The sequence below is a fragment of the Aeromonas sp. 2MA4 genome, assembly GCF_029237305.1.
GTDB lineage: Bacteria > Pseudomonadota > Gammaproteobacteria > Enterobacterales > Aeromonadaceae > Aeromonas > Aeromonas salmonicida.
On sequence record NZ_JAACFY010000015.1, the window covers coordinates 1 to 57671 of the forward strand.

At 58.7% G+C, this 57671-nt stretch carries 48 protein-coding genes and 1 pseudogene (1 of these 49 running past the window's edge); 14 read left to right on the forward strand and 35 right to left on the reverse strand.

All coding sequences use genetic code 11. From position 1 onward, the window contains the following. Positions 1-283: 283 nt before the first annotated feature. From GWQ31_RS15100 to GWQ31_RS15125, 6 genes are read right to left on the reverse strand one after another with little or no spacing between them, the layout of a single operon-like run. Positions 284-1462, reverse strand: coding sequence for a hypothetical protein (locus GWQ31_RS15100; RefSeq protein ID WP_275909703.1), 1179 nt, complete (start codon positions 1460-1462; stop codon positions 284-286). A gap of 2 nt (positions 1463-1464) precedes the next feature. Beyond that, positions 1465-2127: an energy transducer TonB gene (locus tag GWQ31_RS15105; protein ID WP_169047105.1), complete on the reverse strand. Its 663-nt coding sequence runs from the start codon at positions 2125-2127 to the stop codon at positions 1465-1467. Then, a complete protein-coding gene (locus tag GWQ31_RS15110; protein ID WP_005321875.1) occupies positions 2124-2525 on the reverse strand; it encodes a biopolymer transporter ExbD in 402 nt (133 codons plus the stop codon). The genes GWQ31_RS15105 and GWQ31_RS15110 overlap by 4 nt, the downstream gene beginning before the upstream one ends. Beyond that, positions 2522-3052 carry a MotA/TolQ/ExbB proton channel family protein gene (locus tag GWQ31_RS15115; protein WP_169047106.1) on the reverse strand — a complete coding sequence of 177 codons (531 nt, stop codon included), beginning with the start codon at positions 3050-3052 and terminating at the stop codon, positions 2522-2524. The genes GWQ31_RS15110 and GWQ31_RS15115 overlap by 4 nt, the downstream gene beginning before the upstream one ends. Further along, positions 3049-4344: a MotA/TolQ/ExbB proton channel family protein gene (locus GWQ31_RS15120; RefSeq protein ID WP_058395566.1), complete on the reverse strand. Its 1296-nt coding sequence runs from the start codon at positions 4342-4344 to the stop codon at positions 3049-3051. Before GWQ31_RS15120 ends, GWQ31_RS15115 begins: the two co-directional genes overlap by 4 nt. Continuing rightward, entirely contained in the window at positions 4341-5102 is a 762-nt protein-coding gene (locus GWQ31_RS15125; protein WP_058395565.1) for a DUF3450 domain-containing protein, read from the reverse strand. Before GWQ31_RS15125 ends, GWQ31_RS15120 begins: the two co-directional genes overlap by 4 nt. 209 nt (positions 5103-5311) lie before the next feature. Here GWQ31_RS15125 and GWQ31_RS15130 point away from each other — a divergent pair, with 209 nt between their 5' ends. Beyond that, positions 5312-6088 carry a LuxR family transcriptional regulator gene (locus GWQ31_RS15130; protein WP_005321862.1) on the forward strand — a complete coding sequence of 259 codons (777 nt, stop codon included), beginning with the start codon at positions 5312-5314 and terminating at the stop codon, positions 6086-6088. A gap of 65 nt (positions 6089-6153) precedes the next feature. Here GWQ31_RS15130 and glmS read toward each other — a convergent pair whose 3' ends face one another. Both glmS and GWQ31_RS15140 read right to left on the reverse strand, forming a co-directional pair. Beyond that, positions 6154-7986, reverse strand: a complete 1833-nt coding sequence (glmS, locus tag GWQ31_RS15135; RefSeq protein WP_011899256.1) for a glutamine--fructose-6-phosphate transaminase (isomerizing) — start codon at positions 7984-7986, stop codon at positions 6154-6156. 58 nt (positions 7987-8044) lie between these two features. Further along, on the reverse strand, positions 8045-8818 hold the full coding sequence (locus GWQ31_RS15140; RefSeq protein WP_275909704.1) for a DeoR family transcriptional regulator: 774 nt from the start codon (positions 8816-8818) through the stop codon (positions 8045-8047). A gap of 123 nt (positions 8819-8941) precedes the next feature. On the opposite strand from GWQ31_RS15140, the gene blrA reads away from it, so the two are divergent. The 4 genes from blrA to creD all read left to right on the forward strand — a co-directional run bounded on the left by blrA (position 8942) and on the right by creD (position 13438). After that, positions 8942-9616 (forward strand): beta-lactam response regulator transcription factor BlrA, encoded by a 675-nt coding sequence (blrA, locus tag GWQ31_RS15145; RefSeq protein ID WP_021139934.1) that lies wholly within the window; start codon positions 8942-8944, stop codon positions 9614-9616. 58 nt (positions 9617-9674) lie between these two features. Continuing rightward, on the forward strand, positions 9675-11117 hold the full coding sequence (gene blrB / locus GWQ31_RS15150) for a beta-lactam sensor histidine kinase BlrB (RefSeq protein ID WP_275909705.1): 1443 nt from the start codon (positions 9675-9677) through the stop codon (positions 11115-11117). A gap of 55 nt (positions 11118-11172) precedes the next feature. Beyond that, on the forward strand, positions 11173-11967 hold the full coding sequence (blaOXA, locus tag GWQ31_RS15155; protein WP_275909706.1) for a class D beta-lactamase: 795 nt from the start codon (positions 11173-11175) through the stop codon (positions 11965-11967). A gap of 118 nt (positions 11968-12085) precedes the next feature. Then, positions 12086-13438: a cell envelope integrity protein CreD gene (gene creD, locus GWQ31_RS15160; protein WP_271773934.1), complete on the forward strand. Its 1353-nt coding sequence runs from the start codon at positions 12086-12088 to the stop codon at positions 13436-13438. Positions 13439-13493: 55 nt separating this feature from the next. Here the strand turns inward: creD and glmU are convergent, their stop codons facing one another. The 15 genes from glmU to mioC form a co-directional block, all read right to left on the reverse strand. Continuing rightward, positions 13494-14855 carry a bifunctional UDP-N-acetylglucosamine diphosphorylase/glucosamine-1-phosphate N-acetyltransferase GlmU gene (gene glmU, locus GWQ31_RS15165; protein ID WP_099994657.1) on the reverse strand — a complete coding sequence of 454 codons (1362 nt, stop codon included), beginning with the start codon at positions 14853-14855 and terminating at the stop codon, positions 13494-13496. A gap of 94 nt (positions 14856-14949) precedes the next feature. Beyond that, positions 14950-15378 carry a F0F1 ATP synthase subunit epsilon gene (locus GWQ31_RS15170; RefSeq protein ID WP_005319630.1) on the reverse strand — a complete coding sequence of 143 codons (429 nt, stop codon included), beginning with the start codon at positions 15376-15378 and terminating at the stop codon, positions 14950-14952. Positions 15379-15396: 18 nt separating this feature from the next. Continuing rightward, positions 15397-16785, reverse strand: a complete 1389-nt coding sequence (gene atpD / locus GWQ31_RS15175) for a F0F1 ATP synthase subunit beta (protein ID WP_005319628.1) — start codon at positions 16783-16785, stop codon at positions 15397-15399. A 33-nt stretch (positions 16786-16818) separates the two neighbouring features. Continuing rightward, a complete protein-coding gene (gene atpG / locus GWQ31_RS15180) occupies positions 16819-17685 on the reverse strand; it encodes a F0F1 ATP synthase subunit gamma (protein WP_005319626.1) in 867 nt (288 codons plus the stop codon). A gap of 43 nt (positions 17686-17728) precedes the next feature. Continuing rightward, complete coding sequence (gene atpA, locus GWQ31_RS15185) at positions 17729-19270, reverse strand: F0F1 ATP synthase subunit alpha (protein WP_005319624.1); 1542 nt, start codon at positions 19268-19270, stop codon at positions 17729-17731. Positions 19271-19285: 15 nt separating this feature from the next. Further along, complete coding sequence (gene atpH, locus GWQ31_RS15190) at positions 19286-19819, reverse strand: F0F1 ATP synthase subunit delta (RefSeq protein ID WP_005319621.1); 534 nt, start codon at positions 19817-19819, stop codon at positions 19286-19288. 13 nt (positions 19820-19832) lie between these two features. Then, positions 19833-20303 (reverse strand): F0F1 ATP synthase subunit B, encoded by a 471-nt coding sequence (atpF, locus tag GWQ31_RS15195; protein ID WP_005319619.1) that lies wholly within the window; start codon positions 20301-20303, stop codon positions 19833-19835. Positions 20304-20360: 57 nt separating this feature from the next. Continuing rightward, positions 20361-20603, reverse strand: a complete 243-nt coding sequence (gene atpE, locus GWQ31_RS15200) for a F0F1 ATP synthase subunit C (RefSeq protein WP_005319616.1) — start codon at positions 20601-20603, stop codon at positions 20361-20363. Positions 20604-20627: 24 nt separating this feature from the next. After that, positions 20628-21407: a F0F1 ATP synthase subunit A gene (gene atpB, locus GWQ31_RS15205; protein WP_005319615.1), complete on the reverse strand. Its 780-nt coding sequence runs from the start codon at positions 21405-21407 to the stop codon at positions 20628-20630. Positions 21408-21415: 8 nt separating this feature from the next. Further along, positions 21416-21823, reverse strand: a complete 408-nt coding sequence (locus GWQ31_RS15210) for an ATP synthase subunit I (protein WP_005319613.1) — start codon at positions 21821-21823, stop codon at positions 21416-21418. 190 nt (positions 21824-22013) lie between these two features. Further along, on the reverse strand, positions 22014-22922 hold the full coding sequence (locus GWQ31_RS15215) for a ParB/RepB/Spo0J family partition protein (RefSeq protein WP_021139940.1): 909 nt from the start codon (positions 22920-22922) through the stop codon (positions 22014-22016). Continuing rightward, positions 22919-23722 (reverse strand): ParA family protein, encoded by an 804-nt coding sequence (locus GWQ31_RS15220; RefSeq protein ID WP_021139941.1) that lies wholly within the window; start codon positions 23720-23722, stop codon positions 22919-22921. The genes GWQ31_RS15215 and GWQ31_RS15220 overlap by 4 nt, the downstream gene beginning before the upstream one ends. Positions 23723-23748: 26 nt before the next feature. After that, entirely contained in the window at positions 23749-24375 is a 627-nt protein-coding gene (rsmG, locus tag GWQ31_RS15225) for a 16S rRNA (guanine(527)-N(7))-methyltransferase RsmG (RefSeq protein ID WP_021139942.1), read from the reverse strand. 8 nt (positions 24376-24383) lie between these two features. Beyond that, a complete protein-coding gene (gene mnmG / locus GWQ31_RS15230; RefSeq protein WP_275909707.1) occupies positions 24384-26273 on the reverse strand; it encodes a tRNA uridine-5-carboxymethylaminomethyl(34) synthesis enzyme MnmG in 1890 nt (629 codons plus the stop codon). Between the two features lie 509 nt (positions 26274-26782). After that, a complete protein-coding gene (mioC, locus tag GWQ31_RS15235; RefSeq protein ID WP_265462928.1) occupies positions 26783-27232 on the reverse strand; it encodes an FMN-binding protein MioC in 450 nt (149 codons plus the stop codon). Between the two features lie 418 nt (positions 27233-27650). Between mioC and GWQ31_RS15240 the strand changes: the two genes are divergently transcribed. The 6 genes and pseudogenes from GWQ31_RS15240 (at position 27651) to fhuB (ending at position 35296) form a co-directional block, all read left to right on the forward strand. Continuing rightward, a complete protein-coding gene (locus GWQ31_RS15240; protein ID WP_275909708.1) occupies positions 27651-29723 on the forward strand; it encodes a TonB-dependent siderophore receptor in 2073 nt (690 codons plus the stop codon). Between the two features lie 57 nt (positions 29724-29780). Continuing rightward, on the forward strand, positions 29781-31427 hold the full coding sequence (locus GWQ31_RS15245) for a multidrug ABC transporter permease/ATP-binding protein (RefSeq protein WP_275909709.1): 1647 nt from the start codon (positions 29781-29783) through the stop codon (positions 31425-31427). A 46-nt stretch (positions 31428-31473) separates the two neighbouring features. Further along, positions 31474-32238, forward strand: a complete 765-nt coding sequence (locus GWQ31_RS15250) for an ATP-binding cassette domain-containing protein (RefSeq protein WP_256686374.1) — start codon at positions 31474-31476, stop codon at positions 32236-32238. A gap of 42 nt (positions 32239-32280) precedes the next feature. Continuing rightward, positions 32281-32376: pseudogene (locus GWQ31_RS21745) on the forward strand (Fe3+-hydroxamate ABC transporter ATP-binding protein FhuC); the annotation flags it as partial. Between the two features lie 17 nt (positions 32377-32393). Next, entirely contained in the window at positions 32394-33317 is a 924-nt protein-coding gene (locus tag GWQ31_RS15255) for an ABC transporter substrate-binding protein (RefSeq protein WP_275909737.1), read from the forward strand. Beyond that, positions 33314-35296, forward strand: a complete 1983-nt coding sequence (gene fhuB, locus GWQ31_RS15260) for a Fe(3+)-hydroxamate ABC transporter permease FhuB (RefSeq protein WP_275909710.1) — start codon at positions 33314-33316, stop codon at positions 35294-35296. Before GWQ31_RS15255 ends, fhuB begins: the two co-directional genes overlap by 4 nt. Positions 35297-35395: 99 nt before the next feature. Here fhuB and GWQ31_RS15265 read toward each other — a convergent pair whose 3' ends face one another. From GWQ31_RS15265 to GWQ31_RS15300, 8 genes are all read right to left on the reverse strand, one after another. Further along, positions 35396-37870 carry a TonB-dependent receptor gene (locus GWQ31_RS15265; RefSeq protein ID WP_275909711.1) on the reverse strand — a complete coding sequence of 825 codons (2475 nt, stop codon included), beginning with the start codon at positions 37868-37870 and terminating at the stop codon, positions 35396-35398. A gap of 165 nt (positions 37871-38035) precedes the next feature. Continuing rightward, entirely contained in the window at positions 38036-39010 is a 975-nt protein-coding gene (locus GWQ31_RS15270; RefSeq protein WP_275909712.1) for a siderophore ABC transporter substrate-binding protein, read from the reverse strand. After that, positions 39007-39789 (reverse strand): ATP-binding cassette domain-containing protein, encoded by a 783-nt coding sequence (locus GWQ31_RS15275; protein ID WP_265452146.1) that lies wholly within the window; start codon positions 39787-39789, stop codon positions 39007-39009. The genes GWQ31_RS15270 and GWQ31_RS15275 overlap by 4 nt, the downstream gene beginning before the upstream one ends. Further along, entirely contained in the window at positions 39786-40721 is a 936-nt protein-coding gene (locus tag GWQ31_RS15280; RefSeq protein WP_345893589.1) for an iron chelate uptake ABC transporter family permease subunit, read from the reverse strand. Before GWQ31_RS15280 ends, GWQ31_RS15275 begins: the two co-directional genes overlap by 4 nt. Positions 40722-40732: 11 nt before the next feature. Then, positions 40733-41677: an iron chelate uptake ABC transporter family permease subunit gene (locus tag GWQ31_RS15285; protein ID WP_059112332.1), complete on the reverse strand. Its 945-nt coding sequence runs from the start codon at positions 41675-41677 to the stop codon at positions 40733-40735. Next, positions 41674-43443 carry an ABC transporter ATP-binding protein gene (locus GWQ31_RS15290; RefSeq protein WP_275909714.1) on the reverse strand — a complete coding sequence of 590 codons (1770 nt, stop codon included), beginning with the start codon at positions 43441-43443 and terminating at the stop codon, positions 41674-41676. Before GWQ31_RS15290 ends, GWQ31_RS15285 begins: the two co-directional genes overlap by 4 nt. Then, entirely contained in the window at positions 43437-45260 is a 1824-nt protein-coding gene (locus tag GWQ31_RS15295) for an ABC transporter ATP-binding protein (protein ID WP_275909715.1), read from the reverse strand. The genes GWQ31_RS15290 and GWQ31_RS15295 overlap by 7 nt, the downstream gene beginning before the upstream one ends. A gap of 133 nt (positions 45261-45393) precedes the next feature. Next, the gene (locus GWQ31_RS15300; protein ID WP_034524603.1) at positions 45394-45912 is read right to left on the reverse strand and encodes a sigma-70 family RNA polymerase sigma factor; all 519 of its coding nucleotides are present in this window, start codon (positions 45910-45912) and stop codon (positions 45394-45396) included. Positions 45913-46152: 240 nt separating this feature from the next. On the opposite strand from GWQ31_RS15300, the gene GWQ31_RS15305 reads away from it, so the two are divergent. Beyond that, complete coding sequence (locus tag GWQ31_RS15305) at positions 46153-48282, forward strand: condensation domain-containing protein (RefSeq protein ID WP_275909716.1); 2130 nt, start codon at positions 46153-46155, stop codon at positions 48280-48282. Between the two features lie 45 nt (positions 48283-48327). Here GWQ31_RS15305 and basC read toward each other — a convergent pair whose 3' ends face one another. After that, the gene (gene basC / locus GWQ31_RS15310; protein WP_275909717.1) at positions 48328-49650 is read right to left on the reverse strand and encodes a putative histamine N-monooxygenase; all 1323 of its coding nucleotides are present in this window, start codon (positions 49648-49650) and stop codon (positions 48328-48330) included. A gap of 62 nt (positions 49651-49712) precedes the next feature. Next, positions 49713-54074, reverse strand: coding sequence for an amino acid adenylation domain-containing protein (locus GWQ31_RS15315; protein WP_275909718.1), 4362 nt, complete (start codon positions 54072-54074; stop codon positions 49713-49715). 335 nt (positions 54075-54409) lie between these two features. Between GWQ31_RS15315 and GWQ31_RS15320 the strand changes: the two genes are divergently transcribed. Both GWQ31_RS15320 and GWQ31_RS15325 read left to right on the forward strand, forming a co-directional pair. Further along, on the forward strand, positions 54410-54661 hold the full coding sequence (locus GWQ31_RS15320; RefSeq protein ID WP_271773952.1) for a phosphopantetheine-binding protein: 252 nt from the start codon (positions 54410-54412) through the stop codon (positions 54659-54661). 169 nt (positions 54662-54830) lie between these two features. Beyond that, the gene (locus tag GWQ31_RS15325; protein ID WP_270688574.1) at positions 54831-56000 is read left to right on the forward strand and encodes a histidine decarboxylase; all 1170 of its coding nucleotides are present in this window, start codon (positions 54831-54833) and stop codon (positions 55998-56000) included. 101 nt (positions 56001-56101) lie between these two features. Here GWQ31_RS15325 and mnmE read toward each other — a convergent pair whose 3' ends face one another. Both mnmE and yidC read right to left on the reverse strand, forming a co-directional pair. Then, positions 56102-57463 carry a tRNA uridine-5-carboxymethylaminomethyl(34) synthesis GTPase MnmE gene (gene mnmE / locus GWQ31_RS15330; protein ID WP_059112340.1) on the reverse strand — a complete coding sequence of 454 codons (1362 nt, stop codon included), beginning with the start codon at positions 57461-57463 and terminating at the stop codon, positions 56102-56104. Between the two features lie 87 nt (positions 57464-57550). Continuing rightward, positions 57551-57671: the 3' portion of a membrane protein insertase YidC gene (yidC, locus tag GWQ31_RS15335; protein WP_017411499.1), read on the reverse strand. The gene runs 1526 nt beyond the window's last position; only the last 121 of its 1647 coding nucleotides appear in the window; the start codon falls outside the window, past its right edge; the stop codon is at positions 57551-57553.

The window sequence follows — 57671 nt, forward strand, 5'->3', positions numbered from 1 at the left end:
GCCCACACAGATTGCTTGATTCAAATTGTTAAAGAGCGTCACGCTTGTCGCGTTGAGGAGGCGCATATTACGCTCCTCACTTCGAAAGTCAAGCGGTTGTTTTCGCTTTTCTTTCGGCGCCGGCTTCACAAGGAAACTGGCTCATCAGGTTGGCGTGTTCCGCCGTGCTGGTAGGGGCGCATTATAGGGAGCCGCGCCGGGATGACAAGGGCTTTTTGCAAAAATGCGTTCGTTTGCTGAAAAAGCAGGCTGAAGTCCCTAAAACCAAGATATAAGCCTCTATTTACGCTGATTTTTTGCTCAATTCTTCGCTTTGGGCCTGAATATAGTTGACCCAGCTGGTTGCCCGCTGTTGCCAGTTATCCTGCTGTTGCAGTTCACGGGCCAGTTTCAGCGCCTGGGTATATTGCTCCTTATTAAGGTATGCCTGCACCAGCAACGCCTTGGCTCTATTACCCTGTTCGCCTTTCACTGACTTGATAGCAGCCAGCTGGGTCATAGCGGCTTCCGTCTTGCCTTGTTGAAGCAGCAGTTCGGCTACACGCATGGCCGCTTTGGGCTGAGCATGCTGTTTGGCGAGCAACTGCCAGCTATCAACCGCTTTTGGCCATTCACGAGCCCCCTCCCACAACTGGGCCAGCAACTGCTGGTTTTCGGCACTTTGCTTCATCTGTCCCTTGGACATGGCCGCTTCCAGCAGACGAGCACCACGATAAGGCAGCCCCTGCCAGGCATAAAGGCGGATCAACTGATTGCGGGCGGCGGCATCGTCCATCAATTTTCTATCGATGGCTGTCTGCAACAGAGCCAGCGCCTGATCACCACGCTTGGCAGATAGGTTGAGCGACACTGCCTGTTGCCACCATTTGCTCTCTTTCGGCTCGTGGCGGATCAGCTCGGCGGCCTGATCGGCTGCCACCCCGTAGCGCTGCAAGGCAGTAAGGGCAGAGAGGCGAATGATGGCTGCCTGCTTCTGCCAGCCCTTTTTCAACAGTTGTTCGCTCTGACTGGCGGCCTCGCCATACTGTTTGTTGTGGTAATAGAGGCCGGCCAGACGCAGGCGCAGTGCATCGTCTTGCTTGAGCACCTGCGCCGCCTTGTAGCTGGCGATGGCGCCAGACCAGTTGGATTGCTGGGCCTGGATATCGCCACGCAGGCGCAGCAGCTGGAGTTGTTGTTGCTCGGGCCACTCTTTATAGGTGAGCGCCTGCTCCACATAGCGGCTTGCCTGGGCGGTTTGCTGCAAATTGGCGGCCAGTGAAGCCTGCAACTGGGCCAGCCAGGCGCGCTCGGCATCGGTGTTTGGCTTGAGGCCGGATGCCTTGCTCTGGGCTTGTTGCCACTGACCGGACTGATAGAGCTTCATCACGGGTTCAAGCTGGCGGGAGAAGTGAGGGCTGACCTCCATGGCCAGACAGGCTTGGCTGACCAAGGCCAGCAGGCAGATCCAGATCCGCAACATAGTTATGACTCCAGTTTGAATTTGAGCGTGATGACTTGCACCAGCTTGTCGGCAGCACCCGGTCTTGGTTGATAACGCCACTTGTTGATCGCCTGAATGGCCGCCCGCTCGAACTGACGCTTGGGCTTGGCCTCGATCACTTCCACATCCTGTACTCGCCCTTCAGCATCGACGCTGAAGCGCAGGGTCACGGCGCCTTCGATCCCCGCCTGCTGGGCGCGATAGGGGTAAACAGGTTCGATCCGTTGCAGCGGCATCAACATATCGCCGGCGCCGACACCGGCGCCTTGCTGCTGACCATGAAAGTTACCGCTCAGTACGGGAGCCGTGCTGGTCGCCACACCGGGGGCATAGACCTGCACAGCACTGAGGCTGGATACCAGATCCAGGCTAGGTTGCACCGAAGGCAGCGGCGCTGCAGCCGGCAACGGCATGGGAGTCGACGCCAGTGCTGCGGGAGGTTCCGGCAGGGGTTCCGGCTCTTGCGGCACCGGGCGCTCGCGCACCTGCACCTCTGTCACTTCATTCTGCATGTTGATGACGATGGATTTTTGCTCACTCGCCACCTTCTCCCCCTTGGGAGGCTCAACCAGAGTAGTCATGAACAGCAGGATCCCCAGACTGAGGGCAATCCCCAGTCCCAGACTCATCAACTTGTATTTCATTTCGGTGCCACCGCCACGGCAATATTGGCAATGCCCGCCGCCTTGGCCTCATCCATCACCCGTACTACCTTGCCGTGCGGTACCCGCTCGTCGGCCTGGATCACCAGGCTGGCATCGGGCTGTTCCGCCAACAGGCGGGCAATACTGGCCTGTACCCGCTCCACGTCTATCTGCTTGCGGTCGAGGAAGATCTGACCCTGGGCACCTATCGCCAGCATGATGCTGGAGGATTTCTGCGCCTTGGCCTGACTGGCCTGGGGTCTGTGCACCTCGAGCCCGGCTTCACGCACAAAGGAGGTGGTGACAATAAAGAAGATCAGCATGATGAACACGATATCCAGCATGGGGGTCATGTCGATCTGCACTTCGTCACGCTGACGTTTGGATTGCCGTCTCATTGCATTACCTTCTCTTCTCGCAGGCCGTCCCGGGTCTTGGCCAGCGCACGCTTGGCCTGGCTCTCGAGTCGGCTGAGTAACAAGACGCCGGAGAGGGCCACCACCATGCCTGCCATGGTGGGGATGGTGGCGCGAGAAATACCGCCCGCCATGCTCTCCGGGTTAAAGCGGTTGGCCGCGGCCAACGCATCGAATACGCCTATCATGCCGGTCACTGTGCCCAGCAACCCCAGCATGGGGCAGAGCACCACCAGGGTGCGGATGAAGATCAGATGACGGTTGAGCTCAAGCTCGGCCTGAGCCAGCCAGCGACCACGAATGGCCCTGGCATGCCAGCTGTGGCGCTCGCTGCGCGCCTGCCATCGGCCAAGCAGCTGTTGCTGCAAGGGACCAAAGCCCAGATTGAGGTAGAGCAGCCGCTCGATCATCAGAATCCACATCAGCACCAGCAGGGCCAGAATGGCCCAGAGCACGGGGCCGCCACGCCCCATGAAGCTCTGCAACTGTTGCCAGATGTCGAGCATCATGCTGCCCGCTCCATCCCGTTGTTATTGCTCTCGGCGCGCTCGGCCAGGATGCCGGCGACTTGCTGCTCCAGCACATTGGAAAGCTCGGTGAAGCGGGACTGCAGCAGGCTGTGAGCCAGGATCAGCGGAATGGCAGCCACCAGCCCCTGGACCGTGGTGATCAGCGCCATTGAGATGCCGCCCGCCATGATCTTGGGATCGCCGGTACCGAACTGGGTAATGGCCTGGAAGGTGCCGATCATGCCGGTCACAGTACCGAGCAGACCCAGCATGGGGGCGATGGCCGCGATCACCTTGACCATGCCGATGCCGCGCTCCATGCGGGGCGTCTCCTGCAGGATGGCCTCATCCAGCCTCAGCTCGAGGGTTTCCATGCTCAGCTCGGGATGCTGCTCCGCGACCGTCAGTACCCGACCGAGGGCATTGTCGGCGTGATATTCGCCGCTCTTGAGCTGGCGACGCACCAGAGTCAGCTCGCGGGAGAGGCTCCACAACCGCACTGCTGCGATCCCCAGACCGATGGCGGCCAGCAGCACTATGATGGCGCCCACCTGGCCACCCTGTTGAACTTGCTGCCAGAAAGTAGGCGCCTGTGCCAGCATCTCCAGCAGGGTGCCGTGGGAAGGATCCAGCGGCAGAGTTTCTCCCTCCTGACCCTGATAGGCCGCGACCTCGGAGAGCACGCCACCTGGCAGACCCAGCACAGGGCTCAACCCCTCGGCAGTGGGCTGCAGGAAACCGTCACCACCAAACAGGGCAAAGCTGCCGACCCGGGTCAGCGACTGCTCGCTGGCAGCGCCCTGGGCATCGAGCACCTTGCCGTCGAATTGGGCAATCCGGCCAGACTCGCGGATCTCTTGCAGCAGAGTCGCAGGCAACAGGGCGAGGGCGGCGCGATCCGGTACCTGCTTCTCCTGCGCCATGGCTTTCAACGGGGCGAGGCGATCGGGATATTGACCCTCGACCGCAGATTCGGCCAGCAGCTTGACCGCATCGCTGGCGCCCTGACGGGTCACGGCAAAAATGTCATTCATGTCGCCGGAGGCTTGCTCCCACTGACCGTTGAGCTCGACCAGCTGCTTTTCATTGCTGGCGAACTGGCTGGCCAGCTCCTTGCTCAGACGCTGCGCCTCGGCCAGTTTGGCGCGGGCACTGTTGAGCTCTTTGGAGACGGTCGCCAGATCCTGCTGAGCCTGCTGTTCGCGAGCCTGCTCCTGCTGCTGCCAGGCCTCATCGGCGACAGCCACATTGGCACCCAGGGAGAGGGCGATAACGAGGGGGAACCATTTCATGACTGAGCCTCCTGGCTACGGCTGACCGACAGGGGCACATGAAGCAATTGCGGGACTTTCTTGTCGGTGGCCATCTCCAGTGCATCGGCGATGGGGGAGAGCCACTGACTGTCGAGGGCTTGCCACTGCTTTGCTTCCGTAGACCACCGCCATGCCTGACTGCGATCGGCTGTCATGGCCAGCAGGGAGACACGGCCCAGCGCCAGCACGTCGACCCGGCGCTGCGCACCATCCAGCGCCAGCTCGGCGGAATAACTGTCCATCCGGCTGCCGTATTCGGCTTCGATCTGATAGGCCTGCAGCAGCTGACGGAATTTCTCCGCTTCGCTCACATCGGCTCTGGCCAACGTCGCTTTCAGCTGTTCAACCCGTGCCAGGCGATCTTCTTTGCGCAGCGGCAGATCATCTTGCACCAGCTGTTCCAGATCGGCTTGCATCTGCAGCATCAGCGGGATCAGGCCCTGCCGGGTCTCTTGCACCGCCTCCAGCTGCTGGCTCAACTTGCCCAGCTCATTCTGCTGATCGGCCACCAAAGACTGCATGTAGCGGTTGTAGGCTTCCAGATCACGCAGTTGCAGCTGCGCATTTTGCAGCTCCAGTCTGGCGGCAACGGCCGCATCGGCGGCTTTTTCCACACGCTGCTGGGAGACTTTCCCAGCGGCTATGCTGTTCTTCAGTGCAGGCGCGACCAGATCATCGGCGCTGGCAGCGAAGTGGACTGACAATGGCAACAAGGCCAAACCCCAAAACTTGTTCATGATATAAATCTTAACAATGATAACTATTCTCATTGTCTCAAAGAGTGGGGTCAGTGGCAATCAGATGATTTTCTTGGCCTTCGGTGGAAAAAACAGGATAATTTTTAAGCAAGCACGGGAGTCACTGGCGTTGGTAGTCACAACACCAAATCAATAAATAAAAAATATCTTTTCGATCAATGTGATAGGGATCGAAAAAGGAGATGTACATGTTTAACGATGCGATCTGGGAACACATCGATCGATTCACCAAGGCCAAGAAGACCAGCGAGATCCAGCAGCAACTGGAGCGCTTCAGTCATCAAATGGGCTTTGATTACTTCCGTCTGCTGATTATTTTCCCCATCAGCATGCAGAAATCCCATGTGGCACTGTTCAACAACTGCCCCACCAGCTGGTTCGAAGCCTACAGCGAACGGCACTACCTGACCCAGGATCCAGTGGTGTTCCTGGGCCTGAAGCAGACCCAGCCCATCTTTTGGAACAAGCTCGACTGCGACTCACCCTGGCTACCCAGCGCCAGCCGGGAAGTCATGAATCTGGCCGCCGATTTCGGCGTGAGAAACGGCGTCTCCTTCCCGCTGCATACGCCGCAGGGGGAACACGGCATCCTCTCTTTCATCAGCAAGGAAAAATCCAATTCCGATCTGATGTTTGAAAACGTTCCCTTGCTGTCGTTCTGCGCCAGCTACATCTTCAATTCGGCGTTGCAGCTGATAAAGAGCAGACCGGATTTGATGAAGCACCTCACTGAGCTGTCGGATCGGGAGAAGGAGTGCCTGTTCTGGGCCAGTGAGGGCAAGACCTCCTGGGAGATCGCCACCATACTCGGCATCAGCGAGCGGACCGTGAACTTCCACCTCAACCAGGTCACCAACAAGACGGACTCGAAGAACCGCAACCAGGCGATCGCCAAGAGCATCTCCAGCGGCATCATAGTGCCTTCGCTGGACGACGTGACCATCACCAACCTGCGGCTGTCATAGCGGCCACCCCGCCAGACAAACAAAAAGAGCCGCATTGCGGCTCTTTTTTCATTTCAGACAACGGCTTATTCCACGGTCACGGATTTCGCCAGGTTGCGCGGCTGATCCACGTCCGTGCCCTTGATGAGGGCAACATGGTAGGAGAGCAGCTGCAACGGCACTGTGTAGACGATGGGGGCTATCATCTCTTCCACGTGGTTCAGGCTCATCACCCGCATGGTGGCATCGCTCTTGAAGCCGGCGTTCGCATCGGCGAACACGTAAAGGATACCGCCACGAGCACGCACCTCTTCCACGTTGGACTTGAGCTTCTCCAGCAGATCGTTGTTCGGCGCCACCACTATGATGGGCATCTCGGCATCGATCAGAGCCAGCGGGCCGTGCTTCAGTTCACCGGCGGCATAGGCTTCGGCATGGATGTAGGAGATCTCTTTGAGCTTGAGCGCCCCCTCCATGGCGATGGGGTACTGACTGCCACGGCCGAGGAACAGGCTGTGGTGCTTGTCGGCGAACTCTTCGGCCAGCGCTTCTATGTCCTTGGCCAGCGCCAGACTTTCCTTGATGCGCAGTGGCAGTGCTTGCAGCGCCTTGACCAGCTCGGCCTCGGCTTCGGCACTCAGGTTGCCACGGCAGTGACCAACGGAGGCCACCAGCATCAGCAGACCGGCCAACTGGGTGGTGAATGCCTTGGTGGAGGCCACGCCGATTTCGGCGCCAGCACGGGTCATGAAGGCCAGATCCGATTCACGCACCAGAGAGGAGCCCGGCACGTTGCAGATGGCCAGCGAGCTCATGTAGCCGGACTGCTTGGCCAGTCGCAGGGCGGCCAGGGTATCGGCGGTCTCGCCACTCTGGGACAGGGTCACCAGCAGGCTGTTGGGACGCACCACGGATTTGCGATAGCGGAACTCGGAGGCAATCTCCACGTCGCAGGAGACACCGGCTATCTCTTCGAACCAGTAGCGAGCGACCATGCCCGAGTTGTAGGAAGTGCCGCAGGCGACAATCTGGACGTGTTCGACCTTGTCAAAAATGGCGCGGGCGCCGTTGCCGAACGACTCGACCACAACGTGATCCGAACCCAGACGACCTTCCAGGGTATTGGTAATCGCTTTGGGCTGCTCGTAGATCTCCTTGAGCATGTAGTGACGGTATTCGCCCTTGTCACCGGCATCGTGAGAAAGTTCGGACTCCAGCTCCTCACGCACCACGGCATCACCGTGAGTATCAAAGATATGCACATCGCGGCGGGTCACCTCGGCCACATCGCCCTCTTCCAGGAAGATGAAGCGACGGGTCACCGGCAGCAGCGCCATCTGGTCGGAGGCGATGAAGTTCTCGCCTATGCCACGGCCAATCACCAGCGGGGAGCCGGAGCGAGCCACGACCACGCGGCTGTCATCACGGCTGTCCATCACCACAGTGCCATAAGCACCGCGCAGCTGTTTCACCGCAATCTGCATGGCGGCCAGCAGGCTGTCGGCAGATTTCAGTTCGTGGTGCACCAGATGGGCAATCACTTCGGTGTCGGTGTCTGAGCTGAACACATAACCCAGCCCCTGCAGCTCGGCACGCAGCTCTTCGTGGTTCTCTATGATGCCGTTGTGCACAACAACGATATGCTCGGAGACGTGAGGGTGTGCATTGCGCTCGGACGGCTCGCCATGGGTAGCCCAACGGGTGTGGGCGATACCGGTTCCACCATGGACGGACTGCTCCTCCAGCGCCTTGGCCAGCTCGGCCACCTTGCCCAGACGGCGAACCCGCTGCAGCGGCTGGTTGGCGCTGAACACGGCCACACCGGCCGAGTCGTAGCCGCGATATTCCAGACGGCGCAGGCCTTCTACCAGGATTTCAGCCACATCACGTTGGGCGACGGCCCCGACGATGCCACACATACACTTCTCCTCAAGACGTAATAAACGGAAATTGATTTGGATGGTTCAGATAAAAATGTCAGCCAACAACCGGGGCGCAGATCAGCGTGATCCCCCTGGCTTGAATTTGTTCTCTGGCCAAGGTGGCCAGCCCTTCATCGGTCACCAGGGTATGGATGCTCGACCAGGGCAGCTCCAGATTGGGGATCTTGCGGCCAATCTTCTCCGACTCGACCATGACGATGACCTCCCGCGATACCTCGGCCATCACCCGGGACAGGCCCACCAGCTCGTTGAAGGTTGTGGTGCCCCGCTCCGGATCTATGCCATCGGCACCGATGAAAAGCTGGTCAAAGTCATAGGAGCGCAGCACCTGCTCCGCCACCTGACCCTGAAAGGATTCAGAGTGGGGATCCCAGGTACCGCCGGTCATCAGCAGGGTGGGTTCGTTCTCCAGCTCGCGCAGGGCACCGGCCACATTGAGGGAGTTGGTCATGACGATGAGGCCGCGCTTGTTGCCCAGCATGGGGATCATGGCGCTGGTGGTGCTGCCGCTGTCGATGATGACGCGATTGTGATCGCGGATCCGTTCGGCGGCGGCACGTGCAATGGATAGCTTTCGTTTCGAAACTTGCTCCGGATTGCCGTCCACCACCATCTCGCTCGGCAGAGGCACGGCACCACCATAACGACGCAACAGCAGGCCACCGGTTTCCAGCACAGCGAGATCTTTTCGGATGGTCACTTCCGAGGTGGAGAAGTGCTTGGCGAGGGTATCGACACTCACTTCCCCCTGCTCCTGCACCAGATTCACTATGGTGTGACGGCGCTGCTGAGTATTACGTTTGGTCATCATTAAGTTTCGATTCGAAAGAATGGCGAAATGTTAGCGCCTTTTTCGGAAAAATAAAACAGCAAATAGGATCCGATTTGGTTCGATGCCAGAATGGGGCAGCTGATTTGCGACGAGGACGCCATGCAAAAAAAAGTTATCTGGCTGGTGGAAGATGAGGCCAGCATCGCCGACACCCTGATCTATGCGCTGCAAACCGATGGTTTCGAAGTGGAGTGGTTTCCCCTTGGCCAGCCGCTGTTGACGCGACTGGAACAGACGCGACCCGATTTTCTGATCCTGGATGTGGGGCTGCCGGACATCAGCGGCTTCGAGTTGTGCAAGCAGGTACGGGCCCGCTGCGACACCCCCCTGATGTTTCTCACCGCCCGCAGCGAGGAGATAGACAGGCTGATCGGGCTGGAAATTGGCGCCGACGATTATGTGGCCAAGCCGTTCTCGCCACGGGAGGTGTGTGCCCGGGTACGAGTGATACTGCGCCGCAGCCAGCCGGCCGCCACCCAACCGAGCCAATTGCTGGCACTGGATGAGGAGCGGGCCCGCATCAGCTTTCACGGCCAACCGCTGGCCCTCACCCGTTACGAGTACCTGCTGCTCAAGACGCTGATGCAGGCACCTGGGCGGGTCTACTCTCGTCAGCAGTTGATGGATCTGGTGTGGAGCGGGGCAGAAGAGAGCCTGGATCGCACCGTCGATACCCACATCAAGACCATTCGCGCCAAGCTGCGGGAACGTGACGCTGACGCCAACCTGATCCTGACCCATCGCGGGCTGGGCTACAGTCTGGAACTGGCATGAGGATCGGCCTGCAGCAAGCATATGGTCTGGCGCCCGGATACAAACGGATAGAACTGGTATGAGAATAGGACTGCAACTGCTGTGCGGACTGGTGCTGATCTTCGCGCTGGCGGCCTGGTTTGTGCTGGAGATCTTCGTCGAGGAGATAAAACCCGGGGTGCGCAGCGCCACCGAAGATACCCTGGTTGACATGGCCCAGATGCTGGCACCGCTGGCACTGGACGATCTGCAGGAAGGAAAAATGGCCGATGGCAGGCTGGCCAGCGCCTTCGCCCGCCTCAACCAGAGCCCCATCAATGCCCTGATCGACGGGCACCTCAAGCAACAGGCTGAATATCGCATCTATGTGACCGACGCTAAAGGCAAGGTGGTCTATGACTCGGACGGGGTGGATCTGGGCAAGGACTATTCGCGCTGGAACGACGTCTACCGTACCCTGCGCGGCCAGTACGGGGCTCGCAGTACCCGCAGCGATCCGGATGATCCCGCCAGCTCCGTCATGCACGTGGCCGCGCCGCTGCGTGAAGGGGGGAACATACTGGGCTCTCTCACGGTCGCCAAACCCAACCGCACTCTGATGCCAATGATAGAGCGCAGCGAACACCAGCTATTGCAGGCGGCAGCCATGCTGTTGCTCATCTCGCTGCTGATCGGCGCCCTGCTGGCATGGTGGCTCAACCGCGCCATCGGCAAGCTGGTGCACTACGCCGATGCGGTCAGTCACAACCAGCCCGCCACTCTGCCGGGACTCCACAGCCCGGAGCTGGAGCGACTCGGTCGCTCACTCGAAACCATGCGCCGTCAGCTCGATGGAAAGGCCTATATCGAATCCTATGTACACAGCCTGACCCACGAACTCAAAAGCCCGCTGGCCGCCATTCGCGGGGCTGGAGAGCTGCTGGCCGAAGCGCCCCCCCCCGAGGTGGCCCGACGTTTCATCGGCAACATCAATCTGGAAACAGCCCGCATGCAGCAGTTGATAGAACGCATGCTGCAACTGGCCAAGCTGGAATCGGGGCAGGGGCTGGATCGTCAGGCAACCGAACCCGCCAGACTGGGCAAGCGGGTACTTGATGCCCGCCAGATCATAGCCCAGCGTCGTCAGGTAACCCTGGTGGCCGAACTGGCCGACGCCTCAAAGCAGAAGTGGGATCCCCTGCTGGTAGAGCAGGCCCTCGGCAACCTGCTGGACAACGCCCTCGACTTCTCCCCTGCCGGCAGCACTGTCAGATTGACCGGCGAGATGCATGCAGACGGCTATCGCTTTCAGGTACGGGATCAGGGCCCCGGCATTCCAGACTATGCCCTGCCACGCATCTTCGAGCGTTTCTACTCCCTGCCCAGACCCGACAAGGGCAAGAGCAGCGGTCTGGGGCTCAGCTTTGCCACAGAAGTGGCACGCCAGCATGGCGGTCGGCTGCACCTCTGCAACCAGCCAGAAGGTGGCGTGCTGGCCGAACTCTGGCTGCCAGCAGGCGGACACTTCACATTGGGCACATAAAGCGGCGCTATGCTGCCGCCTCCCGGCCCTTTGTCCCATTCTCCAAGGAGACCCCATGTCCCGGATCCTGTTACCCGGCCTGCTCGCAGCAGGCCTGATATTCTCACTGCCCGCCAGCGCGGCCTCCGGCTGCATGCTGTTTGCCGATGGCACAGGCAAGCCCATCAGCAGCCAGGGAGATTGCTCCAGCCAGTTGCCACCCGCCTCTACCTTCAAGATACCGCTGGCGCTGATGGGTTATGACAGCGGCTTCCTGGTGGATGAAAATCTGCCCGCTCTGCCATTCAAACCCGGCGACGATGACTGGTTGCCAGCCTGGCGCGAGACCACTACCCCGAGCCGCTGGCTCACCTACTCTGTGGTCTGGTACTCCCAGCGTCTCACGGAGTGGCTGGGGATGGAGCGCTTCCAGCAGTATGTCGACCGCTTCGACTACGGCAACCGTGATCTTGCGGGCAATCCCGGCAAGCACGATGGTCTGACCCAGGCCTGGCTCAGTTCGAGCCTCGCCATCAGCCCTCAGGAGCAGGCCCGCTTCCTCGGCAAGATGGTGAGCGGCAAGCTGCCGGTCTCCGCACAGACACTGCAGCACACGGCCAATATCCTGCGCCAGCCCGACATCGATGGCTGGCAGATCCACGGCAAGACCGGCATGGGCTACCCCAAGCTGCTGGATGGCACTCTCAATCGGGATCAGCAGATCGGCTGGTTCGTCGGCTGGGCCAGCAAATCGGGCAAGCAGCTCATCTTTGTCCACACTGTCGTGCAAAAGCCCGGCGAGCAATTCGCCTCGCTCAAGGCGAAGGAAGAGGTGTTTGCCGCCCTGCCTGACCAGCTGAAGAAGCTGTGATCCCAGAACCGGCGCAAGGCGCCGGTTTTTTTATCACCCTTCACTCCCGCTTCACACGGCCCCATCTCCTCTTCACCCAAGCCCGGCACACTTGTTCCCGTCAACAAGGAGACGTGTCATGGTCAAACAGATATTCACCCACAAGATCTTTCTGCTGCTGTTGCTCAGCCTGCTGCTGATGGTGCCGGTGCAATCCATAATGGAGCTGAACCGGGAGCGTCAGGCCTATCGCAGTCAGGCCATCCACAGCATCATGGCCAGCAGCAGCGGACCGCAGCGGCTGCTCGGGCCGGTCGTGGTGCAGCCATACACCCGTACCGTCATCATGGAGCAGGATGGCAAGCGCTTCGAACGCAAGCTGCAGCTCTACCGCTACCTGCTGCCGGAACAGCTGGATGTGCGGGCCAGCATGGAAGTGACCCCCCGCAAGCTCGGCATCTATCAAGCCCAGGTCTACCAGACCCGGATCTCCCTCTCCGGGCATCTGCCAACCCGGCTGGAAGGCAAGACGCTGGTATCCGGTGATCCCGATCTGAGCGTCGATGGCGCCGATCCGGCATTGGTGGCGGGCAAACCCTATCTGAGCCTGGTGCTGTCCGATGCCCGCGGTATCAACAGCGTCCCCGAACTGCAATTGGGGGAAGCGCGCATTCCGTTTGCCCCTGGTGCCCGGCTGGGTGACGGTCTGGCCGGTATCCATGCCCCCCTCGATACCTTGCCGGACGACGACAATGGCGTCTTCCATATCGAACTGAATCTGCAGGGCATGAACACCCTCGAAGTGGTGCCGCTCGGCCAAGACAGCAAGCTTCACCTCAGTAGCAACTGGCCTCACCCCAACTTCATCGGCGACTTTCTCCCCGGCAACCGGACCTTGGATCAGCAAGGCTTCGAGGCCAGCTGGCAGACCAGCTGGTTTGCCACCGACATGGAGACCCGCTTCAATCGCATGATGAAGAGAGTCAGCGGCGATCTGCCCGCCTTCAGCGTCAGCCTGGTACAGACGGTGGATCACTATCAGCTGAACGAGCGGGCGGCCAAGTATGCACTGCTGTTTATCGGCCTCACCTTCATCAGCTTCTTCATGTTCGAACTGCTCAAGGGGTTGCGGGTACACCCGATCCAGTACGCTCTGGTGGGCATGGGGTTGGCAATATTCTATCTGGTGCTGCTGGCACTGACCGAGCACCTGGGCTTTGGCTGGGCGTATCTCATCGCCAGTCTCGCCAGCGTGCTGCTCAACGGTTTTTACCTTAGCCATGTGCTGGGCGGGCCTAAACAGGGGCTCGGCTTCGCGGCCTTGCTGGGGCTGGTTTACGCCATACTGTTCGGCCTGTTGCAGGCAGAAGAGATAGCCCTGCTGCTCGGCGCCCTGCTGCTGTTCGCCATATTGGCGCTGGTCATGATGCTGACCCGCAAGCTGGACTGGTATCGCGTGATGGGCAACAACTCACCAACCCGCGAACCATAAGGGATCTGCCAGAAACAAAACCGGCGCCATCAGGCGCCGGTTGCATTTTATTGAGTCACTTCTTCTTGACCGGACGGGCCCAATTCTTGATGTGGCGCTGGGGCACACGGGTGATGACCAGCTCGTTCTCGGCCACATCCTTGGTGATGGTTGAACCGGCCCCCAGGGTAGCGCCCTTGCCGATGCGCACCGGCGCTACCAGCTGGGTATCGGAGCCAACAAACACATCGTCCTCTATGATGGTCTGGAACTTGTTCACACCGTCGTAGTTGCAGGTGATGGTGCCGGCACCGATGTTCACCTTGGCACCCACCTCGGCATCCCCCAGATAAGTGAGGTGACCACACTTGGAACCGACCCCGAGACGGGATTTCTTCATCTCGACGAAGTTGCCGACGTGGGCATCCTGTTCCAGCACGGCGCCAGGACGCAGACGGGCAAACGGGCCGACGGAACACAGATCCGCCACCTGAGCCCCTTCGATGATGGAGTAAGGTTTCACCTCGGTATGATCGCCGATGACACAATCCTTCAGCACGCTGCCAGCCCCGATGCGTACGTGGTTACCGAGCGTCACCTTGCCTTCGATGATGACGTTGACATCGATCACCACCTCTTCGCCGATCTCGAGCGACCCACGCAGATCGAAACGAGCGGGGTCGAGCAGGGTCGCACCGGCGATCATCAGCTTCTCGGCCTGCATCTTCTGGTAGCTGCGCTCGAGCGCTGCCAGCTGAACCCGGTTGTTGGCGCCTTCCACTTCCATGGCGCTGTCAGGATGGACGGCGGCGATGGGGCAACCATCGGCATGAGCCATGGCAATCACGTCGGTCAGGTAGAGTTCGCCCTGAGCATTATTGTTGTCCAGGCGCGACAACCAGCCACGCAAGTCGGCGCCGTTGGCCACCAGTACACCCGTATTCACTTCACGGATGGTCAGCTGCTCGGCATTGGCATCCTTCTGCTCGACGATACCGACCACCTGGCCGTTTTCCCGCACGATACGGCCGTAGCCGGTGGGGTTGTCCAGTACCACTGTCAGCAGCGCCATGCCCTTGTCGGCCTTGGCGGCCAGCAGCCGTTGCAGTGTCTCGGGCTGGATCAGCGGGGTATCGCCGTAGAGCACCAGCACGTCATCTTCATCTTTCCAGAACGGGATCGCCTGGGCGACGGCATGTCCGGTACCCAGTTGCTGCGCCTGCAGCACCCAGTTCAGGTCGGGCGCCAGGATCCGCTCCTTCAACAGCTCGGCACCGTGGCCATACACCAGATGCAACTGCTCGGCACCGACCTGGCGGGCGGTGTCGATCACATGGGAAACCATGGGTTTATTGGCTACCGGATGCAGCACTTTGGGCAGGACAGAGCGCATGCGAGTACCTTTACCCGCAGCCAGGATCACGACGTTGAGGGACATAATTCGACCTTTGGAACATGAAAAAATACTCGGCGGAGTCTATCCAACGAGCAAAAAAAAAGCGACCAGAAGGTCGCTTTTTACATCACCGCAATTAACGGTAATTCTTTTTGACGATATCGATAACCCGCAGTTGGGCCATCGCCTTGGCCAGCTCGGTGGCGGCCTGGGCGTAGTCGATATCACCATGGGAGCTGTGGATCCGCGCTTCGGCCGCACGTTTGGCTTCCAGGGCTTTCGCCTCATCCAAATCCTTGGCACGAATCGCAGTGTCCGCCAGTACGGTCACAGATTCGGGTTGTACTTCCAGCATACCGCCGGAGATGTACAGCACCTCTTCCGCTCCATTCTGCTTCACCAGACGGACCAGGCCCGGCTTGATGGCAGTCAACAACGGAGCATGACCGTGACGGAGACCCAGCTCACCCTCGAGGCCTGATACCTGAGCAGATTGCACGCGACCGGAAAACAGTTTCCCTTCGGCGCTCACCACATCCAGGTGAAAGGAGATCATCTCAGCCATGGGCCCTCCTATCGAGGCTTACAGTTTCTTGGATTTCTCGACGACTTCGTCGATGCTGCCAACCATGTAAAACGCCTGCTCAGGCAGATCGTCATACTCGCCTTTCAGGATGCCCTGGAAACCACGGATGGTCTCTTTCAGCGGCACGTATTTGCCCGGAGAACCGGTAAACACTTCTGCCACGAAGAACGGCTGGGACAAGAAACGCTCTATCTTACGGGCACGGGCTACGGTCAGTTTGTCTTCTTCTGACAGTTCATCCATACCCAGGATGGCGATGATGTCCTTCAGCTCTTTGTAACGCTGCAGCACTGTCTGAACGCCACGAGCAGTCTCGTAGTGCTCTTTGCCAACTACCAGCGGATCCAGCTGACGGGAGGTGGAGTCCAGCGGGTCAACGGCCGGGTAGATACCCAGTGCCGCGATCTGACGGGACAGAACGACAGTGGCGTCCAGGTGGGCGAAGGTGGTCGCCGGAGACGGGTCGGTCAAGTCATCCGCAGGCACGTAAACGGCCTGGACTGACGTGATGGAACCGGTCCGGGTGGAGGTGATGCGCTCTTGCAGAACACCCATCTCCTCGGCCAGGGTCGGCTGGTAACCTACTGCAGACGGCATACGGCCCAGCAGTGCGGATACCTCGGTGCCCGCGAGCGTGTAACGGTAGATGTTGTCCACGAAGAACAGCACGTCACGACCCTCGTCACGGAACTTCTCGGCCATGGTCAGGCCGGTCAGCGCTACGCGCAGACGGTTTCCGGGCGGCTCGTTCATCTGACCGTAAACCAGAGATACTTTGTCCAGTACGTTGGACTCCATCATCTCGTGGTAGAAGTCGTTACCCTCACGGGTACGCTCACCCACACCGGCGAACACGGAATAACCGCTGTGCTCGATCGCGATGTTACGGATCAGCTCCATCATGTTGACGGTTTTACCTACACCCGCACCACCGAACAGACCGACTTTACCACCCTTGGCGAACGGACATACCAGGTCGATAACCTTGATGCCGGTCTCCAGCAGGTCGTTGCTGTTGGACTGATCTTCGTAGCTGGGGGCCGCGCGGTGGATGGACCAACGCTCTTCCTCACCGATCGGACCTTTTTCGTCGATCGGCTCACCCAGTACGTTCATGATCCGACCCAGAGTCGATACACCGACCGGCACCTGGATGGATTTACCGCTATTCATTACTTCCAACCCACGACGCAGACCGTCGGAGGAGCCCATGGTGATGCAACGAACGACGCCGCCACCGATCTGCTGCTGAACTTCCAGCACCAGACCCTGACCTTGACCTTCGCTGACGACCTTGACTGCGTCGTACACCTGGGGCACGGCATCCTGCGGGAACTCGATGTCCACCACAGCGCCGATGATTTGGACGATGAAACCGTTACTCATGTCAAATCCTCTAAACCTTTGATAACCCTTGCCTTACACCGCAGCAGCACCGGATACGATCTCTGTCAGTTCCTGGGTAATACTGGCCTGACGGGCCTTGTTGTACACCAGTTGCAGGTCGTTAATCAGGTTGCCGGCGTTGTCAGTCGCGGCTTGCATGGCAACCATTCGGGCTGCCTGTTCACTTGCCAAGTTTTCTACCACCCCCTGGTATACCTGGGATTCGACATAGCGAATCAGCAGGGTGTCCAGCAGTTGCTTGGGATCCGGCTCATAGATGTAATCCCAGTGGTGTTTCTTGGCGAGCTTGCTGTCTTCAGTTACGGGCAAAGGCAGCAGTTGATCGACCCGTGGTTGCTGCACCATGGTGTTCACGAACTTGTTGTACACCAGATACAGCCTGTCAATCTCACCGTTGTCGTAAGCCTTCAGCATGACCTTGACTGAACCAATCAGGTCATTGACGCTCGGGTTGTCACCCAGTCCTGCGACATGAGCTTGCACCTTGGCGCCGTGCCGTTCAAAGAAGCTGGAGGCCTTGTTGCCGATCAGAGCCAGGTCAACCTTGGCACCTTTCGCGCTCCATTGCTTCATATCATTGAGGGCAGCCTTGAACAGGTTGATGTTCAAACCGCCACACAGGCCACGGTCGGTGGAGACGACTATGTAACCCACTCGCTTGACCTCACGTTCCATGAGGTAGGGGTGCTTGTATTCCAAGTTCCCCTGGGCGATATGGCCGATCACCTTGCGCATGGTTTCAGCGTACGGACGGCTGGCAGACATGCGTTCCTGCGCACGGCGCATTTTGCTTGCTGCCACCATTTCCATAGCGCCGGTGATCTTCTGAGTGTTTTTCACACTCCCGATCTTGTTACGTATCTCTTTTGCGCCGGCCATCTCTTACTCTCCATCAGGTGGCAGCTCGCGCTGCCACACACGCTTACCAGGTCTGGGTTGCCTTGAAGTCATCCAGCAACGCAGTCAGCTTGCCAACGATCGCGTCGTTGTAATCTGCTTTGGCATTGATTTCAGCCATCAGCTCAGCATGCTGGGTATTGGCGTAAGAGAGCAGAGCGGCTTCGAAGTCGACAATCTTGTTCAGTTCGACATCGGAGAGATAGCCTTTCTCGGCGGCGAACAGCACCAGCGACTGCTGGGCAACGCTCATCGGAGAGTATTGCTTCTGCTTCATCAGCTCGGTCACTTTCACACCGTGATCCAGCTGCTTGCGAGTTGCCTCGTCCAGATCAGAAGAGAACTGGGCGAATGCCGCCAGCTCGCGATACTGGGCCAGTGCGGTACGGATACCACCGGACAGCTTCTTGACGATCTTGGTCTGAGCAGCACCGCCCACACGGGATACGGAGATACCCGGGTCAACCGCCGGACGAATACCGGAGTTGAACAGCTGTGAAGTCAGGAAGATCTGACCATCGGTGATGGAAATCACGTTGGTCGGTACGAATGCAGACACGTCACCGGCCTGGGTTTCGATGATCGGCAGCGCGGTCAGAGAACCGGTCTGGCCTTTCACGGCACCATTGGTGAACTTCTCTACGTACTCGGCGTTGACGCGAGCAGCACGCTCCAGCAGACGGGAGTGCAGATAGAAAACGTCACCCGGGTAGGCTTCACGTCCTGGCGGACGGCGCAGCAGCAGGGAGATCTGGCGATAAGCTACGGCCTGTTTGGACAGGTCATCATAGATGATCAGCGCGTCTTCACCGCGGTCACGGAAGTACTCACCCATGGAACAACCGGCATACGGAGCCAGGTATTGCAGGGCGGCAGCTTCGGACGCAGAGGCAACTACCACTATGGTGTTGGCCAGGGCGCCGTGCTCTTCCAGCTTGCGTACCACGTTGGCGATGGTGGAGGCCTTCTGGCCAATCGCAACGTAGACACACTTAATACCGGAGTCTTTCTGGTTGATGATGGTATCGATCGCGATGGCGGTCTTGCCCACCTGACGGTCACCGATGATCAGCTCACGCTGGCCACGACCGATAGGGATCATGGCATCGATGGCTTTCAGACCGGTCTGAACCGGCTGGTCAACGGACTTGCGCTCGATAACGCCCGGGGCAATCACTTCGATCGGCGAGAAGCCGTCGTTTTCGACCGGACCTTTACCGTCGATCGGCTGACCCAGGGTGTTCAGCACCCGGCCCAACAGACCACGACCTACCGGCACTTCCAGAATACGGCCAGTGCCTTTTACTTTCATTCCTTCTGACAGACCGTCATAGGAACCCATGATCACAGCACCAACGGAGTCACGCTCCAGGTTCAATGCCAGAGCAAAGCGGTTGCCCGGCAGCTCAATCATCTCACCTTGCATGGCATCGGCCAGGCCGTGAATACGAATGATACCGTCGCTCACAGAGACGATGGTACCTTCGTTACGCGCTTCACTTTTGACATCAAACTGCGCGATGCGCTGCTTGATAAGCTCGGCGATTTCAGTGGAATTCAGTTGCATGCTCTAATACCCCAATCAAGATTGCAGCGCGTCGGCCATGCGATCCAGCTTACCGCGGACAGAGCCGTCGATAACCAGATCACCGGCCTTGATGAGCACCCCGGCCATCAAGGACGCATCCATGCTGCAATTCAGCTTCACTTTGCGCGCGAGACGTTTTTCCAGAGAAGCCTGAATATTGGCTTTCTGCTGGTCGGTCAGTTCGATCGCCGAAATCACGTCAGCCTGAACTTCTTTATCCAGTTCAGCCTTGAACGCGACAAATTCAGCAAGGACCGCCGGCAGCACACCCAAGCGACCATTCTCAGCCATTACCCGGATCAGGTTCTGGCCATGCTCGTCGAGTTGCTCACCGCAGACGCCCACAAACAGGTTTGCGAGCTCTTCGGCAGCCACAGAGCCGTGTACCAGGTTGTGAATGGTCTCGTTCTCCGCTACTTGTGCAGCGAAGCCGAGCATCCCCAGCCACTGGTCAACCGCCTTGTGCTCAACGGCAAACTCGAAAGCAGCCTTGGCGTAGGGGCGAGCGATTGTAGTCAGTTCAGACATAGCCCCGTTCCCGTTACAGTTCTGCTACCAGTTTGTCGACGATGTCGCTGTTGGCAGCCTGGTCGATGTGGCGCGCCAGGATCTTCTCTGCGCCCGCAATGGCAAGAGCAGCAACCTGCTTGCGCAGTTCTTCTTTGGCGCGATGACGTTCAGCGTCGATCTCGGCACGGCCCTGAGCCAGGATTTTTTCCCGCTCAGTGTGTGCTCCAACAGCCGCCTCATCAATGATCTGGGCTTTACGTTTGTTAGCCTGTTCAATGATTTGTGCGGCCTGGAGCTTGGCTTCTTTCAGCTGATCGGTGGCGTTGGCCTTGGCCAAATCCAGATCTTTCTTGGCGCGTTCTGCGGAAGAGAGACCATCAGCGATAGCTTTCTGACGAGCCTCGATGGCTGCCATCAGGGGCGGCCATACAAACTTCATGCAGCACCAGACAAAAATGATGAAAGCAAGTGTCTGACCGAGGAGGGTGGCATTGATACTCACAACCAAGACCTCTCTATATGAAATTTAAAAAGAAAGTGATAACAACAGCATCACTTATCAGGCTGCAACCCCGAAAATCAGGTACAGAGCCATACCGACCACGATCATCGGGATTGCGTCGACCAGACCCATTACGATGAAGAAGTTGGTACGCAGGATAGGCATCAGGTCAGGCTGACGAGCAGCACCTTCCAGGAACTTGCCACCCAGCAGAGAGATGCCGATAGCGGCACCGACAGCGGCCATACCCAGCATGATTGCAGCGGCGAAGTAAATCATTTCCATCTTTATATTCTCCAAACAGAGCTAGTAAACGTAACAGGATTAATGGTCTTCACTGGCCATCGACAAATAGACAATGGTCAACACCATGAAGATAAAGGCTTGCAGAGTAATTACCAGAATGTGGAACAGCGCCCAAGGCACGCTAAGCAGCCATTGGGACCACCACGGTAGCAGACCGGCGATCAGGATAAATACCAGTTCACCGGCATACATGTTACCGAACAGACGCAGACCCAGAGAGATGGGTTTGGACAGCAGGGTAACCAACTCCAACGCGAGGTTAACAGGGATCAATGCCCAGTGATTGAAAGGGTTGAGGGTCAACTCTTTCACAAAGCCCGAGACACCTTTCATCTTGATACTGTAAATGATGATTAAGGCGAAGACTCCCAGAGCCATGGACATGGTGATGTTAACATCGGCGGAAGGAACTACTCGCAAGTAGGGGATGCCCAGCACTTGTGCCGTGTAGGGCAGGTAGTCAACCGGGATGAGGTCCATCAGGTTCATCAGGAAAACCCAGATGAACACGGTCAGCGCCAGCGGAGCGATCAGCTTGCTCTTACCGTGGAAGATACCCTTGACGGTGTCATCCACAAACTCGACAACCATTTCTACAAAACACTGAAGCTTGCCCGGAACACCGCTGGTCGCAGTCGCGGCCACCTTGCGGAATATCCAGATAAACAGAGCGCCGAGGATAACGGAAAATATCATGGAGTCGATATTTACCGTCCAGAACCCCGAACCCACTTGCAGATGGTGCAGGTGGTGGGAGATGTATCCCTGAGTAGTCAGGGCTTCTCCGGTTGCAGCCATGAGTTTTCCTAGTAGCGGTTATTGAGAACGATCGTGATGACCCATTGGAAAAACAGGGAGAGCGCATAAGTGACATAAAGGGGGAGATGTTCCACCTCGACGTACAGGAGCACTGTCACGAAGAGTGCGACAGTACTTACCAGCTTGATCCCTGCTCCAACACAAAAATCCCACAACACCCAGCCCGCACTCCCGGGGCCAAGCTTCCGGCTCAACGTAAACAGACTGAACAGGAGTTGTGGAATCAGATATACGCCTCCCCCATAGAGGGACGCGTATCCGGCCGGAATGCCTCTTAGATGAGCCCAAGTGGCACTCACAGCCAGGATCAGGGTAAGTTGGCAAGCAAGTATAGCCAAGGCCAGTGTCAAACCTTTCCAGGCTAATTTCTGCTCCACCAAATGCCCCCTGAACATTACAGAACTGTAAAAATCGACATGTTGACACGCACGAAATTACAGCCCCAAAAGCCGGTCAAATTATACCCTTGAAGGCGGTGATTGCAATATGACAAAAACCCTTAATTTTTGCGGCTTTCCGCACAGAATTAAGGTTATGTTCATATCAAAAGGAATGGATGTTTTATTACTACAAAAAGCGTAAAAATCACGATTCCGACAGGCCAAAATAGCCCAAAATACGGTCCAAGTCGGTTAAATCCCCGTAACTTATTACTAACTTTCCGCTATCTTGCTTGCCAACCTGTAACTGAACCTGGTTGCCAATTTTTTCCGACAGCTGGCGCTCGAGATAACCAAACTGTGGATCGCGCACGGGTTCAACCTTGGCTTTTGCCGGTTCCAGCGCTTTTTGCACCAGTTTCTCGGTATCTCGCACTGTCAGCCCCTTCTGCGCGACCAGCTTGGCCAGTTCGGACTGGGCCTGACCACTCAGGGCCAGCAGGGCACGGGCGTGGCCCATGTCGAGATCGCCGTGCTCGACGAAACGCTTTACGTCATCGTTGAGCTGGTTGAGGCGCAACAGGTTGGTGACTGTGGTGCGGGACTTGCCCACCGCCTCGGCCACCTGCTGGTGGGTCAGTTCGAACTCGGTCAGCAGCCGCTGCAGGGCAACCGCCTCCTCGATGGCATTGAGATCTTCGCGCTGGATGTTCTCGATCAGGGCGATGGCGACGGCGGCCTCGTCAGGCACATCCTTGACGATGCAGGGCACAACGTCGAGGCGGGCCAGTTGGGAAGCTCGCCAGCGCCGCTCACCGGCGATGATCTCGAAGGACTGCTCGCCGAGGGGGCGCACCACGATCGGCTGGATCACGCCCTGGGCGCGAATGGAATTGGCCAGATCTTCCAGCGCATCCTGCGACATATCCTTGCGCGGCTGGTACTTGCCGGACTGCAGCCACTCCACCGGCAGCCTGCGCAACTCACCCTGATTGGTGGGGGCCATGGCCTCTTCGGTACGCTGGTCGCTCATCACCTGTTTCTGGCGCGCGGCCGTGCTGGTGCTGAGCAGGGCGTCCAGACCCTTGCCCAGTCCACGTTTTTTCGGCGTCATATGCTCTCTCGGTCTGCGATGGTCACCGGACGTTCCTGCTCCTGGCGGCGCAGCATTTCGCCCGCCAGCGCCAGATAGGCCTTGGCGCCCACCGATGATTTGTCATAGTGCATGGCCGGGGCTCCGAAACTCGGGGCCTCCGCCAGTCTTACGTTGCGGGGGATGATGGTGCGATAGACCTTGTCCCCGAAATGCTGTTTCAGCTGATCGGACACATCATTGGCCAGCCGGTTGCGGTGATCGAACATGGTGCGCAGCACCCCTTCGATCTTCAGATCCGGATTGACCACGGCTGCCAGCTTGCTGATGGTGTCCACCAGAGCGGTGAGCCCTTCCAGTGCATAGTATTCGCACTGCATGGGCACCAGCACGGAATCGGCGGCGGCCATGGCGTTCACGGTCAGCATGTTGAGAGAAGGCGGGCAGTCGATGAAGATGTAGTCGTATTTGTCCCGTACCGAGGCAATGGCGTTGCGCAGTCGGATCTCGCGGGCGAAGAATTCCATCAGACGGATTTCGGCCGCGGTCACGTCGGCATTGGCGGCGATCAGGTGATAGCCCCCCGAGGTTTCGGGGATGATCACTTCAGCGATGGGGGCATCTTCGATCAGCAGCTCGTAGGCGGTGCGCTCGACTTCGTATTTGTCGACGCCGCTGCCCATGGTGGCATTGCCCTGGGGATCCAGATCGATCACCAGCACCTTGCGCCGGGTAGCGGCCAGGGAGGCGGCCAGATTCACACAGGTGGTGGTTTTACCCACTCCACCCTTCTGGTTGGCTATGGCGATGACTTTTCCCACACTATCCCCTAAATGAAACTGCGACCCTATTCGGGCTGGATATGTTTGAATTCCAGCAGATGACGTTCGCCTTCCAGTTCCGGTACCCGCAATTCATGACAGGCTACCAGACGGATATTGGCAGGCAACTGGGCCAGCTCCTGCTCGGGATATTGCCCCTTGAGCGCCAGGAAGCTGCCCTGTTCGGACGGCAGATGGTGACACCAGCTCAGCATGTCCTCCAGCGAGGCAAAGGCCCGACTGAGCACACAATCAAACCCCACGTCAGGCTGGTACTCTTCCACCCGGGATTTGACTGGCGTCACATTGGTCAGGCCCAGCTCCTGGATCACCTGGCGGATAAAGTTGATCCGCTTGCCCAGACTGTCGAGCAGCACGAACTGCTTGTCAGGATTGATGATGGCCAGTGGCAAGCCAGGCAGCCCAGGACCTGTCCCCACATCGATGAAGCGCTCACCGTGCAGGTGAGGGCTCACCACCAGGCTGTCGAGGATATGCTTGACTAGCATGGCGTCGGGATCACGCACCGAGGTGAGATTGTAAGCCTTGTTCCACTTGTGCAGCAACTCGACAAGCTGAACCAACTGGGTCTTTTGGGTATCGGTGATAACAATACCGGCCTGCATGAGCAGGCCGTTCAATCTTTGCAGCATGGAGATCCTCAGGCGGTTTTACGCAGCAGGCCGTGTTTTTTCAGGTGAACCAGCAGGATGGAGATGGCCGCCGGTGTGATACCGGAGATGCGGGAAGCCTGACCAATGGTCTCGGGCTTGGCATCGTTGAGCTTGGCGATCACCTCGTTGGAGAGACCGTTGACGTCGCGGTAGTTCATGTCCAGCGGCAAGAGCGTGTTCTCGTTGCGTAACTGCTTCTCCACCTCGTCGTACTGACGCTCGATATAACCGGCGTACTTGATCTGGATCTCCACCTGATCAGCGGCGGCGTGATCGTTCAGCGCCGGACCAACCCCTTCGATGGCCATCAGCGCATCGTAGGTCACTTCGGGGCGACGCAGCAGCTCTTCCAGGTTCTGCTCACGGGTCAGCGGCGTGTTGACCAGGGCGTTGACCGCTTCCAGTGACGGATGTTGCGGGTGGATCCAGGTCGAACGCATGCGCTGACGCTCCAGCTCCACCTGTTCCATCTTGATATTGAACTTGCCCCAGCGCTCGTCATCCACCAGACCCAGCTCGCGGCCAATGGCGGTCAGACGCAGGTCGGCGTTGTCTTCCCGCAGCAGCAGGCGATATTCGGCGCGGCTGGTGAACATGCGGTAAGGCTCGCGGGTCCCCAGAGTGGAGAGATCGTCCATCATCACGCCCATGTAGGCCTGATCCCGGCGGGGATGCCAGGGATCCTTGTCCTGGGCACGCAGACCGGCATTCAAACCGGCCATCAGGCCCTGGGCCGCGGCTTCTTCGTAGCCAGTGGTGCCGTTGATCTGGCCGGCGAAGAACAGGTTGCCGATGCACTTGCTCTCCATGTTGGCCTTGAGATCCCGGGGATCGAAGAAGTCATACTCGATGGCATAGCCGGGGCGTGTGATGTGGGCATTTTCGAAACCACGAATGGAACGCACTATCTGCACCTGCACATCGAATGGCAGGCTGGTGGATATCCCGTTCGGATAGAGTTCGTGGGTCGTCAGGCCTTCCGGCTCGACAAAAATCTGGTGGGCCGTCTTGTCCGCGAAGCGAGTGATCTTGTCCTCGATCGACGGGCAGTAACGAGGACCAATCCCTTCGATCACCCCGGCGTACATGGGGCTGCGATCCAGGTTGTTGCGGATCACATCGTGGGTGCGCTCGTTGGTATGGGTGACGTAGCAGGGCACCTGGCGTGGGTGCTGGCTGGCATCGCCGATAAACGAGAAGACAGGGCGCGGATCATCGCCGTACTGCGCCTGCATCACGGAGAGATCGACGCTGCGGGCGTCGATCCGTGGCGGCGTCCCGGTTTTGAGACGATCGATGCGCAGCGGCATCTCGCGCAGCCTCTGAGCCAGGGCGATCGAGGGAGGATCCCCGGCGCGGCCGCCCTTGTAGTTTTCCATCCCGATGTGGATCAAGCCGTTCAGGAAGGTCCCGACCGTCAGCACGACTGTCTTGCCACTGATGCGGATCCCGCTCTGGGTGACGACACCAGCAACACGATCCCCATCCATGATCAGATCATCACAGGCCTGCTGGAAGATCTTCAGGTTGGGATAGTTCTCCAGCATCTGGCGAACAACGGCTTTGTAGAGCAGTCGATCCGCCTGAGCACGGGTGGCTCGTACCGCTGGCCCCTTGGAGGAGTTGAGGGTACGGAACTGGATCCCGGCAAAATCTGTGGCTCGCGCCATGATCCCGCCGAGGGCGTCAACTTCCTTGACCAGGTGTCCCTTGCCGATCCCGCCGATCGCCGGATTACAGGACATGTGTCCCAGCGTATCGATGTTGTGGGTCAGTAACAGGGTATTCAGGCCCATACGGGCTGCCGCTGTTGCTGCTTCGGTTCCTGCATGACCGCCACCAACGACGATCACATCAAATTGTTCATGGTATTGCATTGGGGATCACCTTGATCTGCACGTCTGAAGATCGTTGATTGCCTGGGCTGAGGGGCTGAACATTCTATCTGTTTCGCGCCCTGAGGGGAACGTCTACTTAACGTTCAGAATGAAGGGAGGATCTACTTAATAGATCTTAAGGATCTTTAGATCGATCTTTTATTGGATCTTTTATTAGGATCCGCCTTTTCTGTTGATAAGCACTTTTTGATCATAAAGATCATCGTGTTAAAGACGATCCTAGCTTGTGGAAAAGCTTGGATCCTGGGGCCGTGAACCAGGGTATAACCAGTGCTTTTATACACAGGTGGCTAGCGGGTTGGATCTCATACATGGATAACTATAGGTTTTGCAGAGGTTTACACGGTAGTTATGCACATTACCCCTGGGCATTGTGGGTAACCGTGTAGAACAAGTCGTCAGGATCAATCTGTTAATAACTTGGTGGATAGCGATCTGGGGATAAACGGGGAGATCAAGGCTTTTTTACCGGATCTCCCACCTCCTGATCAGGCGATCATCTGCATCCAGCCCTGGATCCAGGCCTCAGCGGCATCTTCAGGGATCTCATGCTGGGTCACATCTATGTCGAGACGATCCCCGATCCGGCTGGCGCCACATTCGCTCAGCAGCAGATCCAGCGTCTTGCCACCCTGGCAGAAGGTGTCATAACTGCTGTCGCCGAGGGCGATCACGCCATATTTCAAGGCATTAAGATCCGGATGCTGCTCGGCAAGATCCTTGGCTAAGGGTTGCAGATTGTCGGGCACATCACCGGCACCGTGGGTGGAGGTGACCACCAGCAGTATGGCGTCCGGCTCGGCCAGCACTTCGGTCAGGCTGGCTGGATTGTGGATCTTGGCCTGATGGCCCGCCTGTTCCAGCAGGTTGGCGACGTGGTCTGCGACATATTCGGCGGCGCCCAGCATGGAGCCGACGACGAGATTGAGTTTGGCCATGGAATGGATCCTGAGTTCAGACAAAGAAACGGAAAGCCGAATTCTACCGCCAAAGGGTGTGGATAAATATGGATAAAGCTTGGGGATAATGGATCCTCTTTTCTTTTCCTATATAAGGCAGGATCCCCCGTTTTTCGTCTGCCCCGGATCTTTTCCTCGGAAATGCCCCAGTCTGATCCCTCCTTTTTCTGCCCGACAGCTACTGCTTTGATACGTTAGGTAACAATGCAGATGCAAATGATTAGCAATTATTGAATCGATTCGATCATTGCTCCTGTAGTAGCATTGCGCTGCTTTATTCGCCTGAGGAACCGGGCAGACCAGCTTGATCGGTCACCAATAATAAGAAACCAGAAACAACTCATTGATATTTGAGACACTTATATGATTGCGCAAAAAAAACACCCTGACCGCAGCGATGCTAAAGAGAGGGGCACAGCAACTGCTGCCGCTCTCCTGCCTGCTGGCAAGCCTGCCAGTACTGGCCGAACAACCGAAAGAATTACCAAAAGCCAGCGAAACCATGGTGGTGACAGGTACCGCCATGAAGGTGGAAGTGCCGATGGCCGAGACGCCACGGGCCGTCTCAGTGGTCAATCGTGAGGAACTGGATCAGCACGCCGTGCTGAAACTGGACGAAGCGCTGCGCTACCGCTCCGGTGTGCTCTCCCAATCCTACGGATCCGACAACGATGCCGACTGGTTCAAGGTGCGTGGCTTCGATGCCGCCTCCTATCTGGATGGCAATCGCCTGTTCAGCACCGGCTACTATGTGTGGACGCCAGAGCCGTTCGGTCTGGAAAGCGTGGAAGTGCTGAAAGGGCCCGCCTCGATCCTCTACGGCGAGGCGCCTCCCGGCGGCGTGATCAATGCCATCAGCAAGCGGCCGACCGCCACCCCGCAGGGGCAGCTGGATCTGCAGATGGGCAGCCGGGATCTTCGCCAGATCGGGGTGGATGTCTCGGATGCATTGACCGACAACAGTCGCTACCGTCTGGTCGCCCTCTATAGCGAGCGTGACGGCGTGCTGAACGATACTTATAACGATAGGGTTTATCTGGCGCCAAGCGTCACCCTGGATATCTCGGATCGTACCAGCCTGACCCTGCTGGCCAGTTTCAAGCATGACGAAGGTGTGCCGACCAACGGCTTCTTCCCTGTCTATGGCACTCTCAATACCAGCGGTGGCCAGATAGATCCCTCCACCAACCTGAGCCAGCCGGATTACGATCGCAATCGCAACACCCAGATCTCCGCCGGTTACGAGCTGGCCCACCAGCTCAACCAGACCTGGGAGTTCAAGCAGAACGTCCGCTTCAACTACAACGATCTGCTGCTGCGCCAGACCTATATTTTCCCGACCTATGAAGGCACGACCGCCTACCGTGGGCTTGTCTACCGGGATGGTGACACCAAGAGTGCCACCATGGATAACCAGATGGTGGGTTACTGGAACACGGACAGCACGGAGCAGACCTTGCTGCTGGGGCTGGATCTGCAGCGTCACGTCAACGAAGGTCAGGAAGCCGACAACTTCGGCATGGGTTCCATCAATACCATGAACCCGGATTACAGCGGCTTCCCCGGTTTTGACGAATCGACCACCACCCACCAGAAGAGCACCAAGGGCCAGAGCGGCCTCTATGCCCAGCACCAGATCCGCTGGGACGATCGCTGGTTGCTGACCGGTGGTGGCCGTTTCGACTACGTGGAGACCCACAACATCAGCGAAGCCAAGAGCAAGGAGGAGAAGCAGTACGATCACGAGCTCTCCCTCTCCGGCAGCCTGATGTATCTGGCCGACAACGGTCTCTCTCCTTATATTGCCTATGCCGAGTCGTTCGAGGTATTGCCCGGGATAGATCCCAATACCCAGAACTCCTACAAGCCGCTCAAGGGCACCCTGTATGAGACTGGCGTCAAGTACGCCCCCAGCTTCCTAGACGGTTACATCAATCTGGCCCTGTTCGATTTGGAGCAGACCAACTCGCTCGTCTCTACAGGATCCGGTCAGCAGACCCAGGCCGGCGAAGTGACCTCCCAGGGTGTCGAGCTGGAAGGCAGCGTGCAGGCCACAGAGGCGCTGCGTCTCACCGCTGCTTATACCTACACGGATGCCAAGACCAACGACACCGGCAAGGGTGATCGCCGTGCCAGCCTGATCCCGCGCCATATCGCCTCCTTCTGGGGCAACTACAAGGTGCAGCAGGGAGTTGCTTCCGGTCTGGAACTGGGAACCGGCGTACGTTATGTCGGCTCCAGTGTCGGCATAGGCGCCGTGGATGCCAGCTACAACCCCATCTATGGTTCGGCCCAGGTACCGGCCCATACCGTATGGGATGCGATGATCGGGTATGACTTTGCCAAGAACTGGCGAGCCCAGCTCAACGTCAACAACCTGCTGGGTGAAACCTACGTGGCCAGCTGTGACTACTACTGCTACTACGGCGAGCCGCGCAGTGTGGTGGGCAGCATCAACTACCGCTGGTAACAGAGGTCGGGCGGGAGTCGTGACTTCCGCCCTTTTTTCCCCGCATACAGGCCCGTCATGGAACTCTTGTCTCTGGTTTACCGCCAATATCGTTGGCCCTTCATCGCCATAACCCTGCTCAGCCTGCTCAGCGCAGTGAGCGGGATCGGCGTCATTGCCTTTATCAATCAATCTCTTGTCGAATCAATCGGCGATCCGCTGCCGGTACTTGGCCAACTGCTTGGCCTGATCCTGTTGCTGCTGGTGATCACACTCGGATCTCAATTGGCCCTGACCACACTCGGTCATCATTTCGTCTACCGGTTGCGGGGCCGTCTGCTCAAGCAACTGCTGGATACCGATGTCGCCCGCATTCGCCAGCTTGGCCAGGGGGCGCTGCTGGCATCCCTCTCCAGCGACATAGGCCAGATCACCATCGCCTTCGTGCGCCTGCCCGAGCTGGTGCAGGGGCTGGTGCTCACTGTTGGTTCGGCCCTCTATCTCGGCTGGCTGTCACCGGCCCTGCTCGGCGTCACAGCACTCTGGGTCACCGTCACCATGGTGGTGGGCTGGCTGCTGGTGAACCGTGTTTATCGCCATCTCTCCCACATGCGCCAGGCGGAGGATCGCCTTTATCAGAACTATCAGGCCATCATAGCGGGCAGCAAAGAGCTGGCGCTCAATCGCGAGCGGGCTCACTTCGTTTACCACCAGCTCTATGAGCAGAACGCCCGTGACTATCGCCAGCAGATCATCCGTGCCGACACCTATCACCTGAGCGCGGTGAACTGGTCGAATATCATGATGCTGGGAGCCATAGGCCTGGTCTTCTTCCTGGCCAATGGCCTCGGCTGGGCCAACACCAATGTGGCCGCCACCTTTGCCCTGACCCTGCTGTTCCTGCGCACTCCGCTGTTGCAGGGGATAGGCGCCTTGCCGACCCTGCTTTCCGCCCAGGTGGCGTTCGACAAGATAGCCGCACTGGCGCTGGCCGAGCCGGATCCCGACTTCCCGCTGCCACCGGCACCCCACACCTGGCAACGCATCCAGCTGGAGCAGGTGAGCTTTCACTATCAGGGGGAGGGTGGCTTCGCTGTGGGCCCCATCAATCTCACCATAGAGAAGGGGGAGCAGGTCTTCATCATTGGTGGCAACGGCTCCGGCAAATCGACCCTGGCCATGCTGCTGACCGGTCTCTATCAGCCTGTGTCGGGCCGGATCCTGCTGGATGGTGAACCCATAACGGATCGCAACGCCTATCTGGCGCTCTTCTCCGCCATCTTCACCGACTATCACCTGTTTCAGCATCTGCTGGGGCCTGAGCCCAAGGCTGAGCTGATCGCCGAGTGGCTGGATCGGTTGCAGATGGGCAGCAAGCTCGCCATAGAGGACAACTTTATCGCCGATATCAGCCTCTCCCAAGGGCAGCGCAAGCGGGTCGCCCTGCTGCTGGCACTGGCTGAGCAGCGCGAGGTGATGCTGTTTGATGAATGGGCCGCGGATCAGGATCCCCAGTTCCGTCGCATCTTCTATCAGCTGCTGCTGCCGCGCCTCAAGGCGATGGGCAAGACGGTGATCGCCATCAGCCACGATGATCACTACTTCCCGCTGGCCGACCGCTTGCTGGAGATGCGTCAGGGCCAGCTCACCGAACTGACTGGTGAACGGCGCGAGCAGGTCAGCCGGGATGCCGTCGCCCATCTGGATTGCGAGGTGCCGGCTTGATACCGGCGCCGATGAGACTGGCATCAGGCCAGCACAGGAACAGCTTATGTTTGAGATGAAAGCCGCCAGCTTCGCGGTAAACGACCGCAAGCTGCTGCACCCAACGGACCTGCGTTTCGAGCAGGGACAGGTCTATGGCCTCATCGGCCACAACGGCTCGGGCAAATCCACCCTGCTCAAGCTGCTGGCGCGCCAGCAGCCCCTGAGTGAGGGCGAGATCCTGTTCGATGGCAAACCGCTGACCGATTGGGGCAACCGGGAGTTCGCCCGTCAGGTGGCCTATCTGCCCCAGCATCTGCCGAGCGCCGAGAACCTGCTCGGCCGGGAGCTGGTGGAGATGGGGCGCTATCCCTGGCGCGGCCTGCTTGGCCGGATGGGAGCAGAGGATCAGCGTCAGGTCGACAGGGCCATCGCTCTCACCCATACCGAAGGTTTTGCCGATCGGCTGGTGGATACCCTTTCCGGTGGTGAGCGGGGAAGGGTATGGCTGGCCATGCTGCTGGCCCAGGAGAGCCGCTTCATCCTGCTCGACGAGCCGCTGGCCGCGCTGGACGTGGCCCATCAGGTAGAGGTGCTGACTTTGGTCAGGCAGCTCAGCCGTCAGCTCAACCTCGGCGTCATCATAGTCATCCACGACATCAACATGGCCTCCCGCTTCTGCGATCGGCTGGTGGCGCTGCACTCGGGCCGTCTGCTTACCCATGGCGAGCCTGAGCGGATCATGACCAGCGAGACCCTGCACGCCATCTATGGCATTCCGATGGAGGTCATGCGCCATCCGGCCCATGCCCATGCCATCGCCATCGTTTAGATAAGGCTTGTTATCCCGATGAGTTTATTTGTACCCATATCACTGCAGACTGGCGAGACCCTGCACTCCATGTACCATGGCATCCCGATGGAGGTCATGCCCCACCCGGCCCATGCCCATGCCATCGCCATCATCTAGCTAGGACAGCTATCTTGATCTCTTCATTGAAAAGGGCCGGCTGGCTGCTCTGCCTGCTGGCTCCATTGGGATTGCAGGCCAGTCCGGCGAGCCAGAGTGCCGCCACCGATACCGCTCGGCCGAGTGAGCGCACACAGGTACCACGGATTGCCACCGTCGACTGGACCATAGCCGAAACCCTGCTGGCGCTCGGGGTGACCCCGTTGGCTGTGGGGGATGTCAGCGCCTACCGCGCCTGGGTCGGCGAGCCGCTGCTGCCGGCCGATGTGGTGGATATAGGCCTGCGGGCTCAGCCCAATCGCGAGCTGCTGGCCGAGTTGAAACCCGATCGCATCCTCATCTCCCCGCTGGCGGCGCCGCTGGCACCGACCCTGTCCCGCATCGCCCCCGTGCAGTCCATCGCCCTCTATGATCCACAAACTGATCTGTGGCAGCGGCTCCATGAGGCGACCCTGACCATAGCGGCGCTGGTGAAAAAAACGGTCGAGGCGAACGTGCTGCTGACCGATTTGAATCGGGATCTCGAGCAGATGAAACAGACCCTGCCGGCGGAGCTGCCGCCCCTGCTGGTGGTGCAGTTCATCGATGAGCGCCATGTGCGGGTGTTCGGCCACCACAGCCTGTTCGAGGCCGTGATGCAGCGACTCGGCCTGCGCAATGCCTGGCAGGGAGAGACCAATGCCTGGGGCTTCTCGGTGGCCAGTCTCGAGCAGTTTTTATCCATACCGGAGGCCAGGTTGGTGGTAGTAGATCCCATTCCGGTCGGGGTGAGCGAACGGCTGCAGGAGCCCGGTCTGTGGCAGCATTTGCCGCTGGTGCAACAGGCTCCGGTACTGCATCTGCCCGCAGTCTGGAGCTTCGGTGGCGTACTTGCCGCCCGTCGCTTCGCCACCTTGCTCAGCGAGGCATTGCAGAAGGATGCCAGGGGAGATCGCCAATGAAACATTTATTTCCATCCCCGTTGCAGCGACCGACCTTGATCCTGCTGGGGCTGACCCTTTCGCTCGCTTGCTGGGAGCTGGCCCGCCAGTTGCCGAGCGTGCTCTGGTGGCAGACCCTCTTTGCGCCCAATCTGGATGATGCCCGTCAAGCCGTGGTCCATTTCAGCTGGTTGCCCCGCTTGACGGTGACCCTGCTGGCCGGGGCCGCCCTTGGTCTGGCCGGTACCCTGATGCAGCAGGTGCTGCGCAACCCGCTTGCCTCACCGACCACACTGGGGGTGGCTTCCGGCGCCCAGCTGGCGTTGATGATGGTGACCCTGTTTGCTCCCTCCTGGTTGCTGCTGGGGCGGGAGTGGATCGCCATGGCCGGTGGCAGCCTCGCCATGGCGCTGGTGTTTGCCCTGGCCTGGCGCCGTCAGCTCAATCCCGTCGTCATCGTCTTCGCGGGGCTGGTGATCAACCTCTATCTGGCAGCCATCAGCATGGGGCTGCTGCTGTTTTTTCAGGAGGAGTTGAAAGGCTTGCTGGTGTGGGGCAGCGGTTCTCTGGCCCAGAACAGCTGGAACGGAGTGAGCTACCTGCTGCCACGGCTGCTGGTGGCAGGGGGGCTGGCGGCTGCGCTGGTGCGCCCGCTGGCTGTGCTTGAACTGGATGATGCCAGCGCCCGCAGTCTGGGGGTCTCCCTCCAACACTTGCGACTGGCGGGGCTTGGCTTGGCGGTATTTGTCACCGCCTGCGTGGTGAGCGTGGTGGGGCTGATCGGTTTCATCGGGTTGGCCGCACCTGCCATGGTGCGCTTGCTGGGGATCCGTCAGCTCGGTCAGCGGTTGCTGTGGGGGCCTGTTTTGGGGGCTCTGCTGCTGGCAGCCACCGATCTGTTGCTGCAATCCGTCAGTCGATTCTGGCCCATGCTGATCCCGACCGGTGCCATGACGGCCCTGTTGGGGGCGCCGCTCTTGCTCTGGCTGATCCCGCGACTTTCCTTGAAGTCGGGCACACCCAAAGCGAGTACCGGTTTGCTGGTAGCACGACATCCGGCCCCGACTCGCCTGATCACCTTGCTGCTGCTCGGTTTGGGGCTCGCCATCATAGGCTCTCTGCTGTTCGGTCAGGGAATGCACGGCTGGAGCTGGCCAAGCTGGCTCAGGTGGCAGGCCCAGCTGGAGTGGCGGCTGCCGCGCACTCTGGCGGCGGGGGCTGCCGGGATCTTGCTGGCGCTGGCGGGCACCCTGCTGCAGCGGGTCAGCAACAATCCCATGGCGAGTCCGGAACTGCTGGGGGTGAGTGGTGGCACCTTCATGGGAGTGATAGCGACGGCACTGCTGCTGCCTGCCTTGCCATTGCCCATGATGCTGCTTGGGGGCTTGATCGGGGCCTTCAGTTGCCTCTTGCTGCTGGTGCTGGTCAACCGCAAGCATGGCTTCCAGCCGGAGCGGATCCTGCTGTCCGGCATCGCCATCACGGCGCTGTTCGAACCATTGCAGGCCATAGCGCTGGCCAACGGCGACATGCGGGTGCAGCAACTGCTCTCCTGGATGTCCGGCTCTACCTATTACGTCACCCTGCCGGTGGCTTATGGACTGGTGGGACTGGCGGTATTGATGCTGGCTGCCTGCCTGCTCATCAGCCGCTGGCTCGATCTGTTGCCCATGGGACCGGCACTGGCAACCGCATTGGGAATTCGCCTCAACCGTGCCCAGCTCGCCATACTGCTGCTGGTGGCCGTGCTCACCGCCAGCGCCACCCTGGTGGTGGGGCCGCTCTCCTTCGTTGGTCTGCTGGCCCCGCACATGGCCAAGCTGATGGGGCTGGTACGGGCGCGCTGGCACCTGCTCGGTGCCGCCGCTTCCGGTGCCCTGTTGATGGTGTCAGCGGACTGGATCGGCCAGCAGATCCTGTTCCCGCAGGACGTGCCGGTCGGGCTGGTCTCCACCCTGTTAGGGGGCGCTTACTTCATGTGGTGCCTGCGCCGCCTCTAGGTGTGTGGATGACACATGCACAAAAAAAGAGCCCGGGATAATCCCGGGCTCTTTTTTTCAGGGCTGGCGCCGACTCATGTGCCGAGGCAGACAGCCAACTCAGAATGCCAGTGAGGTGGACAGAAGGAAGGTACGTGGAGAACCCAGTCCGCCGGACAGCCCGCTGCCGTCGCCACCGCTCCAGGAGCCGAGCCAGTAGGCATGATTGGTGAGGTTTTGCACCGAGGCTCGCACCGTCACCTCCTTGGTGGCAATCTTGGTGGTGTAGCGGGCCCCCAGGTCGAAGGTGGTGTAGGGGGAGAGCGACATGCGGTTGTCATCGGTGACATAGCGCTTGCCGACAAACTGGGTATTGCCGGTCAGCGTGAGCCCGGGCAGGGCGGCGAGGTCGTATTCCAGCCCCAGCTTGGCCATCACTTTGGGCACCCCGGTCGCCTGGTTGCCTTCATTGGCCTTGTTGAGGGCCTTGGTCAGCTCGGCCTGGGTATAGGAGGCTCCCCCCAGCAGGCGCAGTTCCGGAGTCAGTTCGCCAAACAGATCCCACTCAATCCCCCGGTTGCGCTGTTCACCGTAGATCCCATAGACATTGCTGACCGGATCCGTGTAGGCGCTCGGTTTGGCTATCTGGAACAGGCTCAGTGTGTGGGCGAACTGACCCAGATCCAGCTTGGCGCCAACCTCATACTGCTTGGTCTGGTAGGGCTTCATGATTTCACCCGCATTGCTGGCCGTGGTGGGTGCCGTGCCCCCCTGGCCCAGCCCCTCTATGTAGTTGGTGTAGAGGGAGAGGTCATCCCGTACCTTGACCAGAATGGCGGTGGCTGGCGAGAGCCGGCTCTCGTCATAGTGGGAGGTCTGCGCGCCGCTGGCTCCATAGTTGGTGCTCTCCACCGTCTGGTGTCTGGCGCCGACTGTCCACTGCAGGTCCCCGTCCAGGAAGGAGAGGGTGTCCACCAGGGCGACACTTTCCAGCTTGGCGTCGCTGCTGGACGTCACTGCGCCAAAACCGCTCTGATCGGGGGCCGAGCCAAAATCGAGGTGGTCATAGTTGGTGATTGTGTGGTTGGGATACATGCGATCCTTGAAGCTGAGCTCCGAGGTGTAGTGCGTGGCAGCCAGTGACCAGGCGTGATCGACAGGGCCCGTGCCGAGGTTGCCGCGCAGACCGGCTTCGCCCGAGCGTTGGGTGCCGTCCCGTTCGGAGCGAATGGCCATGGCGTTGATGTCCCCCGCATTGTTGAGCAGGGTATTGCGGGTGATCAGGGCTCTGTATCCCCCCTCTCGCTGGCCCCATGCGGCAAAGGCCGTCAGCGAGTCGGTCAGGTCGTACTCCCCCCGCAATACGGCTGCCCTGGTGTCATTGATGGTGTAGGCCCAGGGCGGAGCCAGTGAATAGTCACCTTTTTTGGCTGTGGGCAGTTGGGTGACAGTGCTGGCGATGGAGTAGATGCTGAAGTAGTTGACCCCATCCACCTCTTCATGTTGCCGATAGAGATCGAGGGAGGCGCGGGCCCGCTCGTTGCGCCAGTCAAAACCAATGGAAGTCAGCTCCATCTTGTGCTGCTGGTCATTGACCGGGGTGTCACCATCGCGGTAGACGCCATTGAAGCGCACCCCCCACTGTTTTTCTTCCCCGAAACGGCGACCGAGATCGAGATGCACGCCGCCGAGCCCGTCTGATTCATAGGTGGCGGTCACCTTGGCCAGAGGATCCTTGCCGGCGCGTTTGGGCACTATGTTGATGCTGCCCCCCACGCTGCCGTCTGGCGGCATGCCGTTGAGCAGCACGGACGGGCCCTTGAGCACGTCGACCCGCTCGGCCATCTCGGTCGAACTGCGCATGTTGGGCGCCATGCCGATCAAACCGTTGAAGGTCATGTCACTGGCCGTGGTGCTGAAGCCACGCATGTAGAAGGTTTCGAAGACGCTGCGTTTGCTCGGCACATAGATGGATGCATTGGTGGCACCGGCGAGGGAGCCGATATCCTGTGCCTGCTCGTTCTCTATGTACTCTTCTGTGTAGCTGACGGTGTTGAACGGGGTATCCATGAAGTGCTTGTTGCCAAGCAATCCGACCCGACTGTCAGAGGCCACCTGGCCACCGGCATAGGTCTGACGCCCTTGCACCACCATGACCTCATCGGCACTGACCCCGGCTTGTCGGCGAACCTTGTAGCGTCCCTCTCCCGCAGGCTCGGCCACCAGATCGTGACCACTCAACAAGAGGGCCAGACCCTGGGGGGGACTGTATTGGCCTGCCAGCCCGGGACTGATCATCCCTTGCAGGGTTTTATCATCGAGCTCCAGGCTGATACCTGTCTCGGACGAGAAGGTCTTGAGCGCCTGGGCCAGAGAGCCAGCCGGGATACTGAGGTTTTTTGTGGCCGTGACCGACTGCTCCGGGGATTGTGCCTGCGCCGATGGGGCAAGGCCGAGCAGCAGTGTGCCACTGACACCGGCCAGAATGGCCAGACGTGCGGCCACACCCAGCTTGTTCAAGGAAAAGCGGGGAGCGGTTTGTGCCAGAGGGGGATGGGCGAGCGCCGCAGGATGCAACAGATGGGGCTTTAACATTCAGGATTCCTTTCTATTCGAGGAGGTGATTGATTGTCTCCTTCTGTTTTCCGAACGAGACTTTACAATCCTCAAATAAAAATGAATATCATTTGTATCTTTGTGGCCCGGCAGTATAACGACCAGTGATTCAGCCGCGACAGCCGGGCAAACAACGTGATCCTGTCAGCTGCGGTAGCCTGTCATCACTTCATCGGCAATGCGGGTCAGACAGGTCACGCTGGCCGTGCAGAGATACCAGGTTTCCGGGTCGACAAAGATGACCTTGCCACTTTTCCACGCCTTGGTCTGGCGCAGCAGGGGGTTATCCAGGCTCTGGGCATTGAGTGCCGCCCGTCGCTCCATCACGGCCGTCCTGTCAATCACATAGAGGATGTCCGGATCCGCCTGCTGGATGAACTCGTTGGAGATGGGCTGCCCATGGGTGCCTGTTTCCCTGTCAGGACCCGCCGGCTGAACCCCAAGGGTATCGAAGATGAAGCCATACCGTGAGTGTGTGCCGAAGGAGGTAAAGGCGCCGTTATTGTGCAGCACTATCAAGGCCTTTTCCGGTCGGTTCCGGGTCACTTCACGCACCTGGGCTATCTTGTCGTCTATCTGCTGAACCTTTTCGCGCGCCAGCTCCTCTTTACCCAGTATCTTCCCGAGGGTGAGCAGGTGAGCCTTGGCGGTTTCCAGTACATGCCCCTGGTGATTGGTCATGTCGATGTCGTAGTGCAGGGTCGGCGCTATCCGGCTCAGCTCCTGATAACTCAGGGCTTGCAGGGGGGAGATCAGGATGAGATCCGGCTTGAGTTTGTGCAGTCGCTCCAGATTGGGTTGTATGGTGGTGCCCACATCCATGACGTTGGGATCGTCTTTGTATTTGCTGAGGAAGTGAGCCACATAGTCTTTGGCGATGCCCGCCACGGGGGCGCCCAGCTGATCCAGGGTATCCAGTTCACTCATGTCGAAAGCCACCACCCGCTCCGGGCGGTGGGTTATCCGTGTCGTACCCAGCTGGTGTTCGACAGTGACAATGGGATCGTTTGCCGAGGGTGTCTGTGCCGCCGATCCTGATGCGGCGTCATCACACCCCATCAGGCCAGCGGCCGCCACCAGCAATATTCCGTGTACTGCATATGCCTTGTTCATCCTCATAGCGATTCTCCTGACAGGGATGGGTTGAAGTAGTTGCAGACGAAGCCGTTTTGACTCGGCAGTATCTCGAAGTCCAGTTCATACAGGTCTTGCAGACAGGCACGGGTGACCACCTGGCTAACCGGGCCGCTGTGGGCGATGGCGCCTGCTTTCATCGCGACTATGTGGTCGGAATAGTTGGCGGCAAAGTTGATGTCGTGTACCACCAGAATGACGGTGCGGCCCTGTTCATCACAGAGGCGCCGTATGGCCTGCATGATGTTGACCGCATGCTTCATGTCCAGATTGTTGAGGGGTTCATCCAGCAACAGGCAGTCGGTCTGCTGGGCAATGGTCATGGCCAGAAACGCCATCTGTCGCTGACCACCGCTGAGCTCATCCAGATAGGCCTTGCGCAGTGGCTCAAGAGCCAGAAAATCAATGGCGTCATCGATTGCCCGCCGGTCCTGGCGGGTGAGGGCTCCCTGGCTGTAGGGGAAGCGCCCGAAAGAGACCAGCTCGTCAACGGTCAGGCGCAGCCCGACGTCCGGTGACTGGCGCAGGGTCGCGACCCGTCTGGCATAGTCGCGGGTGGGGATCTGCTCGATATTGATCCCGTCCATCAGAATTCTGCCCCGGCTGACGGTGAGCAGCCGGGCAATCGACATCAGCAGCGTGCTCTTGCCTGCGCCATTGGGCCCGATCAGCGAGGTGACCTGGCCAGCGGGAAAGGTCAGGGTGACATCGCGCAGCACTGGCTTGTCACCGTAAGTCTTGTGAACATGCTCCAGGGTGATCATGAGGTGCCTTTCGTTTTGACCATGAGGGCGAGAAAGTAGGTGCCGCACACCAGGTTGATAAGGATGCTGACCGTGGTGCGGTAGTTGAACAGCTGCTCCACCAGAAACTGGGCGACGATAAAAATGGCGATGGCAATGGCGCAGCCCAGCGGCAGGGTGACCCTGTGGCGGAAGGTGTGTGCCAGCGCATAGGTGATGTTGGCCACGAATACCCCCATGAAGGCCGTTGGTCCCACCAGGCTGGTGGAGACGGCCACCAGCACGGCGATCAGGGCCAATTGCAGCCTCACTGTATGCCGGTAATCCACTCCCAGCGAGATTGCCTGGTCACGGCCCAGGGAGAGCACATCCAGCACTGCCAGCCGTCGGCGGGTCATGATGCCGACCAGGGTGATCAAGGCGGCGCCGAACAGCAGTTGTCCGGGCTGTACCCGGTTGAAGGTGGCGTAGCTGAAGCCCTGCAGGATGGAGAACTCACCCGGGCTGGTCTTGAGCTGGATGAACTGGGTAAAGGTGCCGAGCACCATGGTCAGCACCAGGCCCGCCAGCAGCAGCTGATAGAGGTTGGTCTGCCCCTCCCTGAACAGCCAGCGATGGACTATCCAGGAGTAGCCCAGCATGAACAGCAGTGACAGCAGCACGTTTTCCTGCCGGTCCAGCAGGATCAGGCTCTGGCTGCCCAGCGTCAGTACCAGTACGGCTTGCAGCAGCAGATAGACCGCCTCGTAGCCCATGATGGCGGGAGTCAGGAGCCGGTTGCCCGCCAGCGTCTGGAACGTCACAGCCGATACCGCGATACAGATGCCCGCCAGCCCGATGGCGGCAAGACGCATCAACCTTTGGGGGATCACATAGTCGAAGTCCAGATCCGACCCCACCAGCAGAAACAGCAAGGCCAGTACTATCACCAGCGCCCAGATGCCATAAGGGATCAACAGGTGCTTCATGCGCGTCTCCACAGGATCATCGACAGGAACAGCACGCCCCCCACGCTGCCGGCGGTCAAGCCTATCGGCACCTCGAAGGGGTAGATCAGCAGACGGCCGAGAATGTCGCACGCCAGCAGCAGCAGGGCGCCGCTCATGGCGACGATGGGCAGGGTTTTCTTCAGGTGCTCACCGTAATGCATGGCCACCAGGTTGGGAATGACCAGACCGACGAAGGGGATGGCCCCCACCGTGATGACGGTGGCGGCTACCGTGACCGCCACCAGCACCAATCCCAATGCCGCCGTTGCCGAATAACGCAGTCCCAGGCTGGTGGCCGCCTCTTCCCCCATGCCCAGCACTGTGAAGCGATGGGCATAGAGATAAGTGAGCACGGTAATGGGCAGGATCAGATAGATGATCTCGTAATTGCCTTCGACCACCTTGGAGAAATCCCCCAGCAGCCAGCCCTGTATGCTTTGCAGTATGTTGTGTCTATAGGCATAGAACTCGGCGATGGCGCTGAGCACGCTGCCATACATGAGGCCAATCACGGGGATCAGCACAGTATTCTTGAACTGAATGCGCCGTATGATGGCGATGAACAGCAGGCTGGACAGAAAGCAGAACACCAGCGCCACCAGCATCCGCCCCGTGGTGCCGGTTGAGGGGAGCTGGGTCAGTGCAATCAGGATGCCGAGTTTGGCGGCATCCAGCCCACCCGAGGTGGCCGGTTCCACAAACTTGTTTTGCACTATCTGCTGCAATATGACCCCAGACACCGACAAGCCGGCCCCGGTGAGCAGGAGTGCCGCCAGTCGGGGCAACCGGCTGGCGGTAAGGGTCAGCCAGCTGTCGCCCGAGAAGGACCAGAGTGCCGCCAGGGATATCTGTTTGACCCCTACCAGCAGGGAGAGGCCACTGAGCAGGATCAAGAGGGTGGGCAGTACCGCTGGTCTCAAGAGGTGGCCTCGTCACGGACGGCGCGGGTGATGCGCCATCCCTTGGCGGCTTGCCGTTGTGCCAGGAAATGGGCATAGGGACCGGACTGGCGGCTGAGTTCGGCATGGGTGCCCTGTTCGCGTACCTTGCCCTCTTCCAGTACCAGTATCTGGTCTGCCATCTCGACCGTCGACAGCTGGTGGGCGATGACAATCAGGGTTCGTTTCCCTCGCAGACGCGCCAGCGCCTCGGCGATGGCGGCCTGGTTCTCCGCATCCAGGGCTGCCGTGGCCTCGTCGACCAGCAGTATGGGGGCATCCTTGATCAGGGCCCGGGCGATGGAGATACGTTGCCGCTCACCGCCAGAGAGGCGGGCACCCCCTTCACCCACCTGAGTTGCCAGACCCTGGGGCAGGCGCTCCAGGATCTCGCTCACCCCGGCTTGCCTTGCCGCGATCAAAACCTCTTCATCGCTGGCATTCGGTTTGCCGATGCGGATGTTGTCGGCAATCGAGCCCTGGAACAGGTAGGCATCCTGGAAAATCTGGCTGATCTGGTTGGCCAGTACGTCGCCGGTTATCTCCCTGACATCCACGCCACCCACCTTGACTTCTCCCTGGCTGACATCGAAAAAGCGTGCAATCAGCCTCAGCAAGGTGGTTTTCCCCGAGCCGGATGCCCCGACCAGCGCCGTCATGCTGCCCGGTTCGACTCTCAGGCTGACGTCACTGAGCACGGAGGGTTGATTTGCGGCATACCGGAAGCTGACGTTGCACAGCTCGACCGAGGCATCGGTCGGGATGCGTGGTGAGTGCGGGGCCGACTGGGGAGCTTGCGCAAAGATGTCTCGCAAGGCATCCAGCTGTCCACGGACGCTGCGCAGGATATCGCTGTAACTGGCCACATCGAGCAAGGGATCGATGAAACGGTTTATCAGCACCAGGGCCATCAGGGCGGCAATCAGCCCCTCTTTGTCCACGCCAGCGCCTGCATTTCCCTGCAACCACAGGGTCGCGGCGATCAGCAGGGCGGCAAAGCCGGCTTGCACCGCCCAGAGATTGAGTCCGGATGAGAGGGCAGTGAGCTGGATAAGTTTTTTGGCAGATTGCTGTTGCTGCGAGATGGCCTGCTCGAGGAAGCGGGTACCGCCGCGCTCGCCATTGAAGGCTCGCAGCACGGATTGTGCCTGCGCGAATTCGACCATGCGCTGGCTGGTGGAGGCGGCATTGCGGTGGAACTTCAGGTCAGCCGCTTGATTGAGGCGGCCAGTGAACCAGAACACCCCCACCATGAGCGGCAGGGCGACCAGCGCCACCAGCCCCAGGGTCAGGTTGATGGCAAACAGAGCCGCCAGCACTACCAGGGGTATGAGGGAGCCGGTCAGCAGCGGGGTAAACACATGGGCCGGGAGCTGGGCGATTTCCATCATCCCCTGTGATGCCGCGTGATTGAGCCGGGCTGTGTTGGCAGGGGTAAACCAGCCGATGGGCAGGCTGCCGACGTGCTCGCCCAGCTGATGGCGACCCGTCTGGAGGACGGCAATGCCGACCGCTATCCCCGCCTTTTCCACCTTGCGCCTAAGGTACCAGCAGAGCACCACCCCCAGCAGCTGGACGAACAGCCAGCTGGCTGCGCCGTTTACCTCTCCCAGCAACAAGTGCCTGAGCACAGGGATCAGGGTGACTATGGTGAGGCCGCAACACAGGCTGTAGATCACTGCCAGCCAGCCATAGCGACGCAATATTGCTGTGTCATCGTCCAGCAGACGAACAAAGGTCTTCAGCATTGGGGAACCACCTCTTCATGCTCGGGGGATTGTCTTTTCTCTACGGGAATGGCCTTGTCATAGCGGCCCTGGGCCCACAAGCGGGCATAACGGCCATTGAGTGCCAGCAGCTCGTCGTGCCTGCCCTGTTCGCAGAGGGTACCGTTGTCGATCACCAGGATTTGATCGGCGTTCATGACGGTGTCGAGTCTGTGTGCGATGACGACCAGGGTACGGCCATGGGCAAAGGCCGAGAGCGCCTGTTGCAGCTTCACCTCGTTGTCGGCATCGGCCGCCGCCGTGGCTTCGTCAAGCACCAGCACAGGCGGGTCGAGCAGCAGGGCACGGGCTATGCTCACCCGTTGCAGTTCCCCACCGGAGAGCTGCGCATCCTCTCCGACCACTGAGTCGTATCCATGCGGCAGCGCCAGAATGCGATCGTGGATATTGGCGAGCCGTGCGACGGCTTCAACCTCTGCCCGGGTGGCGTTCGGACGACCCAGCGCTATGTTGTCGTGCAGACTGGCGTGAATGAGGCGTACATCCTGCAAGACAAAGCCGATGTGTCGATAGAGCTGGGCGCTGTCCATTTGTCTGAGATCGACCCCGCCAAGGGTGATCCTCCCAGCATCCGGATCGAAGAAGCGAAGCAGCAGGCGTGCCAGTGTGGATTTCCCCGAACCGGATGCACCGACAATGGCAGTGACGGTGCCAGGCTGCAGAGTGAAGTTGATGTCGGTCAGCACCTGTACCTGATCGTCATAGCCGTAGCTCAGTTGCTCGACCCGGATCTCCCCGTTTGCCGGCTGCTGGGAGTCGGTTGCAGCAGTGGTGTCCAGCACGGGAGTCTGCAGCAAGGCATGCACCCGCTGGGCAGCGCCGGTCGCATTGTTCAGGTCATGGGTGAGGTAGCTCAATAGCAGCAGGGGGGCGCAAAGCCCTGGGGCCACCAGCACGAATGGCAGCACATCGGCTGGCGCTATCCAGCCGGCACTGACCAGCACGACGCCCCCGGCCAGCACGACACCGAGCACGGAGGCTGGCGCCATGATGGCGTTGGCATTGGCCATGGCGCTGACCAGGGGGCGGGTAAACGCCTTGAAGGCATCGGCAAAGGCATCGATGGCTTCGCGGTAGCTGTTGTGGAGCTTGCCCTGAACACCGAATGCCTTCACTACCGGAATGCCGCTGACAAACTCGACCACGGCGTTGTTGATCCGCGCCATGCCGGCACCGAACTGCTGCATGTTGGCGGCGCTGGCGCTGTGCGCCCTGGCGGAGAATAGGAAGAAGAGGGGAAAGGGCAGCAGCGAGATGATGGCCATGCGCCAGTCCATGAAGAACAGGTAGGCAATCGAGATGGCAACGGCACCGGCGCTACGTCCCATGGTCGTGAAGAAATGGGCCGTCAGGCTGTGCAGTGTGCCTATGTCATCTTGCATCGCCTGTTTCACTTCACCCGATGCCCGGGCCGTGAACCAGCCCAGCGGCACTCTGGCCAGGCGGCGGGTCAGCGCCTGGCGCAGATAGCCAGTGATGCGGTTGTCGGCGAGGTGAGCGACCAGATCGCCCGCGGAAATGAGCGTCATGCCCAGAAACAGACTCGCCAGGCTGGCACCGACAATCAGCCAGAGTTTTTCAAGCTCCCACCCAGCACCCTCCTGGTCGAGCACCAGCTGTGCAATCCGGGTGATACCCGCCAGGGGAACCAGTGTCAGCATGGAACCAACGGCGGCGAGCAGGGCGGCAGCCAGCAGCCGGCCTCGGATAGGTGAAAGGACTCGGGCAATCGGACCCGCGGCTTTGGAATCAAGGATGAACTCGTCGTCTACCTTCATGAATACTTCTCCACTGTGGGGTGATGGCGGCCATGTCCCACCGTCTCGTTTGCATTGGGCTGACACGTCTCTTGTGGTTTTCCGAACGGGCGGATAAAAACCTCAAATGAATCTTTTTAAGACCAAAGAAAGTTCAGCGTCCCGCGTCTGATTCGCACTGGTGACAGGTCTGCAGGCCAAGGGCTATGTACTTCTCAACGGAAGAGACCGAGACCTGCAGTTCGGTTGCTATGTCCTGGTAGCCCATACCATTGAGTCTCGACAGCAGCAGAGCCTGGCGGATCTTGGGTGGCTTGCGCTGCAACGCCATATCGACCGCGCCCAGAGCTTCGCGCATCAGTGCACGGGTCTCTTCGGAAGGTTCCCTGAGTGCAGGTTGCTGGGTTTGGCGTTCGAGATAGCGGGCTTCCAGACTGCGCCGGCGATAGAGATCGATCAGTTTGCCTTTGGCTATTTGCATCAAATAACGGCGCGATTCGCTGGCCGCGGGAATATGGCCCTTATTGATGAGGTGGAGGTAAATATCGTGAGCCAAATCCGCTGCATCGTACGAATTTCCCAGCTTGCGGCGGAGCAGGCGACAGAGCCATCCATGATTGTCCCGATATAACGTCTGCCACTGTTCCTGCAAGGAGCAAGCATCCCTCTCCACGGCTCTTTTCTCCCGAATACAGTGTTTTTCTTTTTGATAATGAAAATCTATATGATAATCATTTACAAGATATCCTGTTCGTAGATATCAAGCAATGCTCTTCACTGGCTCTGACAGCAGGGGAGCTATCTCAGTGGTTTTTGACAGAAAAACCGGCATAACCCAATGGTCATTATTCACAATTCAGCAAGGAGGCCACTCTTGCCACTATGTTACTCCGAGGTATTGCCCGAAATACCTGTGAGCACTCATGAAGAAAATATCTGGTTGTTGCAACAACAGCATCCGGAGCAAGTCATCAAGCACCTGGAAGTCTGGCGGCTGGATGACAATGTCGATATTTCATTGCTCACTCTGACTATTCAGTCATTAATAACGGCCTTGCCGGATTTGAATTCCCGCTATCTCTTCAGTGATGAAGGAGACCTTTATAAATACAGGGTTGATGGCTGGTATCCCTGTCTGGAATTTATCCGGTTGTCTTCTGGGGACATCGATGCCACCCTTGGCGCCCTTCATGCGTCGCCCTGGGATTCTGCCTGCCAGCCGCCGTTCAAGGCATTCATTATCCATGTAGAACAGGGTGTTATGTTCACATTGATGTCTCATCCCATACTGGGGGAGGCGTGTTGTCTGGGCGAGCTGGTGTCCAGATTGCGTGATGAGTACGGCGCCCTTGCTCCGCATCTGCCTTCTCTGGAAATGACAAAGCTATCGATAAACTTAGGCGTGTTAGCACCTGAAATTACCAATAACCAGACGGAACACACGGAAAGGGACAAGCTGGCGCTTATTTTACTTGATGAGTTTCGTATTGCTTTATCCAGCCCTGACATGACGCTTAATGATGACTTCTTTGATTTTGGCGGCCACTCATTGCTGGCTACGCGCATTATTGGCAAGTTGCAGAATCGTCATGGTATTGAGTGCCGTTTCAATGATTTTTTTGAGTCGCCTTCTGCGGCTGCCCTCGCTAAAAAAGTAGTATTGAATAGCCCGCCTCAGCAAATACCTTCACTTGTTGTTGAAAATACCAGCCAGCAGGCACCACTCGCGCTGGCACAAGCGTCATTGTGGCGAGCCTATGCTGCCCATGATTTTGACACCATCTTCAATCTGCCCTTTGCGCTGGATTTTATTGATGAAGTTGATGAAACGGTTTTTTTGCAGGCATTTACAGACCTGATAAAACGCCACCCCAGTTTGCGAACGACTTTCCATGTGCAAGACGGTCAGGTATTCCAGCGTATTATTCCCGTTGAACATCTGGGCCAATATAGGTGGTTCTGGCACAGCGCTGAAAGCGGAGGTGTCTCCCTGGCCAGTGAGGCGACCTATCAATTCGATCTCTCCCGTGAGCTGCCAATCCGTATCCGTTTCATTCTGGATGTGGCGACTGGCCGTCAGCACCTCTCATTCCTGGTTCATCACATGGTGGTGGATGAGTGGTCCATCAACCTCATGATGGAGGATCTCGCCAGCGCTTATCTTGCCCGTGCGGCAGATCAGGCGCCGGTATGGGCCACGCCAGCGCTCGATTTTCACGGATTTGTACGGCAGCAGGCAGAGCAGGGCATCAATCCCCGGCACCTGGCGTACTGGACCCGGATGTTGCAAGGTGCTGCCGACGAGCGGCGAAAGCAGCGGCTATGTGCTCCGTCCGAGGGCCAGGGTTCTATCGCGGCGCAGTGGCTGGAGCTCAAGCTCGAGCAGGGGAGTCTCGACAGTTTGTATGCCTTCGCCAGAGGCCATGACTCTTCGCTCTTCAATCTGGTGTACACGGCGATTGCCGTATCCCTGCACAAGCTGGATGGCCTGAACGAGATCGTCATAGGGACCTCGGCATCCGGGCGTACCGATCCGGCATTCTTTGATACGGTGGGTTACTTCACCACCATGGTGGCGCACAGGGTCGAGTTCGATGAGCAGGAGTCTTTCGGCAGTCTGTTGAGGATGGTTACGCATACCATCAATGACTCCATGTCCTATGCAGACATCCCGCTGGAGCAGATCCAGCAAGGACTTGGCATGACGGCGGCAGAGGGTCTCCTGTTCGATGTCTATGTCCAGATTCACGCCAAGAATGCCTTGAACGGGCGCTTGCCAACCCCTGTCGGTGAGGGGATCCGCTACCGACAGATTGATCCTGACAAAACGGAGTCCATGTTCGGGTTGCAGTTCGAGATCATGGAGGATGTGCTGGAAGGGGAGCGCAGATTGCGGCTGGTGATCACTTATAGCGCCGAACGCTACAGCAGGGATTGGGTCGAGGCCCTTTGCGTTGTGCTGAACCGGCTGTTCGGACTGATGACAAGTACCGGTACGAGTGCATGTCGACTGGCTGATCTGGCACTGCAAAAGGAGGCATAAACAGCATTTTGCCCCCTGTCAGCCGACAGGGGGCAGAACCCAGGGCTACGAGGTGGGTAGCCCATAGTGCTGGAAGGTGGAGGTTCGGGGCAGGCGATACTGCTCCCGACCAAGCAACTGATTGATGATATGTGCATTGCGGTTGGGGCCTATGCCCAGATCCGGTGAGCCCACCCCATGCTGAAATATTTCGGCATTCTGAACAAAGATCCGCCCCTGTCCTCTGTCGCAACGACGGGCCGTGAAATCTGGCTGGACTATGCAATCCCCCTGCTCATCAACGGCCAGGACTGTGCCTTTGAGCCGTTCAAACCACGCAGGCCATGCATGGGCATAACCGGTTGCGGCGACGATGGCATCGGTCTCCAGTGTGCAGTGCTGATCCAGCTGGGTGTGATGGCAGCTCATGCGCAGGGCACCCTGGCCATCCAGTTCCTCCACTCCTTCGATGGTGCAATGTGAGTAGAGCACCAGGCCTGGCGTCTCTCCGCCGATGGATCTCTCATAGAGCAGATCAAAAATCTCGCCAATGGTCGAGAAGCTGATGCCTTTGTAGAGCAACCCTTGCTCCGCCACTATTTCCCGGCGCCGCTCTCTGGGCAGCGTGTGGAAGTAGTGCATGTAGGCGGGGGTGAAGCACTCCTGTCCCAGCTTCGAATATTCCATGGGGTGAAAACCGGCCGCCCGGGTGATCCACTGAATGGAGGCTCCGGCCTGGACCTGCTGCGGGGTCAAGGCACTAAAGAGCGCCAATACGCATTCGGCGGCACTCTGTCCCGATCCAATGACGGTCACCCGCTTGCATTGCGAGAGCTGCTCCCTGGCATGCATGAACCGGGCTGAATGCATGACCAGAGGATGTTGGCATTCCCGAGCCCAGTCGGGCAACCAGGGGGTGGTGCCTATGCCGATAACCAGATCGCGGCTGCTGTAGTGCTGTACGGATCCGGTTGCGGATGTGCTGTCGATGAGAAACCGCTCTCTGGTGTCGTCATAGCGGACATCGATGACCTCTTCGCCAAAGTGACAGCTCGTTAGCTGCTGCGCGGCCCAGCGGCAGTAGTGGTCATATTCCCGTCTCGGGATCAGGAAGTGATCGTAGTAATAGAAGGGGTAAAGTCTATCCTGCTGGTGCAGGTAGTTGAGATAACTCAGGGGGTGGGTCGGGTCGGCCAGTGTCACCAGATCGGCCAGGAAGGGCACTTGCAATGTGGTGCCCGGCAGCAGCAACCCCTCATGCCAGCGAAACGCGGGTTTGCGCTCGAGAAATACCCCCGTCACCTCACTGTGACGGGAGAGCAGGGCTGCCAGCCCAAGATTGAAGGGCCCGATGCCAATACCGGTCAGGTCAACGCTTGTGATATCCATAAAAAACTCCGAGGGAATGACAATGAACCCCGGGGAGTGCGCTCTCCCCGAGGCTTGATAGGTCAGGAACCGGGGGACCTGAGCAGGACTTCCACATCCGCTGCATTGCGGCAGCGCAGCAGTTGTCCAGGTGACAGGGTTCTGGAAAAGTGCTCACCCAGGCGTGCCGAGATGACTTTGAGGTGTTGGGGACGCAGCCCCAGGCTGGTGAAGTCGAGCTGACTGCTCATCCCTTCATTCCGGACCTGTCCCAGCACCTCCAGATAGATATCGAGCACGGCGCCGCCATCCGTTGCACCAGCATCCGCTGTGGCTTGTGGTGCCGATCCCCCCTTGTCTGATGAGGTCAACCTGCTGCGTGCTGCGCGCCGATCCGGCTTGCCATTTTGTGTCAGCGGCAGGCTGTCGACCTGGATAAAGCGCGTCGGCACATGGGAGGCTGGCAGGTGTTGCTTGGCATGCTCGCGTAACGAGGTGATGGAGACAGTTTCCCCATGTTTGCCCACATACAGGGCCCCGATACAGAGTTCCCCCTGCTGCTCGGCGCCGTAGTCCACCACCAGTACATGGGCAATGACCGGGTGCTTGATGAGCTCGATTTCGATATCAGGCAATGAGACGCGTACGCCACGCACCTTGATGTAGCCGTTCACGCGGCTGTCGAACATCAGGGTGCCGTCAGCCCGATAACGGCCCCGATCGCCGCTACGAAACGCCCTTGTCTCCTCACCGGAGCCTGACGCAAGGGTGACAAAGTCCTGCTGTGTCAGCTCGCCATCTTCCAGATAGCCGAGCGCCAGGTTCACCCCTGTGGTATGGATGCGACCGGCAACCCCGGTCGGGCAGTGTTCCCCTCTTTCATTGAGCAACCAGTAGCCGTTGCCCGGCAAGGGCGTGCCGTACGGTATCTTGTCCTGATCCCTGGCGCCGATCTGGTGCCAGATACTCCAGATGGTGGTTTCGGTCGGTCCGCCCAGTGAAGCCAGGCGGGCCGAAGGCAGCCGCTTGCGAAGTTCGGCTATGATGCCGGGTTTGATGTAATCCCCCCCTTGCGCGATCAGCCGCAGGCTCGCCAGCTCCGTTGCCTGACTGCAGGAGAGCAACATCTCGAGCATGGCCGGTACAGAGCACCAGAGGGTGACGCCATGCTGCTCCACCAGCTGATTCCAGCGCACCGCATCTTTTTCGGCCCCCGTTTCCGGTTGTACCAGGGTGGCGCCAGCGCTCAGACAACCGAACACATCGAAGACCGACATGTCGTGGTGCAGTGGTGTGACCGAGATGAATACATCGTCAGGGGTGACCTGCCATGCCTTGAGCGTGTTGCCGATGACATTGGCCGTGGCCCTGTTGTTGAGCACCACGCATTTGGGCTTGCCGGTCGTCCCCGAGGTGTAGAGGTAGTAGGCCGGCGCCAGGTGTTGGGAGCGCCCGACCCAGGGGGTGCCGCTGACATTGTCGTGGGGAGACGCCAGCAGGGCCGCCGGAGTGACAGTGGGGTAGTCAGACTCGAGCCCGTCTGCACAGATGATCAGGTCAGGTCGACAGTTCTCCAGCAAGTAGTGCAGCCTCTCTGTGGGGGAGCAGCTGTCTATCGGTACCCAGACCACGCCGCTCAAGGCGCAGGCCAGGGTAGCCATGGTGTGCTCCGGGCTGCGGGGCAGACAGATGGCAGCGACCTTGCCTGCCGTGATCCCCTCTCTTTCGAACGCCCCCATGATCCGCAAGACGCTGTCGCCGAGAGTGCGATAGCTGATGCGGCGATCCCCCTGTATCAGGGCAATCTTGTCATTGCCAGCATCGAAAAGATGCGCCGCCATACGCTCGAGGAAGGGGTCTTTGTCTGCCATGGTATCGTCACTGTTATGGCGATAGTGGCCCGTATCAATGATGGCGCTGGCATCAATATCAAACAGACCGGAGGTGACGATATGGCGGCTTGCCTTGTCCAGCGCCGTGAGGATGTCGCACACCAGATCGCTCTCTATTGCCTCCCGGGCATAGTCGATATCCAGTATCAGGGCGCCATCCGCGCGGCTCGAAAAGCGAATGTCCATTGCCACCTGCGGGGTCTGGGTCAGCCCGGCACACAGGGTCATGGTGCTGCTGGCGGTGGCTGTTGGCCAGGAGAGTCCATTGGTGATGACAATGGGCAGCACCGGGCCTGTACCCCGGGTTTCAAACAGCTGACGGGCAATATCCACCCCGGAGAAGGCCAGATGCTGCAACCCTTCCATCACGTCGTTTTGCAGCTGGTTTGCCCTGTCGATCAGCGTGTCCCTGGCCCCACACCACTCGACGGCGATGAAGCTGGATCGGTTGGCAAGCGGGCCCGAGGGCAGGGGGGCGACCGGAATGGCGACACACAGATCTCCCTCGTCGAGCCAGCGGGACAGCACATCCAGGATCAGGGCCATGATGGTGGTGTTTTTGAAAAAGTGCTGTCGGGAGCCCAGTTTGCAAAGCTGGGTGAAGAGGTCAGGGGGGATGATCAGGCTCTGTCGCTCGTAACGGGCGGTAGGGATCTGATCCAGTGATTGTTTCCATGGCAGCCGGGGGGCCCCGTCCAGCCCGGCGAGTTTATGCGTCCAATACTGGGCATCAGCCTTGCGCAGCTCAGGGCTCACGGGGGCGTCCTGAGCCGCCGTGATGGAGAGCATGTCGGGCTGATGACCCTCGAACAACTCCAGCATCAGTGCCGCGATCGAGCGCCCGTCGAGGATGAGCGCATCGAAGCGAGCGAAAACAACATGCTGGTCATCCGGCAAATGGAACAGGGTCAAGTTCCAGGGGGCATGATCGAGGCTGAAGAGTGCGTGGGTATAGTGGTTGCGATGCAGCTCGAGCCGTTCTTGCGCCGTGCTGGCAGAGAGGTGGCGCAGGTCGATCTCCTCAAGGTTGAGCCTCTCCTCGTCACTGACGTACTGGATTACTCTCTCGGGATCGACAAGGGTGCGCAAACTCTCGTGGCGTTTGACCATGGTGTGCAGTCGCTGCCGCAGCGTGGCCGGATCCACTCGCCCGCAGTATTCCCGAAACTCCTGCATGGCGACTCCCCCGAGTGGGAACTGGGTGGTGCGACCCAGCAGATAGGCTTGCTGCAATGGTGTCAGAGGGGTTCCCATCGGCGTCAGCGCTTGGTCAAGGGTGGCTGGATTGGTGGCCACTGTGCGAACCTGAGTGACGAAATCGTTGAACAACTGGGTGATCCAGGCTTGCGGCAGTGCATCCAGGCGAATGTCCCAGTTGATCAATATGCCGCCATCAATACGGACAACTTGAGCATCCAGCGCGACCTGAGGTCCCTGGGAGATGACCCAGTTCATGGAGCCAAACACGCGGTGAACCCGTTCGGAAAACAGTTCGCCGCCATCCAGATCCAGCGCTGCCGTGAACACCACAGGGGCTAGCTGGGCAGCACCATGGTGGCGGGAGAGATCGCGCATCAGGCTGACACCTGAGTAGCTGCCGTGACTGAGTCGTTCGGCCATCTGGCTTGCCAGTTGATGGCAGAGCCCTGCGAGGGTATTGGCAGAGGTCATGTCGACATCAAGGATGGTCAGATTGGCGAACTCCCCGACGATTTGTTCTGTCCCCTCAATCACGGGTTGGCGCCAGAAGAAGGGCAGATTGAGACGAAATCTCTTGTCGCCCGTGGCCATGCCGAGCTGGTGGGCAAACAGCCCCAACATCAGGCTGGAAAGCGTCATTCGTCTGTGTCGGGCCAACTGGATCAGGGTTTGACGCTCATCGGGGGAGAGCCATGCACTGAGGCGGTGGCTATCGGGGGATGAAGCAACATGTGCTGGCGCTGGCAGTGAGGGGGCCGGCGCTATCTGAGACAGCCTGCTGCGCCACCAAGCTCTGTCTGCCATTCTGGCTGCTTGCTGCACGGGATCCTGATTGATGGCATCGCACCAGTCGAAGAAGGCAGGAGGGGTTTGCCGTGGCGAGTCCGGGCATTCATAGAACAGCGCCAGGTCTTCCATCAGCACGCGGAAGCTGGAGGGATCGACCGCTATCATGTCGGTATCGATATGCAGCCTGCATGCATCCTCCCCCAGAAGTGATACCGAGAAACGCGCAGCTTGCCCCCGGGCCAGGTCAAGGCGTTGATGTGTCCACTCCTGGCGCTTGCGCCTCAGTGCCTCCGCCCGTTCTGCATCACCCTGCGTCTTGAAGTCATCAACCTCAAGGCGTTGTGATGGTGCCATTTCAGCCACTGTCTGCATGCCGTCAGGAGTTATCTGAAGTCGCAGCATGGGGTGTGCTCGATACACATGTTCAAGGGCGCGGCCCAAGCGTTGCAGGTCGAGGGCATGGCAATCGAACTCGGCGTAAAGATGCGCAGAAACCTCACCCAGTGCTGAGTGATTGCCTCGGCCAATCCAGCAAGCCGCCTGCATGGAAGTCAGTTCTCTCATATCTCGCTCGTAATGTTGACAAGGCCATTCATTTGGTTCTTTATATATTTACCAATGAGAATGGTTTTCATTTCAAGTTTATTTTATTGAGTCAACCTGTATGGGGGGGAAGCAAGATAGTCTGCAACGGATCTACTGCGGAATGGTTTAAGGTGTGCGCTGAAATGCGGGGCAAGTATTTTCCAACTCCATTATATTGGGCGAAAAATTGTCATGACAAATAGCAGGCTTATATCCCTGTTCAATGTGTGGAGGCGTTAGGCCCATAGTTATGATGTGGATATTTGAGCCTGCTGTTATTTACAATGACATCAACAATATGAGGCTGGTTTCACATGACCAATCCAGAAATGATTAGCCATCAATGGCTACAAGAGCGCGTACAGCAACTTATTGAAGACAATGACACAGAGCTGGATCAGGAAGAGAGCCTTATTTTATATGGGCTAGACTCTTTGCGAGTGATGCGATTTGCTGCTGAACTTAAAGAACGCAACATCCATGTCAGTTTTGAAGATCTGATAAAATCACCAACATTGGCTAGCTGGCGGGAGTTGATTGCCAATCGACAAGCCATTGCAAGATAAACGTAAATTATATTTTTGACAGCAAGAGTCCGCGTGATGGCTTTTTACTTTTATTAATGGTTGTTTCACCGCCATCCCTTACGATTAATCATTGGCAACTTGATAAATCAAGATGCGGATTGCCAAACTACACCACCAAATGTGCAGGCATGCCTGCATAGCGCTAGCCATGGGTATGATAATGGGTTTGTCATCAGAAGATGCCGGGAAAATAGAGTCGTTTTGGCGTTATTGTGTGCAGCATCAATATTTCAATATCGGTTATCCAGAGGCGGCTGACTTTGACTACTCCGCTTTAAACCGTTTTCTAAACTTCTCTATCAATAACTGTGGTGATTGGAGCCAGCAGAGCAACTACCTTCTCAACTCCTTTGATTTTGAAAGAGAGGTGATGCAATTCTTTGCAACCCTGTTCTGCATTCCTTTTGAGCAAAGTTGGGGTTATGTGACCAACGGTGGTACTGAGGGGAATATGTTCGGATGCTATCTGGCCCGCGAGTTATTTCCTGAGGCAACATTATATTACTCAAAAGATACACATTATTCGGTTGCAAAGATCATCCGACTATTGAGAGTAAAGTCATGTATGGTCGATTCACTGCCTAATGGCGAGATGGATTATGATGACCTGATCAATCGAATTCGACTGGATGGAGAGCGTCACCCTATTATATTTGCCAACATAGGGACGACGATGACAGGGGCGACAGATAATATTGCCACCATTCAAAGACGCTTGAAAAAAATAGGAATCACCAAGGGGGACTATTACCTGCATGCCGATGCTGCATTGAGTGGCATGATCTTGCCCTTCATCGACAACCCTCAACCTTTCTCTTTCGCCGATGGCGTCGACTCGATAAGTGTATCGGGTCATAAAATGATCGGTTCTCCAATTCCCTGCGGGATTGTCCTGGCCAGACGCAAGCATGTCGAGCATGTCTCGGTTGAAATAGATTATATCTCGGCATGTGACCAGACAATCAGTGGCTCGCGCAATGGCTACACCCCGCTACTGTTATGGATGGCAATAAAAAGCCGATCGTTTTCAGACTGGCGTCAGCGAACGCAGCACTGTCTTGATATGGCCCAATATGTCATCGAGCGTTTTCACGCCAAAGGTATTCATGCCTGGCGCAATCCAAATTCGATCACTGTGGTTTTCCCAAAGCCTGCTGACCATATATGGAAAAAACACTGTCTGGCCACATCAGGAAAAATATCACATATCATCACCATGCCCCATCACACCGGGAAGGAAACCCTGGACAGGGTGATCAATGACATTGCTCTGGATAGAGAACCTGGTCGCGGTTTGGCGCATGCGTTGACTGTCTGATAGCACCAGAGTCGACGGGCTTGCCATGATGGACGTGGTTGCAGGGCGAGAGCCAGCTCTCGCCCTGTTTGCTTGCGTTACTCTGGCTGCTTCTTGCTAGATTATTTGCCGATGCAGAAGCTGGAGAAGATGCGACCGAGCAGATCGTCGGAGCTGAACTCGCCGGTGATCTCGGACAGAGACTCCTGCGCCAGACGCAGTTCTTCGGCCACCAGTTCACCGGCGACATAGATTTCCAGCTGATCTTTGGCCACCAGCAACCGCTCGGCGGCGCGCTCCAGTGCATCCAGGTGGCGGCGGCGGGCCATGAAGCCCCCCTCGGTGTTGCCCTGGAAGCCCATGCAGGCTTTCAGGTGCTCGCGCAGGGCGGGCAGCCCCAGCTCTGTCTTGGCGGAGATGCGGTAGACGGCGTGGCCCAGCTCCTGGCTTGGAGCCAGATCCTCGCCAGTCAGGTCAGCCTTGTTGCGTACGACCGTGAGGCCGATGTTTTTTGGCAACCGATCAACAAATTCCGGCCAGATTTCCCGCGGGTCGATCGCATCGGTCGTTGTGCCATCCACCATAAAGAGCACACGGTCGGCTTGCTCTATCTCGGCCCAGGCACGCTCGATGCCGATCTGCTCTACCTTGTCCAGGGTATCGCGCAGGCCGGCGGTATCTATGATGTGCAGCGGCATGCCATCCAGGTGGATGTGCTCGCGCAGCACGTCGCGGGTGGTGCCGGCAATCTCTGTGACGATGGCTGACTCGCGTCCGGCCAGGGCGTTGAGCAGGCTCGATTTGCCTGCGTTGGGACGACCGGCGATCACCACCTTCATCCCTTCCCGCAGCAGGGCGCCCTGTTTGGCTTCACTGCGCACGCCGTCCAGCTCAGCCATGATGGCGTAGAGATCGCCTGCCACCTTGCCGTCGGAGAGAAAGTCGATCTCCTCGTCCGGGAAGTCGATGGCGGCTTCCACATAGATGCGCAGCCGGATCAGGCTCTCCACCAGTTGCTGGATTTTGCTGGAGAACTGCCCCTGCAGGGAGTGCATGGCGCTGCGGGCGGCCTGCTCGCTGGAGGCTTCAATCAGATCGGCGATGGCTTCGGCCTGGGCCAGATCCAGTTTGTCGTTCATGAAGGCGCGTTCGCTGAACTCGCCGGGACGGGCAGGGCGCAGCCCTTTTATCTGCAGGATACGGCGCACCAGCATGTCCATGATGACGGGGCCACCGTGACCTTGCAGCTCCAACACATCTTCGCCGGTGAAGCTGTTGGGGGCCTTGAACAGCAAAGCTATGCCCTGATCCAGCGGTTGGCCTTGCTCATCCTTGAACGGCAGATATTCGGCATAACGGACCCGGGGAAGCTTGCCGAGCACTATCTCGGCGACCTGTTCGGCGGCGGGGCCTGAGACCCGGACTATGCCAACGCCGCCACGGCCGGGCGCGGTGGCCTGGGCCACGATCGTATCTGTTGTCATCTTGCTTGGCTCGTATGTTCGGTAATTGGGGACATTGTAATAAAAAAGGCGGCCCGAAGGCCGCCTCTTTTGTCATCAGGGGGAAGATCAGGTGCGGGTATGCAGCCCTTTCTTCTCCAGCTGACGATAGATGATGGTCTGCTGGGTAATGGAGATGACGTTGCTCACCAACCAGTACAGGGTCAGGCCAGCCGGGAACCAGAGGAAC

Excerpts from the sequence above, each read along its gene's own strand:
- GWQ31_RS15100 (WP_275909703.1), bottom strand. The coding sequence starts at position 1,462 with ATGTTGCGGATCTGGATCTGCCTGCTGGCCTTGGTCAGCCAAGCCTGT.
- GWQ31_RS15105 (WP_169047105.1), bottom strand. The coding sequence starts at position 2,127 with ATGAAATACAAGTTGATGAGTCTGGGACTGGGGATTGCCCTCAGTCTG.
- GWQ31_RS15110 (WP_005321875.1), bottom strand. The coding sequence starts at position 2,525 with ATGAGACGGCAATCCAAACGTCAGCGTGACGAAGTGCAGATCGACATG.
- GWQ31_RS15115 (WP_169047106.1), bottom strand. The coding sequence starts at position 3,052 with ATGATGCTCGACATCTGGCAACAGTTGCAGAGCTTCATGGGGCGTGGC.
- GWQ31_RS15120 (WP_058395566.1), bottom strand. The coding sequence starts at position 4,344 with ATGAAATGGTTCCCCCTCGTTATCGCCCTCTCCCTGGGTGCCAATGTG.
- GWQ31_RS15125 (WP_058395565.1), bottom strand. The coding sequence starts at position 5,102 with ATGAACAAGTTTTGGGGTTTGGCCTTGTTGCCATTGTCAGTCCACTTC.
- GWQ31_RS15130 (WP_005321862.1), top strand. The coding sequence starts at position 5,312 with ATGTTTAACGATGCGATCTGGGAACACATCGATCGATTCACCAAGGCC.
- glmS (WP_011899256.1), bottom strand. The coding sequence starts at position 7,986 with ATGTGTGGCATCGTCGGGGCCGTCGCCCAACGTGATGTGGCTGAAATC.
- GWQ31_RS15140 (WP_275909704.1), bottom strand. The coding sequence starts at position 8,818 with ATGACCAAACGTAATACTCAGCAGCGCCGTCACACCATAGTGAATCTG.
- blrA (WP_021139934.1), top strand. The coding sequence starts at position 8,942 with ATGCAAAAAAAAGTTATCTGGCTGGTGGAAGATGAGGCCAGCATCGCC.
- blrB (WP_275909705.1), top strand. The coding sequence starts at position 9,675 with ATGAGAATAGGACTGCAACTGCTGTGCGGACTGGTGCTGATCTTCGCG.
- blaOXA (WP_275909706.1), top strand. The coding sequence starts at position 11,173 with ATGTCCCGGATCCTGTTACCCGGCCTGCTCGCAGCAGGCCTGATATTC.
- creD (WP_271773934.1), top strand. The coding sequence starts at position 12,086 with ATGGTCAAACAGATATTCACCCACAAGATCTTTCTGCTGCTGTTGCTC.
- glmU (WP_099994657.1), bottom strand. The coding sequence starts at position 14,855 with ATGTCCCTCAACGTCGTGATCCTGGCTGCGGGTAAAGGTACTCGCATG.
- GWQ31_RS15170 (WP_005319630.1), bottom strand. The coding sequence starts at position 15,378 with ATGGCTGAGATGATCTCCTTTCACCTGGATGTGGTGAGCGCCGAAGGG.
- atpD (WP_005319628.1), bottom strand. The coding sequence starts at position 16,785 with ATGAGTAACGGTTTCATCGTCCAAATCATCGGCGCTGTGGTGGACATC.
- atpG (WP_005319626.1), bottom strand. The coding sequence starts at position 17,685 with ATGGCCGGCGCAAAAGAGATACGTAACAAGATCGGGAGTGTGAAAAAC.
- atpA (WP_005319624.1), bottom strand. The coding sequence starts at position 19,270 with ATGCAACTGAATTCCACTGAAATCGCCGAGCTTATCAAGCAGCGCATC.
- atpH (WP_005319621.1), bottom strand. The coding sequence starts at position 19,819 with ATGTCTGAACTGACTACAATCGCTCGCCCCTACGCCAAGGCTGCTTTC.
- atpB (WP_005319615.1), bottom strand. The coding sequence starts at position 21,407 with ATGGCTGCAACCGGAGAAGCCCTGACTACTCAGGGATACATCTCCCAC.
- GWQ31_RS15210 (WP_005319613.1), bottom strand. The coding sequence starts at position 21,823 with ATGTTCAGGGGGCATTTGGTGGAGCAGAAATTAGCCTGGAAAGGTTTG.
- GWQ31_RS15215 (WP_021139940.1), bottom strand. The coding sequence starts at position 22,922 with ATGACGCCGAAAAAACGTGGACTGGGCAAGGGTCTGGACGCCCTGCTC.
- rsmG (WP_021139942.1), bottom strand. The coding sequence starts at position 24,375 with ATGCTGCAAAGATTGAACGGCCTGCTCATGCAGGCCGGTATTGTTATC.
- mnmG (WP_275909707.1), bottom strand. The coding sequence starts at position 26,273 with ATGCAATACCATGAACAATTTGATGTGATCGTCGTTGGTGGCGGTCAT.
- mioC (WP_265462928.1), bottom strand. The coding sequence starts at position 27,232 with ATGGCCAAACTCAATCTCGTCGTCGGCTCCATGCTGGGCGCCGCCGAA.
- GWQ31_RS15240 (WP_275909708.1), top strand. The coding sequence starts at position 27,651 with ATGCTAAAGAGAGGGGCACAGCAACTGCTGCCGCTCTCCTGCCTGCTG.
- GWQ31_RS15245 (WP_275909709.1), top strand. The coding sequence starts at position 29,781 with ATGGAACTCTTGTCTCTGGTTTACCGCCAATATCGTTGGCCCTTCATC.
- GWQ31_RS15250 (WP_256686374.1), top strand. The coding sequence starts at position 31,474 with ATGTTTGAGATGAAAGCCGCCAGCTTCGCGGTAAACGACCGCAAGCTG.
- fhuB (WP_275909710.1), top strand. The coding sequence starts at position 33,314 with ATGAAACATTTATTTCCATCCCCGTTGCAGCGACCGACCTTGATCCTG.
- GWQ31_RS15265 (WP_275909711.1), bottom strand. The coding sequence starts at position 37,870 with ATGTTAAAGCCCCATCTGTTGCATCCTGCGGCGCTCGCCCATCCCCCT.
- GWQ31_RS15270 (WP_275909712.1), bottom strand. The coding sequence starts at position 39,010 with ATGAGGATGAACAAGGCATATGCAGTACACGGAATATTGCTGGTGGCG.
- GWQ31_RS15275 (WP_265452146.1), bottom strand. The coding sequence starts at position 39,789 with ATGATCACCCTGGAGCATGTTCACAAGACTTACGGTGACAAGCCAGTG.
- GWQ31_RS15290 (WP_275909714.1), bottom strand. The coding sequence starts at position 43,443 with ATGCTGAAGACCTTTGTTCGTCTGCTGGACGATGACACAGCAATATTG.
- GWQ31_RS15295 (WP_275909715.1), bottom strand. The coding sequence starts at position 45,260 with ATGAAGGTAGACGACGAGTTCATCCTTGATTCCAAAGCCGCGGGTCCG.
- basC (WP_275909717.1), bottom strand. The coding sequence starts at position 49,650 with ATGGATATCACAAGCGTTGACCTGACCGGTATTGGCATCGGGCCCTTC.
- GWQ31_RS15315 (WP_275909718.1), bottom strand. The coding sequence starts at position 54,074 with ATGAGAGAACTGACTTCCATGCAGGCGGCTTGCTGGATTGGCCGAGGC.
- GWQ31_RS15320 (WP_271773952.1), top strand. The coding sequence starts at position 54,410 with ATGACCAATCCAGAAATGATTAGCCATCAATGGCTACAAGAGCGCGTA.
- GWQ31_RS15325 (WP_270688574.1), top strand. The coding sequence starts at position 54,831 with ATGGGTATGATAATGGGTTTGTCATCAGAAGATGCCGGGAAAATAGAG.
- mnmE (WP_059112340.1), bottom strand. The coding sequence starts at position 57,463 with ATGACAACAGATACGATCGTGGCCCAGGCCACCGCGCCCGGCCGTGGC.